This is a genomic window from Streptomyces vilmorinianum, from assembly GCF_005517195.1.
GTDB lineage: Bacteria > Actinomycetota > Actinomycetes > Streptomycetales > Streptomycetaceae > Streptomyces > Streptomyces vilmorinianum.
This window is the reverse complement of sequence record NZ_CP040244.1, coordinates 507232-560000: the sequence shown is the minus strand read 5'-3', so window position 1 is coordinate 560000 and position 52769 is coordinate 507232. Positions and strand designations below refer to the sequence as shown.

At 72.2% G+C, this 52769-nt stretch carries 48 protein-coding genes (1 of these 48 running past the window's edge); 19 read left to right on the top strand and 29 right to left on the bottom strand.

Annotation, left to right across the window (positions count from 1 at the left end; translation table 11 throughout):
- The first annotated feature begins 353 nt into the window (after nucleotides 1–353).
- Complete coding sequence (gene trpS, locus FDM97_RS02765; RefSeq protein ID WP_137988678.1) at nucleotides 354–1352, top strand: tryptophan--tRNA ligase; 999 nt, start codon at nucleotides 354–356, stop codon at nucleotides 1350–1352.
- On the opposite strand, the gene FDM97_RS02760 is transcribed toward trpS, so the two are convergent.
- A complete protein-coding gene (locus FDM97_RS02760) occupies nucleotides 1319–2305 on the bottom strand; it encodes a GlxA family transcriptional regulator (RefSeq protein WP_137988677.1) in 987 nt (328 codons plus the stop codon). The two genes, trpS and FDM97_RS02760, sit on opposite strands and share 34 nt — an antisense overlap.
- A 75-nt stretch (nucleotides 2306–2380) precedes the next feature.
- On the opposite strand from FDM97_RS02760, the gene FDM97_RS02755 reads away from it, so the two are divergent.
- On the top strand, nucleotides 2381–2968 hold the full coding sequence (locus FDM97_RS02755; RefSeq protein ID WP_137988676.1) for a cysteine hydrolase family protein: 588 nt from the start codon (nucleotides 2381–2383) through the stop codon (nucleotides 2966–2968).
- Nucleotides 2969–2984: 16 nt separating this feature from the next.
- Here FDM97_RS02755 and proC read toward each other — a convergent pair whose 3' ends face one another.
- The 5 genes from proC to FDM97_RS02730 all read right to left on the bottom strand — a co-directional run bounded on the left by proC (nucleotide 2985) and on the right by FDM97_RS02730 (nucleotide 6617).
- Complete coding sequence (gene proC, locus FDM97_RS02750; RefSeq protein ID WP_137988675.1) at nucleotides 2985–3794, bottom strand: pyrroline-5-carboxylate reductase; 810 nt, start codon at nucleotides 3792–3794, stop codon at nucleotides 2985–2987.
- A gap of 84 nt (nucleotides 3795–3878) precedes the next feature.
- Nucleotides 3879–4616, bottom strand: a complete 738-nt coding sequence (locus FDM97_RS02745) for an ABC transporter permease (RefSeq protein WP_137988674.1) — start codon at nucleotides 4614–4616, stop codon at nucleotides 3879–3881.
- Entirely contained in the window at nucleotides 4613–5407 is a 795-nt protein-coding gene (locus tag FDM97_RS02740; RefSeq protein WP_137988673.1) for an ABC transporter ATP-binding protein, read from the bottom strand. The genes FDM97_RS02745 and FDM97_RS02740 overlap by 4 nt, the downstream gene beginning before the upstream one ends.
- A gap of 336 nt (nucleotides 5408–5743) precedes the next feature.
- The gene (locus FDM97_RS02735) at nucleotides 5744–6253 is read right to left on the bottom strand and encodes a hypothetical protein (protein ID WP_137988672.1); all 510 of its coding nucleotides are present in this window, start codon (nucleotides 6251–6253) and stop codon (nucleotides 5744–5746) included.
- 37 nt (nucleotides 6254–6290) lie between these two features.
- Complete coding sequence (locus FDM97_RS02730) at nucleotides 6291–6617, bottom strand: SH3 domain-containing protein (protein ID WP_137988671.1); 327 nt, start codon at nucleotides 6615–6617, stop codon at nucleotides 6291–6293.
- A gap of 158 nt (nucleotides 6618–6775) precedes the next feature.
- Between FDM97_RS02730 and FDM97_RS02725 the strand changes: the two genes are divergently transcribed.
- Entirely contained in the window at nucleotides 6776–8926 is a 2151-nt protein-coding gene (locus tag FDM97_RS02725; protein ID WP_137988670.1) for a serine/threonine-protein kinase, read from the top strand.
- A 71-nt stretch (nucleotides 8927–8997) separates the two neighbouring features.
- Here the strand turns inward: FDM97_RS02725 and ilvD are convergent, their stop codons facing one another.
- The 4 genes from ilvD to FDM97_RS02705 form a co-directional block, all read right to left on the bottom strand.
- Nucleotides 8998–10851 carry a dihydroxy-acid dehydratase gene (gene ilvD / locus FDM97_RS02720; RefSeq protein ID WP_137988669.1) on the bottom strand — a complete coding sequence of 618 codons (1854 nt, stop codon included), beginning with the start codon at nucleotides 10849–10851 and terminating at the stop codon, nucleotides 8998–9000.
- A gap of 125 nt (nucleotides 10852–10976) precedes the next feature.
- Complete coding sequence (locus FDM97_RS02715; protein ID WP_137988668.1) at nucleotides 10977–11588, bottom strand: TetR/AcrR family transcriptional regulator; 612 nt, start codon at nucleotides 11586–11588, stop codon at nucleotides 10977–10979.
- A complete protein-coding gene (locus FDM97_RS02710) occupies nucleotides 11585–12418 on the bottom strand; it encodes a sugar phosphate isomerase/epimerase family protein (protein WP_137988667.1) in 834 nt (277 codons plus the stop codon). Before FDM97_RS02710 ends, FDM97_RS02715 begins: the two co-directional genes overlap by 4 nt.
- Before the next feature lie 195 nt (nucleotides 12419–12613).
- Nucleotides 12614–13546 (bottom strand): Ppx/GppA family phosphatase, encoded by a 933-nt coding sequence (locus tag FDM97_RS02705; RefSeq protein ID WP_137988666.1) that lies wholly within the window; start codon nucleotides 13544–13546, stop codon nucleotides 12614–12616.
- 40 nt (nucleotides 13547–13586) lie between these two features.
- Here FDM97_RS02705 and FDM97_RS02700 point away from each other — a divergent pair, with 40 nt between their 5' ends.
- Nucleotides 13587–14435, top strand: a complete 849-nt coding sequence (locus FDM97_RS02700) for a hypothetical protein (RefSeq protein WP_137988665.1) — start codon at nucleotides 13587–13589, stop codon at nucleotides 14433–14435.
- Nucleotides 14436–14552: 117 nt separating this feature from the next.
- Here FDM97_RS02700 and FDM97_RS02695 read toward each other — a convergent pair whose 3' ends face one another.
- Complete coding sequence (locus tag FDM97_RS02695) at nucleotides 14553–16280, bottom strand: BACON domain-containing protein (RefSeq protein WP_137988664.1); 1728 nt, start codon at nucleotides 16278–16280, stop codon at nucleotides 14553–14555.
- A gap of 185 nt (nucleotides 16281–16465) precedes the next feature.
- Here FDM97_RS02695 and radA point away from each other — a divergent pair, with 185 nt between their 5' ends.
- Together radA and disA are read left to right on the top strand one after the other, a co-directional pair.
- Entirely contained in the window at nucleotides 16466–17869 is a 1404-nt protein-coding gene (radA, locus tag FDM97_RS02690) for a DNA repair protein RadA (protein ID WP_137988663.1), read from the top strand.
- Between the two features lie 265 nt (nucleotides 17870–18134).
- A complete protein-coding gene (gene disA / locus FDM97_RS02685; RefSeq protein ID WP_137988662.1) occupies nucleotides 18135–19286 on the top strand; it encodes a DNA integrity scanning diadenylate cyclase DisA in 1152 nt (383 codons plus the stop codon).
- A gap of 113 nt (nucleotides 19287–19399) precedes the next feature.
- On the opposite strand, the gene FDM97_RS02680 is transcribed toward disA, so the two are convergent.
- Complete coding sequence (locus FDM97_RS02680; RefSeq protein WP_137988661.1) at nucleotides 19400–20227, bottom strand: hypothetical protein; 828 nt, start codon at nucleotides 20225–20227, stop codon at nucleotides 19400–19402.
- Nucleotides 20228–20514: 287 nt separating this feature from the next.
- On the opposite strand from FDM97_RS02680, the gene FDM97_RS02675 reads away from it, so the two are divergent.
- The 5 genes from FDM97_RS02675 (at nucleotide 20515) to cseC (ending at nucleotide 25094) form a co-directional block, all read left to right on the top strand.
- Nucleotides 20515–21438, top strand: coding sequence for an HhH-GPD family protein (locus FDM97_RS02675; protein ID WP_137988660.1), 924 nt, complete (start codon nucleotides 20515–20517; stop codon nucleotides 21436–21438).
- Between the two features lie 192 nt (nucleotides 21439–21630).
- Nucleotides 21631–22197: a SigE family RNA polymerase sigma factor gene (locus tag FDM97_RS02670; protein ID WP_137988659.1), complete on the top strand. Its 567-nt coding sequence runs from the start codon at nucleotides 21631–21633 to the stop codon at nucleotides 22195–22197.
- Entirely contained in the window at nucleotides 22185–22892 is a 708-nt protein-coding gene (locus tag FDM97_RS02665) for a hypothetical protein (RefSeq protein ID WP_137988658.1), read from the top strand. Before FDM97_RS02670 ends, FDM97_RS02665 begins: the two co-directional genes overlap by 13 nt.
- A 65-nt stretch (nucleotides 22893–22957) precedes the next feature.
- On the top strand, nucleotides 22958–23662 hold the full coding sequence (gene cseB / locus FDM97_RS02660) for a two-component system response regulator CseB (protein ID WP_137988657.1): 705 nt from the start codon (nucleotides 22958–22960) through the stop codon (nucleotides 23660–23662).
- A gap of 115 nt (nucleotides 23663–23777) precedes the next feature.
- Nucleotides 23778–25094, top strand: a complete 1317-nt coding sequence (cseC, locus tag FDM97_RS02655) for a two-component system sensor histidine kinase CseC (RefSeq protein ID WP_137988656.1) — start codon at nucleotides 23778–23780, stop codon at nucleotides 25092–25094.
- A gap of 82 nt (nucleotides 25095–25176) precedes the next feature.
- On the opposite strand, the gene FDM97_RS02650 is transcribed toward cseC, so the two are convergent.
- The gene (locus FDM97_RS02650) at nucleotides 25177–26748 is read right to left on the bottom strand and encodes an MDR family MFS transporter (RefSeq protein ID WP_137988655.1); all 1572 of its coding nucleotides are present in this window, start codon (nucleotides 26746–26748) and stop codon (nucleotides 25177–25179) included.
- A 120-nt stretch (nucleotides 26749–26868) separates the two neighbouring features.
- On the opposite strand from FDM97_RS02650, the gene FDM97_RS02645 reads away from it, so the two are divergent.
- Nucleotides 26869–27426: a TetR/AcrR family transcriptional regulator gene (locus FDM97_RS02645; RefSeq protein WP_137988654.1), complete on the top strand. Its 558-nt coding sequence runs from the start codon at nucleotides 26869–26871 to the stop codon at nucleotides 27424–27426.
- Nucleotides 27427–27502: 76 nt separating this feature from the next.
- On the opposite strand, the gene FDM97_RS02640 is transcribed toward FDM97_RS02645, so the two are convergent.
- Complete coding sequence (locus FDM97_RS02640; protein WP_137988653.1) at nucleotides 27503–28234, bottom strand: M23 family metallopeptidase; 732 nt, start codon at nucleotides 28232–28234, stop codon at nucleotides 27503–27505.
- 489 nt (nucleotides 28235–28723) lie between these two features.
- Here FDM97_RS02640 and FDM97_RS02635 point away from each other — a divergent pair, with 489 nt between their 5' ends.
- From FDM97_RS02635 to FDM97_RS02625, 3 genes are read left to right on the top strand one after another with little or no spacing between them, the layout of a single operon-like run.
- Entirely contained in the window at nucleotides 28724–31789 is a 3066-nt protein-coding gene (locus FDM97_RS02635; RefSeq protein WP_137988652.1) for an NACHT domain-containing protein, read from the top strand.
- Nucleotides 31790–31827: 38 nt separating this feature from the next.
- Nucleotides 31828–32157 (top strand): trypco2 family protein, encoded by a 330-nt coding sequence (locus tag FDM97_RS02630; RefSeq protein WP_137988651.1) that lies wholly within the window; start codon nucleotides 31828–31830, stop codon nucleotides 32155–32157.
- On the top strand, nucleotides 32154–35060 hold the full coding sequence (locus tag FDM97_RS02625) for an NACHT domain-containing protein (protein ID WP_137988650.1): 2907 nt from the start codon (nucleotides 32154–32156) through the stop codon (nucleotides 35058–35060). The genes FDM97_RS02630 and FDM97_RS02625 overlap by 4 nt, the downstream gene beginning before the upstream one ends.
- 74 nt (nucleotides 35061–35134) lie before the next feature.
- Here FDM97_RS02625 and FDM97_RS02620 read toward each other — a convergent pair whose 3' ends face one another.
- Nucleotides 35135–37660, bottom strand: a complete 2526-nt coding sequence (locus FDM97_RS02620; RefSeq protein WP_137988649.1) for an ATP-dependent Clp protease ATP-binding subunit — start codon at nucleotides 37658–37660, stop codon at nucleotides 35135–35137.
- A 462-nt stretch (nucleotides 37661–38122) separates the two neighbouring features.
- Between FDM97_RS02620 and FDM97_RS02610 the strand changes: the two genes are divergently transcribed.
- Nucleotides 38123–38713, top strand: a complete 591-nt coding sequence (locus FDM97_RS02610) for an SCO3374 family protein (RefSeq protein WP_137988648.1) — start codon at nucleotides 38123–38125, stop codon at nucleotides 38711–38713.
- Here the strand turns inward: FDM97_RS02610 and FDM97_RS02605 are convergent.
- From FDM97_RS02605 to FDM97_RS02565, 10 genes are all read right to left on the bottom strand, one after another.
- Nucleotides 38692–39027: a histone-like nucleoid-structuring protein Lsr2 gene (locus FDM97_RS02605; protein ID WP_137988647.1), complete on the bottom strand. Its 336-nt coding sequence runs from the start codon at nucleotides 39025–39027 to the stop codon at nucleotides 38692–38694. The genes FDM97_RS02610 and FDM97_RS02605 overlap by 22 nt on opposite strands.
- 144 nt (nucleotides 39028–39171) lie before the next feature.
- On the bottom strand, nucleotides 39172–39699 hold the full coding sequence (locus FDM97_RS02600) for an amino-acid N-acetyltransferase (protein ID WP_137988646.1): 528 nt from the start codon (nucleotides 39697–39699) through the stop codon (nucleotides 39172–39174).
- Nucleotides 39700–39708: 9 nt separating this feature from the next.
- Nucleotides 39709–40158 carry a BlaI/MecI/CopY family transcriptional regulator gene (locus FDM97_RS02595; protein ID WP_137994619.1) on the bottom strand — a complete coding sequence of 150 codons (450 nt, stop codon included), beginning with the start codon at nucleotides 40156–40158 and terminating at the stop codon, nucleotides 39709–39711.
- 117 nt (nucleotides 40159–40275) lie between these two features.
- Nucleotides 40276–40452, bottom strand: a complete 177-nt coding sequence (locus FDM97_RS35665; RefSeq protein WP_175439017.1) for a hypothetical protein — start codon at nucleotides 40450–40452, stop codon at nucleotides 40276–40278.
- Between the two features lie 14 nt (nucleotides 40453–40466).
- Nucleotides 40467–41036 carry a hypothetical protein gene (locus FDM97_RS02590; RefSeq protein ID WP_137994618.1) on the bottom strand — a complete coding sequence of 190 codons (570 nt, stop codon included), beginning with the start codon at nucleotides 41034–41036 and terminating at the stop codon, nucleotides 40467–40469.
- 250 nt (nucleotides 41037–41286) lie between these two features.
- A complete protein-coding gene (locus tag FDM97_RS02585; protein WP_137988645.1) occupies nucleotides 41287–42093 on the bottom strand; it encodes a type III pantothenate kinase in 807 nt (268 codons plus the stop codon).
- Nucleotides 42093–43127 carry a carboxylating nicotinate-nucleotide diphosphorylase gene (gene nadC, locus FDM97_RS02580; protein ID WP_137988644.1) on the bottom strand — a complete coding sequence of 345 codons (1035 nt, stop codon included), beginning with the start codon at nucleotides 43125–43127 and terminating at the stop codon, nucleotides 42093–42095. The genes FDM97_RS02585 and nadC overlap by 1 nt, the downstream gene beginning before the upstream one ends.
- Complete coding sequence (locus FDM97_RS02575) at nucleotides 43128–44819, bottom strand: L-aspartate oxidase (protein WP_137988643.1); 1692 nt, start codon at nucleotides 44817–44819, stop codon at nucleotides 43128–43130.
- Entirely contained in the window at nucleotides 44816–45883 is a 1068-nt protein-coding gene (panC, locus tag FDM97_RS02570; protein ID WP_137994617.1) for a pantoate--beta-alanine ligase, read from the bottom strand. The genes FDM97_RS02575 and panC overlap by 4 nt, the downstream gene beginning before the upstream one ends.
- Nucleotides 45884–45906: 23 nt before the next feature.
- Nucleotides 45907–46818 carry a Rossmann-like and DUF2520 domain-containing protein gene (locus FDM97_RS02565; RefSeq protein ID WP_137988642.1) on the bottom strand — a complete coding sequence of 304 codons (912 nt, stop codon included), beginning with the start codon at nucleotides 46816–46818 and terminating at the stop codon, nucleotides 45907–45909.
- A gap of 124 nt (nucleotides 46819–46942) precedes the next feature.
- On the opposite strand from FDM97_RS02565, the gene FDM97_RS02560 reads away from it, so the two are divergent.
- Nucleotides 46943–48112, top strand: coding sequence for a threonine aldolase family protein (locus FDM97_RS02560; RefSeq protein ID WP_137988641.1), 1170 nt, complete (start codon nucleotides 46943–46945; stop codon nucleotides 48110–48112).
- 4 nt (nucleotides 48113–48116) lie between these two features.
- On the opposite strand, the gene FDM97_RS02555 is transcribed toward FDM97_RS02560, so the two are convergent.
- The gene (locus tag FDM97_RS02555; RefSeq protein ID WP_137988640.1) at nucleotides 48117–48323 is read right to left on the bottom strand and encodes a hypothetical protein; all 207 of its coding nucleotides are present in this window, start codon (nucleotides 48321–48323) and stop codon (nucleotides 48117–48119) included.
- Nucleotides 48324–48423: 100 nt separating this feature from the next.
- Here FDM97_RS02555 and FDM97_RS02550 point away from each other — a divergent pair, with 100 nt between their 5' ends.
- A complete protein-coding gene (locus FDM97_RS02550) occupies nucleotides 48424–49512 on the top strand; it encodes a DUF5937 family protein (RefSeq protein WP_137988639.1) in 1089 nt (362 codons plus the stop codon).
- A gap of 9 nt (nucleotides 49513–49521) precedes the next feature.
- Here FDM97_RS02550 and FDM97_RS02545 read toward each other — a convergent pair whose 3' ends face one another.
- The 3 genes from FDM97_RS02545 to FDM97_RS02535 are packed head-to-tail and all read right to left on the bottom strand — an operon-like array spanning nucleotide 49522 to nucleotide 52035.
- Nucleotides 49522–50133 carry a DEAD/DEAH box helicase family protein gene (locus tag FDM97_RS02545; RefSeq protein ID WP_137988638.1) on the bottom strand — a complete coding sequence of 204 codons (612 nt, stop codon included), beginning with the start codon at nucleotides 50131–50133 and terminating at the stop codon, nucleotides 49522–49524.
- Nucleotides 50134–50139: 6 nt separating this feature from the next.
- Entirely contained in the window at nucleotides 50140–50814 is a 675-nt protein-coding gene (locus FDM97_RS02540; protein WP_137988637.1) for a response regulator transcription factor, read from the bottom strand.
- A gap of 18 nt (nucleotides 50815–50832) precedes the next feature.
- A complete protein-coding gene (locus FDM97_RS02535; RefSeq protein WP_137988636.1) occupies nucleotides 50833–52035 on the bottom strand; it encodes a sensor histidine kinase in 1203 nt (400 codons plus the stop codon).
- Nucleotides 52036–52132: 97 nt separating this feature from the next.
- Here FDM97_RS02535 and FDM97_RS02530 point away from each other — a divergent pair, with 97 nt between their 5' ends.
- Nucleotides 52133–52769, top strand: partial view of an SAM-dependent methyltransferase gene (locus tag FDM97_RS02530; RefSeq protein ID WP_137988635.1) — the 5' portion only. The gene runs 350 nt beyond the window's last position; only the first 637 of its 987 coding nucleotides appear in the window; the start codon lies at nucleotides 52133–52135; its stop codon lies off the right edge, out of view.

Below are 52769 nucleotides of genomic sequence, written 5' to 3'. Positions count from 1 at the left end.
GAACGCGGATTCCTCATTTCGCAAAAACGCACGGAAAGCACGACGGCGCGATGAAGCACCGTCAGCTTCTAATGGATCTTGCGGAATGGCTGTCCGGGGCCGACCGGAGTCGGTGCTCACGTCGGACAACTCGGAGAACACTACGGATCGAGGAATCCCATGTCAACCCTCGTCCTCGGGCGTACCCTCTGGGTGTGACTACGCATGCGCGCACGACTCAGTGGTGGGCCGCCTGACGGCGGCCCGGACTGACGCATGCACTCAGCGGCCGCCGCCTCGGCGGCCGTTCGCGTATCCCCCTCCGGGAGTGCGGCCGACGGGTCGGCGCACAGGAGAGAGGGAGAACGAACGCGATGAAGCGCATCTTCAGCGGGGTCAAGCCGACCGGGCATCTGACGCTGGGCAACTACCTCGGGGCCGTACGGCGGTGGGTCGAGGTGGATCAGCACCGGTCCGACGCGCTGTTCAGCGTCGTGGATCTGCACGCGCTGACCGTCGAGCACGACCCGGCCCGCGTACGGCGGCTCAGCCGGCAGGCGGCCACCCTGCTGTTGGCCGCAGGCCTTGACCCGAAGCTGTGCACCTTGTTCGTACAGAGTCATGTGGACGAGCACGCCCGGCTCTCGTACCTGCTGGAGTGCACGGCCACGGACGGCGAGCTGCGGCGGATGATCCAATACAAGGAGAAGGGGGAGCGGGCGCGGGTCGCCGGGCAGAGTGTGCGGCTGTCGTTGCTGACGTATCCGGTGCTGATGGCGGCGGACATCCTGGCCTACGGGACCGACGAGGTGCCGGTGGGTGACGACCAGACGCAGCATGTGGAGCTGACCCGGGATCTGGCCGTGCGGTTCAACCAGCGGTACGGGCATGTGTTCACCGTGCCGAAGGCGACGCATCCCGAGGTGGCGGCGCGGGTCATGGATCTGCAGGACCCCCGCTCGAAGATGGGGAAGTCGCACGAGAACGGGGCCGGGATCGTCTATCTGCTGGACGACGAGGACACCGTGCGGCGGAAGATCATGCGCGCCGTGACGGACAGCGGGCGGGAGGTCGCGTACGACCGCGAGTCCAGGCCGGGGGTGGCGAATCTGCTCGATCTGCTGGCCGCCGCGACGGGTGGGAACCCGGAAGCCCTGGCCGGTGTATATGAGTCGTACGGATCTTTGAAGAGGGACACGGCGGACGCGGTGGTCGAGCTGCTGCGGCCGGTGCGGGAGCGGCACGCGGAGTTGGCGGCCGATCCGGGGCATGTGGACCAGGTGCTACGGGATGGGGCCGAGCGGGCCCGGGGGATGGCACGGCCGTTGGTGGACAGGGCCTATCGGGCGATCGGGCTGTTGCCGGCCGGGTGACGGAAGGCGCTGCGGTAGTCGCGCGGGCTGGTGGCGAGGTGCGAGGCGAAGTGCTGGCGCATCGTGACCTCGCTGCCGAAGCCCGCGCGGCGGGCGACTTCGGGGAGGGGGTGGTCGGTGAGTTCGAGGAGTTTCTGAGCGGCGGCGACGCGCTGGGTGATGAGCCAGTGCAGGGGGGTGGTTCCGGTGGTGGCCTGGAAGTGGCGGGCGAAGGTGCGCGGGGACATGCCGGCGTGGGCGGCCAGGCTCGCGACGGTGTGTGGTTCGTCGAGGTGGGCGAGAGCGTGGGCGCGGACGGCGGCCAGGGCGTCCTCGTCGCGGTCGGCGCGGGGTGTGGGGTGCTCGATGAACTGGGCCTGGGTGCCGGTGCGGAAGGGGGCGGTGACCATCGAGCGGGCGATCGTGGCGGCGGTTTCGGCTCCGTGGGCGGTGCGGACGAGCTGGAGGCAGAGGTCGATTCCGGCGGCGGTGCCGGCGGAGGTCCAGATGCCGGAGTCCTCGACGAAGAGCGCGTCGGGTTCGACGGTGATGAGGGGGTGGCGGGTGGCCAGCGTCTGGGCGAGGTGCCAGTGGGTGACCGCGCGGCGGCCGTCGAGGAGGCCGGCTCGGGCGAGGACGAATGCGCCCGCGCAGAGAGAGGCGACGGGAGTGCCGGAGGTGTGCGCGGTACGGAGGGCGTCGAGTACGGCCTCGGGGACGTCGGCGTCGGGGTTCTCGATACCGGGGACGAGCACGAGGTCGGCCTCGGTGAGCCAGTCGAGGGAGCGGTCGGGGGTGAGGGTGAGTCCGCCGCGGATCGGGATGGGGGTGGTGGGGTCGGCCGCGACGCGGCGGAGTTCGAAGGGAGGGACTCCGCGAGGGGTGCGGTCACCGCCCCAGACCTCGGTGATGACGGAGACGTCGAAGGCGCGGATCCCCGGGAAGGAGACGAGTGCGATGCGCTGCTGCCGCATGCGTGGCAGTAAACCATCGATCGTTGACTTTTCCTCCCCTGGGAGAGGGCGTCGGTGCTCGGCAGGATCGTGGTCATGGAGATCGCGGAGAACGCAGCGCTGGTGGTCGTCGACGTGCAGAAGGGGTTCGAGTACGAGTTCTGGGGGCGTCGGAACAACCCGGACGCCGAGGAGAACATCGCGGCCCTGATCGACCTCTGGCAGGAGACGGGGCGGCCGGTCGTGTTCGTGCGGCACGACTCCGTGCAGGAGGGGTCGCCGCTGCGGCCGGGCACCGAGGGCAATGACTTCAAGGACTTCGTCGAGGAGCGGCGCGGGAAGGGCGGTGGGCCGGAGCTGCTGGTGAGGAAGTCGGTGAACTCGGCGTTCTACGGGGAGCCCTCGCTGGACGTGTGGCTGAAGGGGGCGAGGATCGGAGAGGTCGTGATCGTCGGGATCCAGACGAACATGTGCAACGAGACGACCGCGCGGATGGGTGGGAACCTCGGGTACGACGTGGTGTTTCCGCTGGACGCCATGCACACCTTCGACCTGGCCGGGCCGTTCGGGTGGTCGGCGACCGCGGAGGAGCTGACCCGGGCGACGGCGGTCTCGCTGCACGGTGGGCGTTTCGCCCGGGTCGTCACGACGGAGGACGTGCTGAAGGGGGCGGCGGCCGGCTAGCGGCGGGCCGGGCCGGTCAGCCGTTGCCGGAGGCGAGCTCGCGGCTGCGGTCGCGGGCGGCCTCCAGGGCGGCGATGAGGGCGGCACGGACGCCGTGGTTCTCCAGCTCGCGGATGGCGCTGATGGTGGTGCCGGCCGGGGAGGTGACGGCCTCGCGGAGCTTGACGGGGTGCTCGCCGCTGTCGCGGAGCATCACGGCGGCGCCGATGGCGGCCTGGACGATCAGGTCGTGGGCCTGGGCGCGGGGCAGGCCGAGGAGGATGCCTGCGTCGGTCATGGCCTCGACGAGGAAGTAGAAGTACGCCGGGCCGGAGCCGGAGAGGGCGGTGGCGGCGTCCTGCTGGGACTCGGGGACGCGCAGGGTCTTGCCGACGCCGCCGAAGATCTCCTCGGCGTGGACGAGGTGTTCGGGGGTGGCGTGGCTGCCGCCGGAGATGACGGACATGCCCTCGTCGACGAGGACGGGGGTGTTGGGCATGACGCGGACGACGGGGGTGCCGGCGGTGAGCCGTTCCTCGATGAAGGAGGTGGGGATGCCGGCGGCGGCGCTGATGACGAGGCGGTCGGCGGTGACATGGGGGGCGAGTTCGTCGAGGAGGCGGCCCATGTCCTGGGGCTTCACGGCGAGGATGAGGGTGTCGGCGCGCTTGGCGGCCTCGGCGTTGGTGACGGGCTCGACGCCGTAGCGGGCGCGCAGCTCCTCGGCGCGCTCGGTGCGGCGGGCGGTGACCAGCAGGTTGGCGGGGCGCCAGCCGGCCCGGATCATGCCGCTGAGGAGCGCTTCACCGATCTTGCCGGTGCCGAGGACTGCGACGGTCTGGGTCATGGCTCTGTTCACCTCGCCGGAAGGGATACGTGTCGCCATCCTCGCACCGTGGGGGCCTGTGCGGCTCGGTTGTCCGAGGGGCGGTCAGGCGGTGCGGCGGCGGAGGGTGGCGGCGCCGAGGGTGAGGACGAGCAGGGCGCAGCCGGCGACGACGAGGGCGTCGCTGATGAAGTCGGCGGTGACGTCAGTGTGTCGGAGGACCTCGTTCATGCCGTCGACGGCGTACGACATCGGCAGCGCGTTGGAGATCGCTTCGAGGACGGGGTGCATCTGGTCGCGCGCGATGAACAGTCCGCAGAGCAGCAGCTGGGGGAAGATCACGGCCGGCATGAACTGGACGGCCTGGAACTCGGAGGCGGCGAACGCCGAGACGAAGAGGCCGAGGGCGGTGCCGAGGAGGGCGTCCAGGAGGGCGACGAGGAGGAGCAGCCAGGGCGAGCCGACGACGTCGAGGCCGAGGAACCAGACGGCGAGGCCGGTGGCGAGGGCCGACTGGACGATGGCGAGGAGCCCGAAGGCGAGGGCGTAGCCGGCGATGAGGTCGCCTTTGCCGAGCGGCATGGCGAGCAGGCGTTCCAGCGTGCCGGAGGTGCGTTCGCGCAGGGTGGCGATCGAGGTCACGAGGAACATCGTGATGAGCGGGAAGATGCCGAGCAGCGAGGCGCCGATGTTGTCGAAGGTCTGCGGGCTGCCGTCGAAGACGTACCGGAGCAGGAAGAGCATCAGGCACGGTACGAGGATCATCAGGGCGATCGAGCGCGGGTCGTGGCGCAGTTGGCGCAGGACGCGGGCTGCGGTGGCGAGGGTGCGGGCGCTGTTCATCGCTGGGGCTCCTGAAGGCGTACGGCTTCGCGGGCGTTGGCGGCGTCGACGAGGTGGAGGAAGGCCTCTTCGACGGTGGCGGTGTCGTTGCGGCGGCGCAGGGCTTCGGGGGTGTCCTCGGCGAGGATCTCGCCTTCGCGCATGAGGAGGAGCCGGTGGCAGCGTTCGGCCTCGTCCATCACGTGGGAGGAGATGAGGAGCGCGGCGCCGCGGTCGTCGGCGATGCGGTGGAAGAGGTTCCACAGGTCGCGGCGGAGGACCGGGTCGAGTCCGACGGTGGGCTCGTCGAGGACGAGGACTTCCGGGGTGCCGAGGAGGGCGACGGCGAGGGAGACGCGGCTGCGCTGGCCGCCGGAGAGCCGGCCGGCGAGGGAGTCGGCGTGCGAGGCGAGGTCGACGTCGTCGATGGCCCGGGCGACCGCGGTGCGGCGGTCTTCGCGGTGGGCGCGGCCGGGGAGGAGGACGGCGGCGAAGTAGTCGAGGTTCTGCCGGACGGTGAGGTCGTCGTAGACGGAGGGCGCCTGGGTGACGTAGCCGATGCGGGAGCGCAGGGAGGGGTCGCCCGCGGGGTGGCCGAGGACGTCGAGGGTGCCGGTGACCTTGGCCTGGGTGCCGACGACCGCGCGCATCAGGGTGGATTTGCCGCAGCCGGAGGGGCCGAGGAGGCCGGTGATCTGGCCCGGCGGGACGGAGAAGTGGAGGTCGCGCAGGACGGTGCGGTCGCCTCGTACGACGGTGAGGCCGTGGGCACGGATCGCCGCCGGGGCGCCTCCTTCCGAAGAATTCATCATGCGTTGAATAATGCGCCTGAGGGGTCGGGGCGTCAAGCACTCCGGCGGGGGTGGGCGCGGAGGCGGTCACGGGGGCGTGCGGATGTGGCCCGCGCCGCGAGAGGCGACGCCGGCGGAACGATCAGCGGTCGGAAGGCGGACGCGGGTGCCGGCGGGGCCGGGGGCGGTCGCGGAGGTGCCTGTGAAGGGGCCGGGTGCGGCCACCGAGGGCGCAGACGAGCCGGCCCTATGGCCGGTGCGGCGGTGTCGAGGCGATGCGCGAGGTCCACAGGCCGGAGCCGAAGACGACGGCGGTGGCCCGCGGCCGGCTGTCGGCGGCGGAGTCGGGGGGCTTGGCTACTTGCGCTTGGGCTTCTTGCGGGCCGAGGGGTTGCCCGTGCGGGTCGCGCGGCGCTTTTCGTACTGGGCGCGGGACGTCTCGTACTCCGTGCGGCGCAGCTTCTCGCCCGGTGCCTCGAGGGCGCAGCGGAGGGCGTAGGCGAGGAGCGAGCCGACGAAGCCGATCATCTTCAGGCTGCGCAGCGACTCGTCGCGGGCCGGGTCGGCCGGGCGGCGGACGAAGCCCTCCCAGGTCTTGCGGAAGGCGATGGCGCTGCAGATCGCGAACATGAGGATCACGAGCGTGTTCACCAGGCCGCCGACCTCGGCGATCTCCAGCCCCTGGTAGGCGAACCGCAGCACGAAGCAGCCCGCCACGGCGGCGGCCAGCGCCCCGACGGCGAGGCCGACGCGGCGCAGCGCGTAGGCGCCGCTGTGGTCGACCCAGGTCGTCCCGAAGAAACGGATCTCCTCGGGCTGCGGGCCGGCGGGGCCGCTGGGCTTGTCGGTCTGGTCTTCGTCGCTCACGGGGTCGATTATCCCCGGCGTGGCGCCGTAGGGCGGGTCAGCCGCAGCGCTTGGCGACGTAGCCGTCGGTGCCGGTCTTCACGTACGCGTCCGAGACGAACTCTCCGGGCGCGATGTTGTCCCAGATGTTCGTCGTGCCGTACGGGCCGGAGATCCATTCGCCCGGCGTCTGGCAGTAGATCGGCACGCTCACACCGGCGGCCAGCGTGCGCACGATCCGGTACTGCGTACCCGGACCCGAGCGGACGTTGACGCGGTAGCCGGGCGCGATCGGATAGCGCACCACGCTCATGGTGGTCACCCCGTCGAGCTCCGCGGCCGCCGTCGATGTGCTCGTCTCGGCGCTCGTCTCGTCGACACCCATGGTGTCCTCCCCCCCGTTGGCGCAAAAGCGCTCCGCTGAAATTCACTCTCTGCGACGCGCAGGCTAGCAAGCCCCACCGACATCCCGTGCGCCATGGACTAGGCTCCGTGCGTCGCGCACGCGCGCGGAATCAACGCGGAACCACACGGGGGTGGGCGATGCCGCCGTTGCGCAGTACCGGAGCGGACCGGGAAGCGGAAGAGCCTGAGTACGCGGGCGAGTACCGCCTCCAGGCCTGCCTCGGCGCGGGCGGCATGGGTGTGGTGCATCTGGCCACCTCCGCCTCAGGGCTGCGGCTCGCGGTCAAGGTGGTGCACGGACAGTACGCGGAGGACCCGGAGTTCAGGGCCCGTTTCCGCCAGGAAGTGGCCGCCGCGCGCCGGGTCAGCGGCGCCTTCACCGCGCCTGTGGTGGACGCGGACCCCGATGCCGTACGCCCCTGGATGGCGACCCTCTACGTCCCCGGCCCCACCCTCGCCGACCAGGTGAAGCGGAACGGGCCGCTGTCCCCCGCCGAACTGCGCCGCCTGACGGCCGGGCTCGCGGAGGCGCTGCGCGACATCCACCGGGCCGGCGTCGTCCACCGCGATCTCAAGCCGAGCAACGTACTGCTCACCGACACGGGCCCGAAGGTCATCGACTTCGGTATCTCCCGGCCGATGGACAGCGAACTGCACACGGAGACGGGAAAGCTGATCGGGTCGCCGCCCTTCATGGCGCCCGAGCAGTTCCAGCGGCCCCGCGAGGTGGGCCCCGCGGCGGACGTGTTCGCGCTGGGTTCCGTACTGGTGCACGCGGCCACCGGGCACGGCCCGTTCGACTCCGACAGCCCGTACATCGTCGCGTACCAGGTCGTGCACGACGAGCCGGACCTGACGGGCGTACCGGCCGAGCTCGCCCCGCTCGTCGCGCGCTGCCTCGCCAAGGAGCCGGCCGAGCGCCCGACTCCGGCCGAGATCATGGCGGCGCTGCTGCCGCCCTCGTACGAGGCGGCGGCGTTCATACCGGCCCAGCGGCGGCCCCCCACGCTGCCCGCCACCCCGGACGGGGCCGAGGCCTCGGCCGCCTGGGACGCGGACACCCCCGTACGGGCCACGGCTCCCCGCCCCGGGGCCCGTCCGCGCCGCCGGCGCCTGCCGATCGCCGTCGCCGCCGTACTCGTCCTGACGGCGGGCGGCGTCCTCGCCGCGCTCCGCGCGGGCGGCGAGACGCCCACGGCTCACCCGCGCGCCGCCGAGGCCGCCCAGACCTTCGCCGGCTGGCAGACCCCGCTGCAGAAGGACGGCGACCGGACCGCGCCCTCCTGCGCCTACGCCGCCGACGCCGTCTTCTGCTCGGGCCGGGGCGTCGCCGCCGCCCGGCTCGACCCCGTGACCGGCCGGGTCACCTGGCTGCGCCCCGGACCCGTCGACGAGTTCGTCCCCGAGGCGCCCTCCCTGCTGGCCGGCAGTCTGCTCGCCACCGACTCGGCCACCGGCGACCTGCGGACGTACGACGCCGCGAGCGGCTCCCCCGGCTGGCGCAAGAACCCCACCGCCCGCCCCGAGTCCAGCCGGGCGGCAGGCGACGTCGTGGTGCTCTCCAGCGAAACGGGCACCCTCCGGGCCCTGGACGCCGCCGACGGCCGGCAGCTGTGGCGGCGCCCCCTGACCGGGCACTCGGTCCCCGAGCTGGGCCCCTTCGACCCCGCCTCCGGGCTGCTGACCCTCTCCGAGATCTCCGCCGACGGCGGGCACACCCGCGTCACCGCCCTGCGCCCGCGCACCGGCGACGTGGCCTGGCAGAAGCGCCTGACGGGACAGCTCTCACCGGTCGGCACCACCGCCGGCGGGACGACGATCCTCGCGTCGACCAATCACGAGCTGCGCACCGACGCCCTCGTCCGCTACGACCCCGCCCGCGGCTCCGTCCGCCGCGTCCCCCTGCCGTATCTGTTCGACGAGCCGAGCATCGCGCTGCGCGGCGACATCGCCTATCTGCTCACGCCGAGCGGCGTGCTGACCGCCGTGGACACCGCCGATCCGCAGGGCCGTGTGCTCTGGGAGCTGGAGACCGCGAGCGCGAACGTCTCGGTCCCGGTGCCGGGCCCCGGCGACCGGCTCTACTTCTCCGCCTCCGACGGGCGGCTGCTCGCCGTCGACACCGTGCGCGGCGCGCTGCTCGGGCAGACGAAGCCGCGGCTGCGGGACGGCAGGCTGGGGTTCGCGACCACCGTGCCCGCGCCGGCCGTGGCCGGGGACCGGGTGTTCGGGACCGCGCCCGACGGATCGGTGTTCGCCGTGGACGGGCGCGACCCGGCCGCCTGGTGACGGCCGGGGCCTGAGGCATGCGAAACGGGGAGTGAGGCCGTGGCCTCACTCCCCGTTTCGCGTGTGTCGCGTCAGCCCAGCTTCGTCACGTCGCGCACCGCGCCCTTGTCCGCGCTCGTCGCCATCGCCGCGTACGCCCGCAGCGCCGCCGAGACCTTGCGCTCGCGGTTCTTCGGGGCGTAGACACCGCCCAGCGCCTCACGGCGGGCCGCCAGGGTGGCGTCGTCGACGAGGAGCTCAATCGAGCGGCTCGGGATGTCGATACGGATCCGGTCGCCGTCCTCGACGAACGCGATCGTGCCGCCCGAGGCCGCCTCCGGCGAGGCGTGGCCGATCGACAGACCCGACGTACCGCCAGAGAAGCGGCCGTCCGTCACCAGCGCGCAGGTCTTGCCCAGGCCCCGGCCCTTGAGGAAGGAGGTCGGGTAGAGCATCTCCTGCATGCCCGGGCCGCCGCGCGGGCCCTCGTAGCGGATGACGACCACGTCGCCGTCCTTGACCTGCTTGTTGAGGATCTTCTCGACGGCCTCCTCCTGCGACTCGCAGACGACGGCCGGGCCCTCGAAGGTCCAGATCGACTCGTCGACGCCGGCCGTCTTCACGACACAGCCGTCGACCGCCAGGTTGCCGCGCAGGACCGCGAGCCCGCCGTCCTTGGAGTACGCGTGGGCCGCGTCGCGGATGCAGCCGCCGGCCGCGTCCGTGTCCAGGGACTCCCAGCGCTCGGACTGCGAGAAGGCGGTCGCGGAGCGGACGCAGCCGGGCGCCGCGTGCCACAGCTCGACGGCCTCCGGCGACGGGGAGCCGCCGCGCACGTCCCAGGCCTCCAGCCACTCCTTGATGGAGCGGGAGTGGACGGTGTGGACGTCCTCGTTGAGGAGCCCGGCGCGGTACAGCTCGCCGAGGATGGCGGGGATGCCACCGGCCCGGTGGACGTCCTCCATGTAGTACGTACCGCCCGGCGCCACGTTCGGCGCGACCTTGGCCAGGCACGGCACGCGGCGCGAGATCGCGTCCATGTCGGCCAGGCCGTAGTCCAGCTCGGCCTCCTGGGCGGCGGCCAGCAGGTGCAGGATCGTGTTGGTCGAGCCGCCCATGGCGATGTCCAGGGCCATGGCGTTCTCGAAGGCCGCGCGGGTCGCGATCGAGCGCGGCAGGACCGAGTCGTCGTCCTCGTCGTAGTGGCGACGGGTGATGTCGACGACCGTGCGGGCCGCGTTCTCGTACAGCGCCTTGCGGGCGGTGTGGGTGGCGAGGACCGAACCGTTGCCGGGGAGGGAGAGGCCGATGGCCTCGGTCAGGCAGTTCATCGAGTTGGCGGTGAACATGCCGGAACACGACCCGCAGGTCGGGCAGGCGTTCTCCTCGATGCGGAGGATGTCCTCGTCCGAGACCTTGTCGTTCACGGCGTCGGAGATCGCGTCGACCAGGTCGAGCGTACGGACCGTGCCGTCGACCAGCGTCGCCTTGCCGGACTCCATCGGGCCGCCGGAGACGAAGACCGTCGGGATGTTGAGGCGCAGGGCCGCCATCAGCATGCCGGGGGTGATCTTGTCGCAGTTGGAGATGCAGATCAGGGCGTCGGCGCAGTGCGCCTCGACCATGTACTCCACGCTGTCCGCGATCAGGTCGCGGGAGGGGAGCGAGTACAGCATGCCGCCGTGGCCCATCGCGATGCCGTCGTCGACGGCGATGGTGTTGAACTCGCGCGGGATGCCCCCGGCGGCCGTGATGGCCTCGGAGACGATCCGGCCGACCGGCTGGAGGTGGGTGTGGCCGGGGACGAACTCGGTGAAGGAGTTGGCGACGGCGATGATCGGCTTCCGGCCGATGTCCGCGCCGGGTACACCGGAGGCGCGCATAAGGGCGCGTGCGCCCGCCATGTTGCGGCCGTGGGTGACAGTGCGGGACCTCAGCTCGGGCATCGTCGCTCGCTCCTCGTGATGGGTGTGCTTGCTGTCGAGCGTACGCCGATGGACCAAGATCTGGACGCCGTGTCCGTATGCCGGACTCGCTGTTCAGTCTTCGGTCAGGCTCGTGCGAGGGCTCCTCAGGCCTCGGTCAGGTACCGCTGGAGGGTCGGGGCCACCAGGGCGATGATCTCCTCCGGGTCGGCCGACGCGAGCGGCTCGACCTGGATGATGTACCGCAGGATCGCGATCCCGATCATGTGGGAGGCGGCGAGCTCCGCGCGGAACTTCGGGTCCGGTACATCCAGGTCGCCCGCGATCCGCTCCAGCAGACGGCGCAGCACGAAGCCGCGCAGCACCTTGGCGGCCGCCTCGTGGGTCAGCGCCGAGCGGATGATCGCGAGGAGCGGGGCGCGGGTGGCGGGGTTCTCCCAGACACCGATGAAGAAGCGCGCGAGCCGTTCGCCGATGGCGTCGCGCGGGCCGCCGATGATCGCCGGGACGACGGTCGCGGGCTCGAAGGAGACCTCGATCGCGGCGGCGAAGACCTCGTCCTTCGTACCGAAGTAGTGGTGCACGAGCGCCGGGTCGACGTCGGCGGCCTTGGCGATGCCGCGGACGGACGTCTTGTCGTAGCCGCGCTCGGCGAACTGCGCGCGGGCCGCGTCCAGGATCCGCTCGCGGGCGCCCGGTCCGCTGTCCTCGGGGGTACGGGACGGGCGGCCGCGCCGGCGCGGGGCCGGTTCGGTCATGAGCGGGGCACCCTGGAGCGCTTGCTCGCGGACGCGAGGTGGAGCCGGGTGAAGGCGAGGGCCTCCGCGAGGTCGGCCTCGCGTTCGGCGGCTGACATCGCGCGCCGGGTGTTGACCTCGATGACGACATGACCGTCGAAGCCGGTCAGCGCGAGCCGCTCCAGGAGCTCGGCGCAGGGCTGCGTGCCGCGGCCCGGCACCAGGTGCTCGTCCTTGGCGGAGCCCTTGCCGTCGGCGAGATGGACGTGGCCGAGGCGGTCGCCCATGCGGTCGATCATCGCGAGGGTGTCGGTGCGGGCCGTCGCCGTGTGCGAGAGGTCGAGGGTGAAGTGGCGGTAGTCGTCCTTGGTGACGTCCCACTCGGGGGCGTACGCGAGCATCTCGCGGTCCTTGTACCGCCAGGGGTACATGTTCTCGACGGCGAACCGTACGTCCGTCTCGTCGGCCATCCGCCAGATGCCGTTGACGAAGTCGCGGGCGTACTGGCGCTGCCAGCGGAACGGCGGGTGCACGACGACCGTGGAGGCGCCGAGCTTCTCGGCGGCCGCCTGGGCGCGCTGGAGCTTGACCCAGGGGTCCGTGGACCAGACGCGCTGGGTGATGAGCAGGCAGGGCGCGTGGACGGCGAGGATCGGGACCTGGTGGTAGTCCGAGAGGCGGCGCAGGGCCTCGATGTCCTGGCTGACCGGATCTGTCCACACCATGATCTCGACGCCGTCGTACCCGAGGCGCGCGGCGATCTCGAAGGCCGTCGCCGTCGACTCCGGATAGACCGAGGCCGTCGACAGGGCGACCTTCGCATCCGGGATGCGCACCACTGGTTCTGCCACGAAGGACAGGGTACGGGGCGGCGCGGGGGCCGGGGAGGTGGTTCCGGTCACCCCGGGGCGGACCGGGGTGACCTCGACGGGGGGCCTGGGCCGCATCGACGGGGGGCCTGGGCGGCATCGGCAGGGGGCCTGGGTGGTCACGGCGGGGGGGCTGGGTGGCCACGGCGGGGAGCTGGGTGGCCACGGGAGGGGCCGCTACTCCTCCGGCAGGTGGTCCAGGCGGCGCAGGATCACGCCCTCGCGCAGCGCCCAGGGGCAGATCTCCAGTTCGTCGACGCCGAAGAGGTCCATCGCCCCCTCGGCCACCAGCGCGCCCGCGAGCAGCTGGGGCGCGCGGCCCTCGGAGACGCCGGGGAGGCCGGCGCGCTGTTCGGCCGTCATGACGGCGAGCTTGGGGACCCACTCCTCAAGGGACGTGCGGGTCAGGTTCCGCTGGACGTAGAGGCCGTCCCCGGAGCCCGGCGCCCCGGCGATCCGGGCGAGCTGCTTGAAGGTCTTGGACGTGGCCACGACATGGTCGGGCTTGCCGAAGCGGCTGAACTCTCCGACCGTACGGGCGATCTGGGCGCGTACATGGCGACGCAGGGCCCGTACGTCCGCCGCGTCGGCCGGGTCGCCCGGCAGCCAGCCGGACGTCAGCCGTCCCGCGCCGAGCGGCAGCGAGACCGCCGTGTCCGGCTCCTCGTCGATCCCGTACGCGATCTCCAGCGAGCCGCCGCCGATGTCGAGGAGGAACAACTTGCCGGCGGACCAGCCGAACCAGCGGCGGGCCGCCAGGAAGGTGAGCCGGGCCTCCTCCTCGCCGGTCAGGACCTGGAGGTCGACGCCGGTCTCGGCCTTCACCATGGCCAGGACCGCGTCGGCGTTCGTCGCCTCGCGCACCGCCGAGGTCGCGAACGGCAGCACCTCCTCGCAGCCCTTGTCCTCGGCCGCCTGCAGAGCGTCGAGGACGGTTCCGATGAGCCGCTCGACGCCGGCGGAGGCGATGGCGCCCCGCTCGTCGAGCAGCTCGGCCAGCCGCAGCTCCCGCTTGTGCGAGTGCGCGGGCAGCGGGCGGGCGCCGGGGTGGGCGTCCACCACCAGCAGATGCACTGTGTTCGAACCGACGTCGAGGACTCCGAGTCTCATGGACGGAACGCTACTGCTCCCGCGCGCATACGCTTGGCGTGTGCCAAAGACGAAAAAGGCGAAGCCGGACAAAGACAGTGGCGCCAAGGGTGCCAGGAGTTCGAAGAAGCAGGACAAGGCTCTGCGCCCGGTCGAACCGGACGAGAAGGGCCTGGACTTTCCGCGCGCCTGGGTCGAGTTCCCCGACCCGGCCGACGACGAGCAGGTCTTCCGCTGCGACCTGACCTGGCTCACCTCGCGCTGGACCTGCATCTTCGGCAGCGGCTGCCAGGGCATCCAGGCGGGGCGCGCCGACGACGGCTGCTGCACGCTGGGCGCCCACTTCTCCGACGAGGACGACGAGAAGCGGGTCGCCTCCTACGTGGACCGGCTCACCCCGGACCTGTGGCAGTTCCACGACGTCGGCACGGAGACGGGCTGGGTCCAGCTCGACGAGGACGGCGACCGGCAGACCCGCCGCTGGGAGGGGTCCTGCATCTTCCAGAACCGGCCCGGGTTCGCGGGCGGCGCCGGCTGCTCGCTGCACATCCTGGCCCTCAAGGAGGGCAAGGAGCCGCTGGAGACCAAGCCGGACGTCTGCTGGCAGCTTCCGGTGCGCCGGACGTACGACTGGATCGAACGGCCCGACGACACCAAGATCCTGCAGGTGTCGATCGGCGAGTACGACCGGCGCGGCTGGGGCCCCGGCGGGCACGACCTGCACTGGTGGTGCACGTCGGCGACGTCCGCGCACGGGGCGGGAGAGCCGGTGTACGTGACGTACCGGCCCGAGCTGACGGAGCTGATGGGCAAGGCGGCGTACGACGTGCTGGTCGAGCTGTGCGAGGCGCGGCTGGCCTCCCAGCTGCCGCTCGTGGCTCCGCACCCGGCGGACCCGGCGACGCGGTAGCCGGACCCGACCGGTCCTGACCTGACCTGACCTGAGACCTGACCTGACCTGACCTGACCTGATATTGGATCCGGCGTATCGGATCCAATCCATCGGATCCGATATCCAGAACCCGATCTAGGACGCCGGCGGGGAATCCGATCCGCTCGGGGTTCCCGGGTCCGTCGACTGCGTCGGCTCGCTCGCCGTGGGTTCGGGCGTCGGCTCCGTCGTCGTGGGCGGCGGTGTCGTCGGCTCGGTGGTCGGCGGCGGCTCCTCGGTCGCCGGCGGGGGCGTCGTCGGTTCGGTGGTGGCGGGGGGTGGTTCGCTCGTCGGAGGGGGCTGCTCCGACGTCGGGGGCGGCGGGGTCGTCGCCCCGCGGCCGTCGATCCGTACGACGGCGCCCGAGGGGTTCACCCCGACCCGCGCCGACCAGGAGCCGGCCGGCTCGCGCGCGTGGTCCACGGAGATGCGGACCGTCACCGACTCGCCCGGCCGCAGGGTGCCGGAGGCCTGGCTCACGTACAGCCAGGGCGCGTCCGTCCACAGCGACCAGTCGACGGGCGAGCCGCCGGACGCGGTGAGGGTGAGCAGGGTCGTGTCCCCGTCGCCCCACGCGGAGACCGTGATCCGGCCGGGCCCCGACTCTCCGGGCAGGGTCGGTCCCGCCGGCCCGCCGGGGCTGATCACCTCGACCGAGACGTCAGGGGACCGGCTGCCCTGGGTGAAGCGCGAGTCGGGGGTGGTGCGGGCGTTGCCCGCGTTCTCGTAGCGGTCGTGCGGCGAGCCGTCGAGGGACCCCGGTTCGTCCACCTCGTGTGCGGTGACCGGAGTGTCCTCCCGGCCCTCCCCCGTCATCGGCCCGCCGCGGTACGAGGCCCACAGGGCGAGCACCGGGGCCGCGACCACGGCGGCCACAACCGTCGTGGTCACCGCGCGGGCCCGCATCCGGTCGCGCCGGGCGGCGTGGTCCTTGGGGTCCAGCGGGAATCCGGCCGGCCCGAAGCGCGGGGAACCCGCACGCGCGCGTGGGACGTGGAGCATCGCCACGTACGCGGCCGCCCGGGGCGCCTCGACCAGCGGGAGCCTGGCCGGGGAGACCGCCGTCGCTCCGGGCCACGGGCCGCCCGCGCCCGCCCGCTCGGCGGCCCGGCGGCAGCGCGGGCAGTCGTCGACATGGCGGACGAGCTCGGCGCGCAGGGCCGCGGAGAGCAGCACCTGGTGGTCGCCGGTGAGCCGGGCGACGGTGGGGCAGTTCCCGGTCTCGACGACCGCGAGCGCGGCCCTGGTCCGCTCGACCTCGCAGGCGGCCGAGGACAGCAGCTCCCGGGCGGCGAGGGGTTCGAGGGAGAGCACGGCGGCGACCGCGCGGTGGCCGAGGCCGTGGCGGACGGCGAGCTCCAGGGCCTCGCGCTGCTCCGGGGTGGTGCCGGCGGCCTCCGGCCAGGCCAGCTGGGCCAGTTCGGCGCGGCGGCGCACGGCGACCTCCTCGGAGACCCGGGGAGGCTCGGGCTCCGCGACGGCGGGGCGGCCGGTGTGCGCGCCCTGCCGCCTGCGGCGCTGCTCGCCGAGGCTGCGCAGACAGGCCCAGCGGGCCAGCGCGTAGAGCCAGGCCCTGCGCCCGTCCTCGTCGGACGGGCAGCGGCCGTGCTGGCGCTCGGCGATGGCGAGGACGTCGCCGAGGACGGCGGTCGCGGCGTCGTGGTCGCAGAGTACGGAGAGGCAGTAGGTGAACAGGCCGTCCAGATACGCCTCGTAGCGGGCGGGCGGGTGCTGGCCGAGCGTGCGGGGCCCTTCGGCCGCCCGCCGGTGCGCCCGGTGTGCGCCGGTGGTGTGGGTGGGGGGTTCCAGCCTGCTGCTCATCACTGGGCGACCGTAGGCAGGAGAGGGCTGACTCTTCGTACCGCTTGAACACTTTTAATCCGTACGGGTGAAGGTATCCCTCAAAAGGGGACAGGAAGGTGCCATTCCGCTGCCGCCGGCCCGGCCGCCTCCCGCCTCCGAACCCGCCGCACCGCCCGCTGTCAGAGGGGGCGGCTACGGTGTGCCGCATGGCTGCCCGTACGAAATCCGCCAAGGACAGGCCGTCCTACCGCTGCACCGAGTGCGGCTGGACGACCGCCAAATGGCTCGGCCGTTGCCCCGAGTGCCAGGCCTGGGGGACGGTCGAGGAGTACGGCGCGCCCGCCGTCCGTACGACCGCCGCGGGCCGGGTCTCCACCGCCGCGCTCCCCATCGGCCAGGTCGACGGCCGCCAGGCCACCGCGCGCTCCACCGGCGTCGACGAGCTGGACCGGGTCCTGGGCGGGGGTCTGGTGCCCGGCGCGGTCGTGCTGCTCGCGGGAGAGCCCGGTGTCGGCAAGTCCACGCTGCTGCTCGACGTCGCCGCGAAGGCCGCGAGCGACGAGCACCGCACGCTGTACGTCACGGGTGAGGAGTCCGCGAGCCAGGTCCGGCTGCGGGCCGACCGGATCAACGCGCTCAGCGAGCATCTGTACCTGGCCGCCGAGACCGACCTGTCCGCCGTCCTCGGACACCTCGACGCCGTGAAGCCCTCGCTGCTGGTCATGGACTCGGTGCAGACCGTCGCCTCCCCGGAGATCGACGGGGCGCCGGGCGGCATGGCCCAGGTGCGCGAGGTCGCCGGCGCCCTGATCCGGGCATCCAAGGAGCGGGGCATGTCCACGCTTCTGGTCGGCCATGTCACCAAGGACGGGGCCATCGCGGGCCCCAGGCTCCTGGAGCACCTGGTCGACGTGGTGCTGAGTTTCGAGGGCGACCGGCACGCGCGCCTGCGGCTGGTCCGCGGCGTGAAGAACCGGTACGGGGCGACGGACGAGGTCGGCTGCTTCGAGCTGCACGACGAGGGGATCACGGGTCTGGCCGACCCGTCCGGGCTGTTCCTGACCCGGCGTGACGTGGCCGTCCCGGGGACCTGCCTGACGGTGACCCTGGAGGGCCGCCGGCCGCTCGTGGCCGAGGTGCAGGCGCTGACGGTCGACTCCCAGATCCCCTCGCCGCGGCGGACCACCTCGGGCCTGGAGACCTCCCGGGTCTCGATGATGCTGGCCGTCCTGGAGCAGCGCGGCCGGATCACCGCGCTCGGCAAGCGGGACATCTACTCGGCGACGGTGGGCGGGGTGAAGCTCTCCGAGCCGGCCGCCGACCTCGCGATCGCGCTCGCGCTGGCCTCCGCCGCCAGCGACACCCCGCTGCCGAAGAACCTGGTCGCGATCGGCGAGGTCGGGCTCGCGGGCGAGGTCCGCCGGGTCACGGGCGTCCAGCGCCGCCTGGCCGAGGCGCACCGCCTGGGCTTCACCCACGCCCTCGTCCCGACCGACCCGGGCAAGGTCCCGGCGGGCATGAAGGTGACGGAGGTGGCGGACATGGGCGACGCGCTCCGTGTGCTGCCGAGGAGCCGGCGGGCCGCTGCCCCACGGGACGGGGACGGATAGCGCGGGGCCCGGGACGGATAGCGCGGGCGGCGCGGGAGGGGTGGTGCGGGCGGCCCCGGGGGGTGGCAGGAGTCGCCCCGGGAGGGGTGACAGGGGAGCCCGGGAGGGGTGGCGCGCGGCGCCCGGGGCGGGTGCCGCGGGGCGTCGGGGAGGCTCTTGCGAGGGGCATCGCGGGGGAGCGCTCCGGCGCGCGGCGGAGGGCCGCGGGGCGGTGTCGCTAGACTTTGCCCTGGTCTCGCCCATCCGTACGAGCCGGAGGAGTGCAGTGGCAGCCAAGGACGGGGCAGCAGCTCCCGGAAAGTCCGGCGCGGGCTCCGGCAACGAAGCACTGATGCGCGCGGCTCTCAGCGCGGTCGCTCCGGGCACCGCACTGCGCGACGGCCTCGAGCGCGTTCTGCGGGGCAACACCGGTGGTCTGATCGTGCTCGGCATGGACAAGACGGTGGACTCGATGTGCACCGGCGGTTTCGTGCTGGACGTGGAGTTCACCGCGACACGGCTGCGTGAGCTGTGCAAGCTCGACGGCGGGCTCGTCCTCGACAAGGACATTTCCAAGATCCACCGGGCGGGTGTCCAGCTCGTTCCGGACGCCTCCATCCACACCGAGGAGACCGGCACCCGCCACCGCACCGCGGACCGGGTCTCCAAGCAGTGCAACTTCCCCGTGGTCTCCGTCTCCCAGTCGATGCGGCTGATCGCCATCTACGTGAACGGCGAGCGCCGCGTCCTGGAGGAGTCGGCCGCGATCCTCTCCCGCGCCAACCAGGCGCTCGCGACCCTGGAGCGCTACAAGCTCCGCCTCGACGAGGTCGCCGGCACGCTCTCCGCCCTGGAGATCGAGGACCTGGTGACCGTCCGGGACGTCACGGCCGTCGCCCAGCGACTGGAGATGGTCCGCCGGATCGCCACCGAGATCGCCGAGTACGTCGTCGAGCTCGGCACCGACGGCCGGCTGCTCTCGCTCCAGCTCGACGAGCTGATCGCGGGCGTGGAGCCCGAGCGCGAGCTCGTCATCCGGGACTACGTGCCCGAGCCGACGTCCCCCAGAGCTGCCTCTGGGAGGGGCCCCCAGCGCTCCCGCACGGTCGCCGAGGCGCTCACCGAGCTCGACGCGCTCACCCACGCCGAGCTCCTCGAACTGCCCATAGTGGCCCGGGCCCTGGGCTACAGCGGCTCCCCCGAGACCCTCGACTCCGCGGTCTCGCCGCGCGGCTACCGGCTCCTCGCCAAGGTCCCGCGGCTGCCCGGCGCGATCATCGAGCGGCTCGTCGAGCACTTCGGCGGCCTGCAGAAGCTGCTCGCGGCCAGCGTCGACGACCTCCAGACCGTCGACGGGGTCGGCGAGGCCCGGGCGCGCAGCGTCCGCGAGGGCCTGTCCCGGCTCGCGGAGTCCTCGATCCTGGAGCGGTACGTGTAGGTGTGGATGCGGGAGTACGCGCACGCACGGAGAAGGGGCGGTACGGGAGTTCCCGTACCGCCCCTTCTCCGTAGCCGCGTCGCGCGTACCGTCGGTCAGTCCGGCCAGTCCGGTCAGTCCTTGGCCAGCGTGAACGAGGCCGGAAGCACCTTCACACCCGGCATCGCCGCCTCCACCAGGTAGGTCCCCGGTCCCACCGGGCCCGCCGGGACGGTGGCGCACTGCGGGGCGCTGCGTGCGCGGTCCCACTCCACGGTGTGCGTGATCGTCGAGCGCGCCGGGATGCGGAGCATGACGCCGGTGGCCGTGCGCGGGCAGTCCTCGGAGGACCAGACCTCGTCGTCCTTGGCGTCACTGACCGTCAGGACGGCGTTCTTGGGGCCGAAATCGGCCTTGCAGTCGCCGGCCGAGGTGTTCTTGACGACCAGCTGGAAGCGGGGCTTCTCCCCTGGCGCGTACGAGATCTTGGCGCTGCGGAGCGTCAACTGCAGCGCTCCGGGCGCGCAGTTCGGCAGCGGAGAATTGGCCGGAACCTGCTGTCCGGCACCCGCCGCCGCGCCGCCGTCGCCGCCCCCGCCGTCCGTGTCGCCGTTCTTGCCCGCGCCCTCGGTGCCGGCGTCCGCGCCCGCGTCCGTACCGCCGCTGCCGCCGCCGTTGCCTTCGCCCTCGCCGCCGGAGGTCTCACCGGAGTCGCCCGACTCGTCGCGGCCGCCAGGCTGTTGGGTGATCGCGGGGCCGGTACCGGAGGGTCCCGGGGTGATCGAGGGCGCGGGAGAAGAGCCGTTGGCCGCGTCGTTCGGCTTCTTTCCGCCGCTGCCACCGGAGGTGACGGCCCAGAGGGCGATCAGCGCGAGAAGTGCGATCAGGCACAGCGCGACCGCCCTCCGTCGCCAGTAGATGGAGGAGGGAAGCGGCCCGACCGGATTGCGCAGTGATCCCACGGCACGAACCTTACGAGAGATCGGCGCCAACTCCCGCCCCACCCGCCGCCCCAGGCATCAAACTTTGCCGATGATCACATCCACCCCACTTTCGTAGGGGGTCGTCGTGGTCCTTCGACTCGGTGAAGGCGGCGGTACGGCCCGTCCGGGCGCTGGTGGAGACGGCCAGGACGAGCCGGACCGGCGTGGTGGTGTGGTGCGCGGGGCGCGGGCCGCGCCCACACGCCTCCGCGCGCCCCGAGGGCGTGCGCCACGGCGCGCGCTGAACGTGCCAGGATCGGGGTGCCATGACTTCCACCGATGCACCCACTCCCGTGTTCGACGCCCCCGCACCGGCCCCCGCCGAGCTGCACGGGCCCGTCCTCGCCTGGTTCGACCGGCACGCCCGCGACCTGCCCTGGCGCCGTCCCGAGGCGGGGGCGTGGGGCGTGATGGTCAGCGAGTTCATGCTCCAGCAGACCCCGGTCGTACGGGTCCTTCCGGTGTACGAGCAGTGGCTCGCGCGCTGGCCTCGCCCGGCGGATCTGGCGGCCGACGCGCCCGGCGACGCGGTGCGCGCCTGGGGCCGGCTGGGCTACCCGCGGCGCGCGCTGCGGCTGCACGCGGCGGCCGTGGCCATAACGGAGCGGCACGGCGGTGACGTGCCGAGCGAGCACGGACAGCTGCTCGCGCTGCCCGGGATCGGGGAGTACACGGCGGCGGCGGTGGCCTCGTTCGCGTACGGGCAGCGGCACGCGGTCCTCGACACCAATGTGCGCCGGGTGTTCGCCCGGGCGGCCACCGGCGTCCAGTACCCGCCGAACGCCACGACCGCCGCCGAGCGCCGGCTCGCGCGGGAGCTCCTGCCGCAGGACGAGGGGACGGCGGCCCGCTGGGCGGCCGCCTCCATGGAGCTGGGCGCGCTGGTGTGCACGGCGAAGAACGAGGACTGCGGGCGGTGCCCGATCGCGGACCGCTGTGTCTGGCGGCTCTCGGGGAAGCCGGCGCACGACGGGCCGCCACGGCGCGGCCAGACGTACGCGGGTACGGACCGGCAGGTGCGCGGCCGGCTGCTCGCCGTGCTCCGGGAGGCGGAGGGCGCGGTGCCGCAGTCCGCCCTGGACGCGGTCTGGGACGAACCGGTGCAGCGGGCCCGTGCGCTGGACGGCCTGGTCGCCGACGGCCTCGTGGAGCCCCTGGAGGGCGGCTTCTACCGCCTGCCCCTTTCCTGAGGCCTGAGGCATCTCCCTCTCGCATTTCTGCGGAATCCGCGGTTCAAACCTCTCCCGCCCCCGTTGTTACACAACCGATGGACAGCCGTGCGTCCGCCGACGGCTGCCACGGACAACCCCGTGACAACAGCTCCGTAGCGTCTTCGACGTACACGGGAAACATGCTGGTCACGGGGATCGGAGGCGGTTCGGATGTCGCACGGCGAGGTGCTCGACTTCGAGGATTACGTACGCACTCGGCAGGACGCGCTGCTGCGCAGCGCACGCCGTCTTGTGCCCGACCCCGTCGACGCGCAGGACCTGCTGCAGACGGCTCTGGTGCGGACGTACGGCCGCTGGGACGGCATCGCCGACAAGTCGCTCGCCGACGCGTACCTCCGCCGGGTCATGATCAACACACGCACCGAGTGGTGGCGCGCCCGCAAGCTCGACGAGGTTCCCACCGAGCAGCTGCCCGACGCGTCCGTCGACGACGCCACCGAGCAGCACGCCGACCGGGCGCTGCTCATGGACATCCTCAAGGTGCTCGCCCCGAAGCAGCGCAGTGTGGTCGTCCTGCGGCACTGGGAGCAGATGAGTACGGAGGAGACCGCGGCCGCGCTCGGTATGTCGACCGGTACGGTGAAGTCCACGCTCCACCGCGCACTGGCCCGACTGCGTCAGGAACTGGAGAGCCGAGGCGTCGACCACGACACCCGTGCTCTGGAGCGCTCGACCGTACGACGTCACGAACGGGGGCAGGACCGGTGCGCGGCCTAGGCGCCAGACACGACGGCGGCGACGACGGGCCCGGCGGCCCGCGCCGCCGGACCCTTGGGGCGGCGAGTCTCACGGCAACGACCGTGCTCGTCGCCTCCGGCATGCTCCTGACCGCGTGCTCGACCGGCGGCACGGGGTCACGGGACGAGGGCGCGGCCCGCGCCGACGAGGGAGCGGCCTCGGCGGCCCCGCCCCCCTCCGCCTCGCCCTCCGGGGACCTGATGAACGCCAAGCGGGTCGACCCCGTCGCGCTCATCAAGGCCGACCCGAAGATCGGCGAGCGTTTCAAGTCCGATCTGAAGCCCTGTGTCGCGGACGCGTACCCGGTGGACACCTCGTACGGGAACCTGACCGGCTCGGCCTCGCCCGATGTCGTCGTCAACGTGATGACCTGCGGCGATGCCGTCGGCATCGGCACGTACGTGTATCGCGAGGAGAGCGGCGAGTACAAGAACGTGTTCATGGTCGAGGACGCGGCGGCCTACGCCACGATCGACCGGGGCGACCTGGTCGTGACCAAGCAGGTGTACGCCAAGGGGGACCCGGTCGCGTATCCCTCCGGCGAGGACGTGATCACGTACCGCTGGGCGGGGAACAAGTTCACCCAGCACGACTGGGTGCACAACGAGTACAGCACCGCGGTCGGCGACGGAGGCATCGACGGCCCCGCACCCGCCGAGTCGAACGGCAACTGACGAGCGGCAGCCGACGAGCGGTAAACGACGAGCCGTAAACGAGAAGGATCGAGGAAGGGCGCGCGATGGCCGAGACCCATGTGCTGTTCGTCGAGGACGACGACGTCATCCGCGAGGCCACCCAGCTCGCACTGGAGCGGGACGGCTTCGCGGTGACCGCCGTGCCCGACGGGCTGGCCGGTCTGGAGGCGTTCCGGGCGGACCGGCCCGACATCGCGCTGCTCGACGTGATGCTGCCGGGGATGGACGGCGTCAGTCTCTGCCGCCGGATCCGCGACGAGTCGACCGTGCCCGTGATCATGCTGTCCGCGCGCGCCGACTCCATCGACGTCGTCCTGGGCCTGGAGGCCGGGGCCGACGACTACGTCACCAAGCCCTTCGACGGCGCGGTGCTCATGGCCCGCATCCGTGCGGTGCTGCGCCGCTTCGGACACGCGAGCGGGGCGGCGGCCGGCGAGGCCGGGCAGGAGGAGGGCCCCGGGGGCGGGGTGCTGGTCTTCGGCGACCTGGAGATCGACACCGACGGCATGGAGGTCCGCCGGGGCGGTGCGCCGGTCGCGCTGACCCCGACGGAGATGCGGCTGCTGCTGGAGTTCTCCTCCGCGCCGGGCACGGTCCTGTCGCGGGACAAGCTCCTGGAGCGGGTCTGGGACTACGGCTGGGGCGGCGACACCCGAGTGGTGGACGTCCACGTCCAGCGGCTGCGCACCAAGATCGGCCAGGACCGGATCGAGACGGTCCGCGGCTTCGGTTACAAGCTCAGGGGATGACCGCCCGTCCCGTCACCCGTCCCACCGGTCGCAATCGTCCCGCCGGTCATGACCTTCACGCCCGTCACGCCCGTCACGCCCATCACACCCGTCACACGATGAAGCAGGTCAGCAGGTGAAGCCGCTCGCCCTCCGCACGGGAGTCCGCTGGAAGATCGCCGTCGCCATCGCGGCCGTCGGCGCGCTCATCGCGGTCACCCTCAGCCTCGTCGTGCACAACTCGGCGCGCGTCTCGATGCTGGACAACGCGCGCGAGGTGCAGATGGAGCGGCTCCTCTTCGCCCAGCGGCTGTACGAGAGCTCCAAGCCGAAGGAGCCCCGCTTCGGCACCAAGATCAACGACCCGATGTTGCCGCCGCAGCTGGACCAGCTCATGCAGGACAAGCGGCGCGGCACGTTCGTGCAGGAGCACCGCCACGGCGGCCCGCCCGATGTCTGGGCGGCCGTGCCGCTCGCCAACGGGGACGTGCTGTCCCTGCACATCCCGTTCGCCGACCGCAGCGCGACGATCATGAAGGATCTCGACCGGGCCCTGATCATCGGCTCCGTGTCGGTGGTCTTCGGCGGCTGCGCGCTCGGCGTGCTGATCGGCGGCCAGCTCTCGCGCCGGCTGCGGAAGGCCGCCGCGGCGGCCGGCAGGGTCGCGCAGGGCAATACGGAGGTACGGGTACGGGACGCGATCGGCGGAGTCGTACGCGACGAGACCGACGAGCTGGCCCGCGCGGTGGACGCCCTGACCGACGCCCTGCAGGAACGGATCGAGGCCGAGCGCCGGGTCACCGCCGACATCGCGCACGAGCTGCGCACCCCGGTGACCGGCCTGCTCACGGCGGCGGAGCTGCTGCCGCCGGGGCGCCCGAGCGAGCTCGTACGGGACCGGGCGCAGGCCATGCGGACCCTGGTCGAGGACGTGCTCGAGGTCGCCCGGCTCGACAGCGCGTCGGAGCGGGCCGAGCTCCAGGAGGTCGCGCTCGGCGAGTTCGTCGAGCGGCGGGTACGGGCGCTCGACCCGGAGGCGGTCGTGCGCGTCGTCCACGAGTCGTGGGTGAACACCGACCCGAGGCGCCTGGAGCGGATCCTGGGCAACCTCCTGGCGAACGCGGCGAGGTACGGCAAGCCGCCCGTCGAGGTCACGGTCGAGGGCCGGGTGGTACGCGTCCGGGACCACGGCCCCGGCTTCCCCGAGGCGCTGCTCCGCGAGGGCCCGAGCCGGTTCCGTACGGGAGCGAGCGACCGGGCGGGGCAGGGCCACGGGCTCGGCCTGACGATCGCGGCGGGCCAGGCGCGGGTCCTCGGGGCCCGGCTGACCTTCCGTAACGCGGCGCCCGAGGGCACCCCGGAGGGGGCGGGCGGCGCGATCGCGGTGCTCTGGCTCCCGGACCACGCCCCGACGAACACCGGCAGCTTCCCGATGATCAAGTTCGCGGACTGACACCCGTACGGCGCGTACGCGGAAGGCCCCGGCACACCTGGTGTGCCGGGGCCTTTCGCGTACGGCCGCGTACGGCAGGGGATCAGACGGTCTCGGCGACCTTCGGCTCCCCGTCCGTCGCCGCCGGCTTCGGCGCCGGTCCGGCCCCGCGCAGGGCGACCTCCTTGACCAGGAAGGCGAGGACGAAGCCGATGACGGCGACCGCCGAGCCCACCAGGAAGGCGGAGTGGGTGCCGGAGGCCACCGCGTGCTGGTACGCCTCGCGCAGCGCGGCCGGCAGCTTCGCCAGGGAGGCGGCGTCGAGCTGGGCGGACTGCTGGGTGAGCTCGGAGCCGCCGCGCGCCGCCATCTCGTCCTGGACGCGGCTCGTGAAGAGCGCGCCCATGATCGCGACGCCGAAGGAGGAGCCGAGGGTACGGAACAGGGTGGTCGCGGAGGAGGCGACGCCCATGTCCTTCATCTCGACGCTGTTCTGCGCGACGAGCATCGTGATCTGCATCAGGAAGCCCATGCCGGCGCCGAGCACCGCCATGTAGATCCCGGAGGTGAGGCGGGAGGTGCCGGTGTCCATCTGGGCGAGCAGGAACAGGCCGATCACCATCAGCGCCGTACCGATGATCGGGAAGATCTTGTACTTGCCGCTGCTGGTCGTGATCCGGCCGGAGACCAGCGAGACGACCATCATCGCCAGCAGCATCGGCAGGAGGAGCAGACCGGAGTTGGTGGCCGAGGCGCCCTGCACGGACTGCTGGAAGAGCGGCAGGAAGAGGACCGCGCCGAACATCACGAAGCCGGTGAGGAAGCCGATCACCGACATGAGGGTGAAGTTGCGGCTGCGGAAGATGTGCAGCGGCACGACCGGGTCGCTCGCGCGGGTCTCGGCCCGGAGGAACGCGGCGAGCGCGGCGACACCGGCGACCGAGAGGCCGACGATGGTCGCGGAGCCCCAGGCGTACTCCGTACCGCCCCAGGTGGTGACCAGGACGATCGCGGTGATGCCGACGGTCAGCAGCCCGGCGCCGAGGAAGTCGATCCGGGTGCCGGCGACCCGCTCCTTCCTGGGCAGGTGGAGGACGGCGGTGACCATCGCGAGGGCGACGGCGCCCAGCGGGAGGTTGATGTAGAACGACCAGCGCCAGCCCCAGTGGTCGGTGATGGTGCCGCCGACCAGCGGTCCGCCGATCATGGCGAGGGCCATCACGCCGGCCATCATGCCCTGGTACTTGCCCCGCTCACGGGGCGGGATCAGGTCGCCGATGATCGCCATCACGCCGACCATCAGACCGCCGGCGCCGAGGCCCTGGACGGCACGGAAGCCGATGAGCTGGCCCATGTCCTGGGCCATGCCGCTGAGCGCGGAGCCGATCAGGAAGATCACGATCGAGGTGAGGAAGACGCCCTTGCGGCCGAACATGTCGCCGAGCTTGCCCCAGATGGGGGTGGAGGCGGCGGTGGCCAGGGTGTAGGCGGTGACGACCCAGGAGAGGTGCTCCATGCCGCCGAGCTCGCCGACGATCGTCGGCATGGCGGTGCCGATGATCATGTTGTCCAGCATCGCGAGGAGCATCGCGATCATCAGGGCGAGGAGCACGACGCGGACGCTGCGCGGGCGCTCCGCCCCCTCGGCTGTCTTCGGTTCCGGTGTCGTCGTCATGCTTCCGCTCCCCACAAGCCCCTCGGGCGCTTACTTGCCGCCCGGCTAGTTACTAGACTGGGGACGGTAGACCCGTAACTAGCCGGTCGTCAAGTAAGTAAGAGTGTGTGGGAGCGGACCATGGCCAGAGGCAACACCCGGCAGCGCATCCAGGACGTGGCCCTCGAACTCTTCGCGGCACAGGGTTACGAGAAGACCTCGCTGCGCGAGATCGCCGAGCACCTCGACGTCACCAAGGCCGCGCTGTACTACCACTTCAAGACCAAGGAAGACATCATCATCGGCATCTTCCAGGACCTCACCCGGCCCGTGGACGAGCTGATCGCATGGGCGCGGGAGCAGCCGCGCACGCTGGAGGTCAGGGAGGAGATCCTGCGCCGCTACCAGGAATCCCTGGTCAGCGCGGCCCCGCTGTTCCGCTTCATGCAGGAGAACCAGGCGGCCGTCCGCGAGCTGAGCATCGGCCTGACCTTCAAGGAGCGGATGCTCGAACTGAGCGACCTGATCCAGGAGCCGGACTTCGCCGTGCTCGACCGAGTGCGCTGCGTGAGCGCGATCTTCACCCTGCACGCGGGGATGTTCTTCATGGACAACGTCGAGGGCGACGCCGAGGAGAAGCGTGAAGCCGTCCTCGAGGTCGCCCTCGATCTGCTCACCCAGGCGCACAGCGCGCGGTGAAGCGTTCCCCGGTCCCCGGGCCCCCGGGTCAGCGGGTCAGCGGGTCAGCGGGTCAGCGGGTCAGCGGGTCATCCGGTCAGATGGAGACGCCCATCGTGCGCAGGAACGCGGCCGGGTTGAGCGAGGAGCCGTAGTTCGGGGTCGTACGGATCTCGAAGTGCAGGTGCGGGCCGGAGGAGTTTCCGGTGTTGCCGGACAGCGCGATGGTCTGGCCCGCGGCGACCTTCTGGCCGACGGAGACCTTGATCTTCGACAGGTGGGCGTACTGCGAGTACTTGCCGTTGGCGTGCTTGACGACGATCGCGTTGCCGTACGCCGGGCCGTCACCGCCGCCATTCGGGCCGGCCTTCACGACCGTACCGGCGCCGGCGGCCTTGACCGCGGTGCCGACCGGAACGGCGAAGTCCTGGCCGGAGTGCTTGTTCGTCCACATGGCGCCGCCCTGGTTGTAGCTGGCGGTCAGGGTGTACTTGGTGACCGGCTTGACCCAGGAGGGCTTCTTCGCGGCGGCCTGCTTCGCGGCGGCGGCCTTGGCGGCGGCAGCCTTCACGGCAGCGGCCTTCGCGGCGGCCTGCTTCGCGGCGGCGGCCTTCACGGCGGCCTGCTCCAGGGCGGCCTGCTTCAGGGCGGTCGCCTGCGCGGAGACGGCGGCGGACGTGGTGGTCGCCGCGCCGAGTGCGATGGGGGCGGCCTTGCCCTCGGCGGCGAAGGCGGACCCTGCTCCGGCCACCAGCGACGCTCCCAGACCCGCGGCGGCGAGAGCAACGGCGGTGACACGGGCGGCGGGGTTCATGACGCGCTTCGACATACGGGGGAAAACCTCCGGACAGAACGGGACCCGACGCGAGCGGCGCGCCGGGCTGCTTGGTGCTGTTCCTTGGTAACCCGGACCCCCATCCGGGGTAAAACACCCCATCTACGACATCACGTCGTAGCGATCTCCTGAGGCGCTCAGGCCTTGACGAGCCCGGACACCCCTCCCCGAAAACGGACAAAGCGCCACAAGAGAATCGGTTTATCCGCACGTCGGACCCGCCCGGATCGGACCGACAGGCCGCTTCTCGTACGGTTCGGGCCCCCTAGGGACCAAAGCCCCGGCGGTTGAGCCCTGAACGTCCCGAATCGCCACCAAACGCCGACACTATTCCGGTTAGTACGCCCCGAAACGCCTGTGCGCCTTGTCACGGCGCACCCACCCCGAATGGGACCTGGGTCACGCAACCGAGCCCCGCCGATTCCCGTCCCCGACTACGCTGACGGACGGCTTGCAGGACACGTTTTGCTTCGGGGGACGTACGTGGAACCAGCGCTCATCGGTACCCGGCTCGCGTCGGCGGCGATCGGCCCGCTGTTACGGAAACTGCTGGTCAAGGACGGCCCAGGCGCCGGTCTCACCGGCGACCGCAAGCCCGTGCGACTCTCCCGGCTCGTCTCCTTCCGCGGCGAACAGCGCACCCTGACGGACAAGGACGTCCGCAAACTGGCCGCCACCCTCGTCGAACGCTCTCTGACCGACCCCGGCGAGCCGCCCTTCCCCGCCGACGAGACCGAGGCGCTCACCGACACCCTGGCGGCCACGCTCGTCGCCCTCGGCGACCTCGACATGGACGACGTCCAGGCCGTCCGCCTCGGCCACCGCGACCTGGCCCGCCACCTGCGCGCCGCCGCCCCGGCGCCCGACGGCCTGTCGACGGACTCCGCCCTCTTCCTCGACTCGCTCGTCGAATGGGCCTGCCTGCACATCCTGAACTTCTTCACCCAGCGCTCGACCTTCGTGGCCCGCACGCTGGTCGAGCAGACCCGCGGCCAGGCGGAGCTGATCGCCAAGGTCGACGAGCTGATCCGACGCACGCCCAGGGTGGACGGGGGTGACCCCCGGGACGCGGCCTTCGAGCGGCGGTACCTGGCGTATCTGGCGAAGAAGCACGGCAGCCTGACGATCTACGGGGTGGACCTGCGCGACGCGCCGGAGAAGTGGCCGCTGGACGTGGCGTACCTGTCGCTGGAGGCGACGGACTCATGGTTCGCGGAACAGGCCGCCGCGATCCAGGCCACCGAATGGCTCGACCTCGGCTCCGGCCGGAGGACGGCCTTCCACCGCGACGACCTGCTGGGCGGCCGCGCCGACCAGGTCCTCGCCCGGCACGACAAGGTGCTGCTCCGCGGGATCGCCGGCTCCGGCAAGACCACGCTCGTGCAGTGGCTGACGATCTCGGCGGCGGCCGAGCACGAGAACCAGGACGGCCAGGGCCAGGGCCAGGGCCAGGACGCGAGCATGGCGTACCTGCGCGACCGGATCCCCTTCGTCCTCCCCCTCCGCACCCTCACCCGCCACGGCGAGCGGCTCCCCGCCCCCGAGCGCTTCCTCTCCGCCGTCGGCTGTCCGCTCACCGCGCCCGAGGGCTGGGCGGACCGGGTCCTCGCCGCCGGGCGCGGCCTGATCCTCGTCGACGGTATCGACGAGATCCCCGAGGCCGAGCGCGACCGCGCCCGCCGCTGGCTCCGCGACCTCCTCGACACGTACGACACGTACGACGCGCAAGGCGGGAACCGCTGGCTGGTGACCTCCCGCCCCACCGCCGTACGCGACGACTGGCTCTCCTCCGACGGCTTCACCGAACTCACCCTCTCCCCCATGTCCGCCGCCGAGGTCACCACCTTCGTCCGGCGCTGGCACCAGGCCGCGGGCCCCGGGGCCGCCCCGTACGAGCAGCCCCTCCTCGACGCCCTGCGCACCACCGCGGACGTCGCCCAGCTCGCCACCAACCCCCTGATGTGCGGTCTGATCTGCGCCCTGCACCGCAGCAGGCGCGGCTTCCTGCCGCGCGGCCGGAAGCCGCTGTACGACGCCGCCCTGTCGATGCTCCTCTCCCGCCGGGACCGCGAGCGGGACATGGGCACCCCGTACGGGATCGAGCTCGGCGAGGCCCCGCAGATCCGGTTGATCCAGCGCCTCGCGTACTGGCTCACGCTCAACGGCCGCACGCAGATGGACCGTTCGCACGCCGAGTCGGTCGTACGGTCGGCCGTGCCGGCGATCACGGAGGCGGCGGCGTACGACCCCGGGGCGGTCTTCACCCACCTGCTCCACCGCAGCGGCCTGCTGCGCGAACCGACCGCGGACACGGTCGACTTCGTGCACCGCACCTTCCAGGACTACCTGGCGGCGAAGGCCCTCGTCGACGACTGGCACATCGGCGTCCTCGTCGCCCACGCGGCCGACGACCAGTGGGAGGACGTCATCCGCATGGCGGTCGGCCACGCGCGGCCACGCGAGTGCGCCGAGATCTTCGACGAGTTGCTGAAGCGGGCGGACGCCGCGCCGGACCGCCGTACGCAGCTGCGGATCCTGGTGGTGGCGGCGACGGCCCTGGAGGAGGCGACGGAGGTGTCGCCGGAGATCCGGGAGCGGATCCTTGCGCGGACGGCGGAGGTGATTCCGCCCCGCGACGCGGAGGAGGCGCGAGAGCTGGCCTCGGTGGGAAGGGCGGTACTGGACCTGTTGCCGGGCCCGGACGGCCTGACGGGTGGCCCCGGCCTTCGCCACGACGAAGAGGCGCTCATGGTCGTGACCACCGCCTCCCACATCACGGACGACGCCGCGCTGCCGTACCTGGCGCGATTCGCCCGCCATGACGACCTGGGCATCCGCTCCCAGCTGATGTGGGCATGGTCCCGGTTCGACACCCGGTCGTACGCGGAGGAGATCATCGCCCAGCTCGATCCGGACGGCCTCGACTTCACCCTCAGTTCCGACGCACAGGTCCACGAACTGGTCCGCTTGGGGCTCCGCCCCGAGTTCCTCGACCTCCGCGTGGGCCTCTCCGACCACGGGATGGCGGCGCTGGGCCCCGTCCTCGCGACGGCGGGTAGCCTGAGCGTGGCGGCGGACGTGTCCTGGTCCCTGGAATCCGTGCCCGTCGAGAATCGGCTGCGGGCTCTCCACATGGCCTCCCGCCCCCGGGAAGGGCTCGGCTCCCTGACCGCCCTGAAGGAACTGGCTGTGCTCAGCTTCTACGGGTTCGACGCGCTGAGCGAGCAGGAGTGGAGCGGGCTCCGCATGCTGGAGCGCATGCAGCGCCTGCTCATGGACGCGTCCACACTCCGCAGCTGCCCCGACACGATCCGACTGCCCCGGGTCCGGTCACTGCACCTGCGCGCCGAGCGCCTCGTCCCGCCCTTCGCGCTGATGGCCCGGACCTTCCCCGGTCTGCACAGGCTCGTCGTCACCGGCATCCACCACAGTCACACCCACGATCTCGCGGCCCTGGCAAGCCTGGAACACCTCGCACGCGTCAGCATCCCGGGCGCCGACGTCACCGGCACCGAACACCTCCCCCCCACCGTCCAAGTCCTCACATGAGCTGACCGCCCCCGCCCTCCCCCGGTACCTTCCCGATCATGACCGACATCGAGCTCGCCGACGCCGTCGAATCCGTACGCGACCAGCTGATCGAGGCCGCCTCACGCGCCACCGGCCGCCCCGTCGCCTTCGAAGTGGGCGACATCGAGATGGAGTTCACGATCGAACTCCGCAAGGAGGTGAAGGGCGGGGCCAAGGTCAAGGCCTGGGTCGTCGAGGCCGGTGCCGACGCCTCCCGTGCCCGGGGCGAGACCCATCGGGTCTCCTTCACCCTCAAGCCCCGCAACGCGGCGACCGGCCAGGCGTGGCTCGTCGGCAACGAGGACGAGGCGGACCTCTCCGACTTCGGCGCGACGGGGCCCCGATGAGCGGCTGGGCCTCCTCACCCGCCCGTACCGTGGTCGCCGTCCTGGCCCAGCAGCAGGGCACCGGCGTCCTCATCGGCCACCACACCGTCCTGACCAGCGCCCACATCCTGGGCACCGCCCGCACCGCCCGGATCGCCCTGCCCCACCGGGCCGAACCGCTGCTCCTCCGGGTGATCTGGGCGGACGAACGACTCGACGCCGCCGTCCTGCACGGCGAGGCCACCGGCCTCCTTCTCCCCTTCCAGACCCGGCTGAGCACGGTCGCCACCGACCGTCCTCTGCCCGGTTGCGAGGTCATCGGCTTCCCCCGGATCCAGCGCTACGACGAGGGCCGCAGGCTCGACCTCGACCAGTACACCGGCACGGTCCTGCCGATGGCCGGGCTGCTGCGCCGCACCATGGTCATGGAGCTGGACCGGCCGCCTGCCGCCGAGCGCGAGGACGGCCTCTCCCCGCTCGCCGGACTCTCCGGCGCGCCCGTCTTCGCCGGAGACGGGCTCATCGGCATCGTCCGCAGCGTTCCCGCGGGGCGTGGCCACCGCAGGCTCGAATGCGTCCCGCTGCGCGCGATCATGGCCGACGACGACTTCCGTCTCTGGCACGCCAAGGCCATCGCGCCCCTGCCCGCCGTCGCCGACCTGCACCGCGTCACCGGGAATCACCCCGTCGACGCGCGGTACGAGGAGGAGTACGCCGAAGCCCTCGGCGCCGCCTACCGCCGTACCAAGATCTTCGGCCTCGACGAGCTCGGCAAACGCGCCTCCGAGTGGGACCTGGACACCGCCTACCTCTCCCTGGAGGCCGCGTCGAAGGATCCCGGCGACTCGCAGCACGTCCCGCACCGCATCGACGAGCTCCTCGCCGCCCGACCCCGCGTCCTCCTCCGTGGCGACGCCGGCGCCGGCAAGACGACCCTCGTCTGGTGGCTGGCCGCGCACGCCGCCGCGGGCACGCTCGGGGCGCGGCTCGCCGAGCTGAACGGGCTCGTCCCCTTCGTGGTCCCCCTGCGCAGCCTGCGCGCCAGGGGCTCCGGCTTCCCGTCCCCCGCCGAGCTCCCCGCCGCCGCCGGTCTCGTGATCGACAGCGCGCCCGAGGGGTGGGCGGGACGCGTCCTGTCCGCGGGCCGGGCGCTGCTCCTCGTCGACGGCCTCGACGAGGTCCCGTACGAGGAGCGCGAGGCCGCCCACGCCTGGCTGTCCGCACTCCTGGCCCGCTATCCCCGTACCCGCTGCGTGGCGACCGTACGGCCGCTCGCCGTCGAGCCGGACTGGCTGGCCTCCGAGAACTTTGAGGAACTGACCCTCCTGCCCATGCGGGACCAGGACATCCAGGCCTTCGTCAGCGCCTGGCACGCGGCCGCCCGCCTCGACGGCGACGACGCGGGCCTGGACGCCCTCGAACGCGATCTGCTCCAGCAGTTCGACCACAACCCGCCCCTGTCCGACCTCGCCCGCACCCCGCTGCTGTGCGCGGTGATCTGCGCGCTTCACCGGTTACGGGACGGCTTCCTGCCCGAGACCCGCTGGGCACTGTACGAGTCGGCCCTCCAGCTGCTGCTCGGCGACCGCGACAAGCGGCGTCGCATCGACGCCCCCGACGGCATACGCATGTCGGTCGAGGAGCACCAGCAGCTCCTCCAGCGCCTGGCGGCCTGGCTGGTCCGCGGCGGTCAGACCGAGTTCACCCGCGAGCAGGCGCTGCACCAGCTGAACCGCGCGCTGCCGGGGATGCCGAGGGTCCAGGCCCAGGGAACGCCGGAGGAGATCCTCACCCACCTTCTGAACCGCAGCGGCCTCCTCCAGGAACGCACGGACGACGTCTTCCAGTTCGCGCACCGCACCTTCCAGGACTTCCTCGCCGCCAAGGAGTTCGTCGAGGACGACCTCCTCGCCGAACTCCTGCGCCACGCCCAAGAGCAGCAGTGGCACGACGTGCTGCTGCTGGCCGCGGGCCACTGTTCGCGGCGCGAACTGCCGGTCCTGGTCGAGGGGTTGCTCGCGGCGGGCTCCGCGACCCGGAAGCGGGACCTCAAGACGACCCTCTACGTCCTGGCGGCCCTCTGCGCCCAGCACGCGGCATGGCTGTCGGAAGTCCTGCACGGCCGGGTACGCAAGGCGGTCTCCTCGGTGATCCCGCCGATGAGCCGGCCGCAGGTGCACCAGCTGGCACGCCTGGGCGCCTACGTACTGCCGCTGCTGCCGGAACTGGGCGGGCTCTCCAGGGACTCCTCGAACCGGGTGACCGACCTGATCTGCTCGATCGGCGGGCAGGAGGCCCTTCCCTATGCGGAAGCCGCGGCACGAGCGGGTTGGGCCGGGAACATCTCCCCGTATTGGGAGCGGTTCCCCACAGAGGCGTTCGCGCACCGGGTTCTCCCCCATCTGGCGCCGGAGGCGACGCTTGTCGTGGAGGGCAGGGAGGAGCTGCGCCATGTGGGCCACCTTCCCCAGACCCGGGTCTTCGTCATCGGCGACCTCTCGCCCGCCGAACTCGTCGAGGGACTGGGGCGACGCCCACTCGACCGCCTGGCCCTCGCCACGAACAAGCTCCTGACCGACCTCGACGTCTTGTCGGCCCTGAACGTGGGGAGCCTTCGCCGCCTGACCGTGCAGTCCTGCGTGCACCTGACGAACCTCGGTGCTCTCGCCGGCCTGGACGCGCTGGAGCACATGAGTCTGGTCCTCATGCCGACGGGCCTGCCGATCCTGGAGGCGGTGACCCGGATTCCACGGCTGAGGGAACTGACGCTGGACATGCCTCGGCTCGAGGACGACCGCCTCGACCTGTCCCCGCTCCATGGAGTCCCTGGCCTGACTGTGCGCGTCGTCAATGTCGCCCAGCGGAAGATCCTCGGCCGCGCCGCCTTCGGTGACCGGCTCGTCCTGGACACGTCGTCGTCGTGAGGTCGTCATGAGAAAAGGGGCCGCCCCGGACTCTTCCGAGTCCAGGGCGGCCCCTTCAACCGTTCAGGAACGCGTTACGCGTCCTTCGAGAGGTTCGGCCCGGCTCCGCCGGTCGCCTGCTCGATCGGCGGGACGTCCGGCAGCGCCGACTTCTCCTCGCCGCGGAAGGTGAACTTCTTCTCCTCACCCTCGCCCTCGGTGTCCACGACCACGATGTGACCGGGGCGCAGCTCGCCGAAGAGGATCTTCTCGGAGAGTGCGTCCTCCACCTCGCGCTGGATCGTCCGGCGCAGCGGCCGGGCGCCCATGACCGGGTCGTAACCCTTCTTGGCGAGCAGCTCCTTCGCGGACTGGGAGAGCTCGATGCCCATGTCCCGGTCCTTCAGGCGCTCGTCCACCCGGCCGATCATCAGGTCGACGATCTGCAGGATGTCGTCCTGGGTGAGCTGCGGGAAGACGATGATGTCGTCCACACGGTTCAGGAACTCCGGGCGGAAGTGCTGCTTCAGCTCGTCGCTGACCTTCGCCTTCATCCGCTCGTAGTTGGACTTCGTGTCGCCCTGGGCCGCGAAGCCCAGGTTGAAGCCCTTCGAGATGTCCCGGGTCCCGAGGTTGGTCGTCATGATGATGACCGTGTTCTTGAAGTCCACGACCCGGCCCTGGGAGTCGGTCAGGCGACCGTCCTCCAGGATCTGGAGAAGGGAATTGAAGATATCGGGGTGGGCCTTCTCGACCTCGTCGAAGAGGACGACGGAGAACGGCTTGCGGCGCACCTTCTCGGTGAGCTGGCCGCCCTCTTCGTAGCCCACGTATCCGGGGGGAGAACCGAAGAGACGGGAAACCGTGTGCTTCTCGCTGAACTCCGACATGTCGAGGGAGATCATCGCGTCCTCGTCGCCGAAGAGGAATTCGGCGAGCGCCTTGGACAGCTCGGTCTTACCGACACCGGACGGGCCGGCGAAGATGAACGAGCCACCGGGACGCTTCGGGTCCTTCAGACCGGCTCGCGTACGACGGATCGCCCGCGAGAGGCCGATGACGGCGTCCTTCTGGCCGATGACGCGCTTGTGGAGCTCGTCCTCCATGCGGAGCAGGCGGCTCGACTCCTCCTCGGTCAGCTTGAAGACCGGGATGCCGGTGGCGGTCGCGAGGACCTCGGCGATCAGCTCGCCGTCGACCTCGGCGACGACGTCCATGTCGCCGGCCTTCCACTCCTTCTCCCGCTTGGCCTTCGCCGCGAGCAGCTGCTTCTCCTTGTCGCGGAGAGACGCCGCCTTCTCGAAGTCCTGGGAGTCGATCGCGGACTCCTTGTCCCGGCGGACGCCGGCGATCTTCTCGTCGAACTCGCGGAGGTCCGGCGGCGCGGTCATCCGGCGGATGCGCATCCGGGAGCCGGCCTCGTCGATCAGGTCGATCGCCTTGTCCGGGAGGAAGCGGTCCGAGATGTACCGGTCGGCCAGGGTCGCGGCCTGGACGAGGGCCTCGTCCGTGATGGAGACGCGGTGGTGGGCCTCGTAGCGGTCGCGCAGACCCTTGAGGATCTCGATCGTGTGCGGCAGCGACGGCTCCGCGACCTGGATGGGCTGGAAGCGGCGCTCGAGCGCGGCGTCCTTCTCCAGGTACTTGCGGTACTCGTCGAGCGTCGTGGCACCGATGGTCTGGAGCTCACCGCGGGCCAGCATCGGCTTGAGGATGCTGGCGGCGTCGATCGCGCCCTCGGCGGCACCCGCACCCACGAGGGTGTGGAGCTCGTCGATGAACAGGATGATGTCGCCGCGGGTGCGGATCTCCTTGAGGACCTTCTTCAGGCGCTCCTCGAAGTCACCGCGGTAGCGGGAGCCGGCGACCAGCGCGCCGAGGTCGAGGGTGTAGAGGTGCTTGTCCTTGAGGGTCTCGGGCACCTCGCCCTTGACGATGGCCTGCGCCAGGCCTTCGACGACGGCGGTCTTGCCGACGCCGGGCTCGCCGATGAGGACCGGGTTGTTCTTGGTGCGGCGGGACAGCACCTGCATGACCCGCTCGATCTCCTTCTCGCGCCCGATGACCGGGTCGAGCTTGGATTCGCGGGCCGCCTGGGTGAGGTTCCGGCCGAACTGGTCGAGGACCAGGGACGTCGAGGGGGTGCCCTCGGCAGGACCGCCGGCCGTGGCGGCTTCCTTGCCCTGGTAGCCGGAGAGCAGCTGGATGACCTGCTGCCGCACCCGGTTGAGATCGGCGCCCAGCTTCACGAGGACCTGGGCGGCGACGCCCTCGCCCTCGCGGATCAGGCCGAGCAGGATGTGCTCCGTGCCGATGTAGTTGTGGCCGAGCTGGAGGGCCTCGCGGAGCGACAGCTCCAGGACCTTCTTGGCACGCGGGGTGAAGGGGATGTGGCCGGACGGGGCCTGCTGCCCCTGCCCGATGATCTCCTCAACCTGCTGGCGGACCGCCTCGAGCGAAATCCCGAGGCTCTCCAGGGCCTTAGCGGCGACACCCTCACCCTCGTGGATAAGGCCCAGGAGGATGTGCTCGGTGCCGATGTAGTTGTGGTTGAGCATCCGGGCTTCTTCCTGAGCCAGGACGACAACCCGCCGCGCGCGGTCGGTGAACCTCTCGAACATCGTTAATCGCTCCTCAGAGCGGTCAGTCAGTTAGGGGTCGATCCCCTCCCTGTCCTTCCGCAGCTTAGTCCCGCAAGCGGGGACCGCTCATTCCAACTGCCGACATCCGTCCGGATCACCCCCTCATCTGCGGGGAGACCTGCTGCCGAACAGCCGACAAATGCTCCAACTCGATGGTGCGAGACGATGTTCCCGCAGGCCAAGCAGTTACCCGCGCCTTCTGTACGCCGATGGCGAACGTGAGACGGCAAAGCCCGCGAGTCGCCCCTCCTCACTAGGAATGTCTTACCCGTAAGCACCGACACTCCATGCGGCACACCCCGGTTCCCTCCGCTACGGGCGAACATCCTTGCGCTCCCGAATGCGCCCGTACGCCCCCATCATGGACACTCTGCGCATCGGATCGAGGACGGTGCGTCATCGCGGGCGTAACCAACGGGCGCTCGTGGGAGTTGCCCGGGCATGTCCTTCACCGTGCCGCTGCCCCGCTCGCCGCTCGACGGCGGCCTGGCGCGGTGGTACGAGGAAGGGCTCGGCTGGGCGACCGTGGCCGGACCGCCGGTGCAGCTCGTGACGGGGCTGCGCTTCGACGTCCTGGAGCTGCCTGCCGCGGCCGGCCGCGCGGTGCTGGGAAGGACGGGCACGGCCATCGGTCCTGTGGCCCTCATGGGGCGGAGGATGCGGTTCCTGATGGCCGCGGGAAGCGCGGAGGAGCTGCCGGGGCTGCTCGACTGGCTGGAGTGGGGCGGGATCTCGCTGGATCTCGCCGCGCTCGGCGCGGGCGGCCGGATGACCGCCCCCATTCCCCCAGGATGGAGCGGTTCCGGCGCGCCGGGCGCCACGGTGTGGCTGCGTGCCCCCGAGCCGGGCCGCGAGGTGGAGTCCTCGCTGCCGGCCGTGCGGGCCGCCGCGCGGGGCGATGCGGGCGCCCCCTGTCTCGTACGGCTCGTGGCCGCCGCCGCCGCGGAGTGCCACCGGGTGCGGCTACGAGGTGCGCGCCCCCGGGGGCCGGCCGTTCAGACGCTGGCGCCTCAGCGGTTCGCGTCCTCGTAGGCCGCCTTGATGTCCGCGGGGACGCGGCCGCGGTCGTTCACGTTGTAGCCGTTCTCCTTGGCCCACGCGCGGATCTTCGCGGTGTCCTGGCTGCCGCCGGCGGCGACCCGGCCCTTGCCACGCATACCGGCGCTGCGGCCACCGGTGCGCCGGCCACTCTTCGTGTACGGCTCGAGCAGGCCACGGAGCTTGTCCGCGTTGGCGGTGGTGAGGTCGATCTCGTAGGTCTTGCCGTCCAGCGCGAACGTCACGGTCTCGTCCGCCTCGACACCGTCGAGGTCATCGACAAGAAGGACCTGAACCTTCTGTGCCACCGGATTTCCTTTCATCGAAAATGCAGTACGCGGAAAGGAAACCGCTTTTCCCGGAAAAACACAAACCCCTGGGAGAGGTTCAGAAGCCCGGCAACGCGGGAAACGTGCGCGATTCGGACATAGGGTTCCCGGCGATCGTTACGATCACAGGTGCAGAAGCATCCGACTGTTGCCCAAGGTGTTCGGCTTCACTCGTTCGAGACCGAGGAACTCGGCGACACCCTCGTCATAGGAACGCAGGAGCTCACTGTAGACATCTCCGTCGACCGGAGTCTCGCCGATCTCGACGAAGCCGTGCTTGGCGAAGAAGTCGACTTCGAAGGTCAGGCAGAATACCCGGCGCACGCCGAGCCATCGGGCGGTGTGCAGCAACTTGTCGAGCACGTGATGTCCGACGCCCGCGCCCTTGAACTCCGGATCGACGGCGAGAGTACGTACTTCGGCGAGGTCTTCCCACATCACATGGAGTGCGCCGCAGCCGACGACCACCGCGTCCTCGTCGCGTTCGGCGACCCAGAACTCCTGGATGTCCTCGTAAAGGGTCACCGTCGCTTTGTCGAGCAGGATGCCCCGGCGGACGTACGGGTCGACAAGCCGGCGCACGGCGGCGACATCACTGGTGCGGGCCCGGCGGACGGTGACGGCTTTTGAGACGGAGGAGGACGACGGCATGGGGGGACGTTATCGCCCCGGCCCCTCGGTTCCCTCGCCGCCCTCGGAAGGTTCGGCCTGTTCGGCGGCCTCGGGCGGCGGCGCCGGCGCGTCGGAGGTGTTGTACCCGACGACGCGGATGGCGTCGTTGAGGGCCTCTCGCTGCTCGCTCGACATCATGCCGAAGAACGCGACGAGCGCGGCGGCCGGGTTGTCGCTCTGGGACCAGGCCTCGTTCATCAGTGCGGCCGAGTAGGCGGCGCGGGTGGAGACGGCGGTATATCGATAGGCCCTGCCGTCGACTTCCCTGCGCACCCAGCCCTTCTGATGGAGATTGTCCATTACGGTCATGACGGTGGTGTAGGCGATGGACCGTTCCTGCTGGAGATCCTCCAGGACTTCCCGGACGGTCACCGGCCGGTTCCATTGCCAGACGCGCGTCATGACGGCGTCTTCCAGTTCTCCCAATGGGCGGGGCACAAGGCCACCATAGTCCGCGAAGTGGGAGTGGCCGGTTATTGACGTAGGAAACGCAACAAAAAGGACGTACGGCATGAAATCTGCCGTACGTCCTCGATGCGGGACGGGGTCGAGCGGCTACGAAGCGCTGCCGTCCGCCTGACGGGTGGCCTCGGCGCGGGCGAGGGCGGCGTCCACGGCCGCGTCCTCCTTGGCCTTGTTGGGGCCGCCCTGGCTCTTGACGATCGTGACGACGAGCCCGATGAAGAACGCGGCCATCACGACGGGGGGCAGGAGCGCGGATACGTAGTCCATGCCGTCCAGAGTAGCTATCCGGCGGCGCGTTCCTCGGGCGGGGGCGGGGGTACGGGGCGTCGGCGCGGCGGGAACACCTCGGAGGGCTTGGGCGCCGGGCGCTTGACGGGGGTGGGTGGCTTGGGCGTGGCCGGCTTGGGCTGGTCCCCGGCGGCGCGGCCGCCGGGGAGGGCGAGCAGCCGGGCGCGGGGAACGGGGGCGACGGCCTGGGAGACGCGGGCGAGGCGGGCGCGCACGGAGCGCTCCGCGAGCACCTGGCAGCGCTCCAGGAGGACGGCGGCCCGGGGGTTCGCGCGCAGGGCGCGCAGGGCTGCGAGGTCGTCGGCGGCGGGGTCGTAGCCGGCGGACAGGGCGTCCTGGAGGAGGTCCAGATACCCGGGGAGCGAGCCGGGCAGGGCCTCGCGGTAGCGGGTCAGGTCGGCGAGGAGGAAGGCGCGCAGCCGGCCGGCCTCGCGGACGGTGTCGTCCACGGATTCGGCGAGGCGCAGGCAGTCCTGGACGTCCTCGTCCTGAAGGGGGGCAGGGTTGAGGGCGGTGGCAAGGGCGCGTCGGAGCACACGCAGCTCGTCCGCGCTGAACGCCATGCCGCCGCGGGATCCGTATGGCGTGGGCATGGGGTGACGATACGCGCTAATCGGACAAATTTCGTTTACCGATCATCCCCCGGCGCGTTGCCCTCGGGCGGGCGGCAGAACCGGGACGCGGGCCTTGGGCGGGCGGCGCCCCGGTGCAGACAGCGCAACCGGTGTCGGCAGGGCCGGCGGAGCGGACGTGGCCGCAAGGGCGACGACCGTTTGTGCCTGTCCCCGGGGGACTCCCCCCCCGGGGACCCCCCTACATCCGGGAGACGTTGCGCTCGTACACCAGGCGCAGGCCGATCAGGGTCAGCCAGGGCTCGTGCTCGTCGATCTGCTTCGCCTCGCCGAGGACCATCGGGGCGAGGCCGCCCGTCGCGATCACCGTCACGTCGTCGGGGTCGCCGTTCGGGCCCACCAGGTCGCGCTTCATGCGGGCCACCACGCCGTCGACCTGACCCGCGAAGCCGAAGACGATGCCCGACTGCATCGCCTCGACCGTGTTCTTGCCGATCACGCTGCGCGGGCGGGCCAGCTCGATCTTGCGGAGCTGGGCGCCGCGGACGCCCAGCGCCTCCACCGAGATCTCGATGCCCGGCGCGATCGCCCCGCCCGCGTACTCACCGCGCGCGGTGATCGCGTCGTACGTCGTCGCCGTGCCGAAGTCGACGACGATCGCCGGGCCGCCGTAGAGCTCGACCGCCGCGACCGCGTTGATGATGCGGTCCGCGCCGACCTCCTTGGGGTTGTCGGTCAGGACCGGCACGCCGGTCTTGACGCCCGGCTCCACGAGGACCGCCGGTACGTCGCCGTAGTACCGCCGCGTCACCTCGCGCAGCTCGTGCAGCACCGAAGGGACCGTCGCGCAGATCGAGATCCCCTCGATGCCGTCGCTCAGCTCGACGCCGAGCAGCGGATGCATGCCCATCAGGCCCTGGAGCAGGACCGCCATCTCGTCGGCGGTCCGGCGCGGGTCGGTGGAGATGCGCCAGTGCTCGACGATCTCCTCGCCGTCGAAGAGGCCGAGGACGGTGTGCGTGTTGCCGACGTCGATGGTGAGGAGCATCAGACAGCCGCCTCGGAGGCGTCGCGCAGGTCGAGGCCGATGTCGAGGATCGGGGACGAGTGGGTGAGCCCGCCCACGGCGAGGTAGTCCACGCCGGTCGCCGCGTACGCCGCCGCGTTCTCCAGCGTGAGGCGGCCGGAGGACTCCAGGGCGGCGCGGCCCGCGACCAGGGCGACGGCCTCCTCGGTCTCCATGGGAGTGAAGTTGTCGAGCAGGATCAGGTCCGCGCCCGCGTCCAGGACCTCGCGGACCTGGTGCAGGGTGTCGACCTCGACCTCGATCGGCACCTCCGGGAACAGCTCCCGTACGGCCTTGAAGGCCTGCGCCACGCCGCCGGCCGCGACCACGTGGTTGTCCTTCACCAGGGCGGCGTCCGACAGCGACATGCGGTGGTTGACGCCGCCGCCGCAGCGCACCGCGTACTTCTCCAGGGCGCGCAGGCCCGGCGTGGTCTTGCGGGTGTCGCGGACCTTGGCCCGGGTGCCCTCCAGGGCGTCCGCCCACGCGCGCGTGGCGGTGGCGATGCCGGAGAGCCGGCACAGGATGTTGAGGGCGCTGCGCTCGCCGGTGAGCAGGTCACGGGTGCGTGCGGTGGCGCTCAGGAGCTTCTGCCCGGCCTCGACGCGCTCGCCGTCCTCGACGTGCCGCTCGACCTCGAACTCGTCGACGCACACGATGGACAGCACGGCCTCGGCGACCCGGAGCCCGGCGACGACACCGGCCTCGCGGGCCACGAAGTCGGCGGTGGCCACGGCGTCCTCGGGGACGGTCGCGACGGTCGTCACGTCCACACCGCCGTCGAGGTCCTCGGCGATGGCCAGGTGGGCGATGTCCTCGACCTGGACCGGGTCGAGTCCGGCCTCGGCGAGCAGCTCCGCGAGGGCGGGGTCGAGCCCGCACTCGTACTCCTCGGCGTCGCCGCAGCCGCAGCCGTCACCACAGCCACCCGCGGGCTCGGCGGGGCCGTTGATGTGGATCAGGGGGACGTCCACGGGCTCCGGGCGTCCTTCTTCGGGCGTTTCGGGCGTGGTCACTTACGGCTCCATGGGTGCGTCGGCGGTTACGGGCGGAAAGTCTGCGGTGGCGGTGCGGCGGACGACCAGCCGCCGGTCCGGGGTGAGGCGGACGACCAGATGGCGTCGCCACGTGGTGTCGTCGCGCTCGGGGTGGTCCTCGCGCCAATGGCAGCCGCGGGTCTCCGCGCGCTCCATGGCCGCGGCCACGAGGACGCGGGAGACGCACAGCAGGTTGGTCGTCTCCCAGGACTCGACGCCCGGCTCGGCGGCCTTGCCGGCCTGCTCGCCCGCGGCGGCGAGACTCAGCGCCTCCAGGGCCTCGGCGGCCTCGGCGAGGCTCCGCGCCGAGCGCAGCACTCCGGCGTCGCCGCTCATGATCCGCTGGATCGTGGGGCGCACCTCGGGCTCGACGAGCGGCAGGACCGACGTGGTCCGGGAGTCGACCGGGGGACCCTCGCGGTGCGGGCCGTGGCCGGCGATGTCCGCGGCGATGCGTTCGGAGAAGACCAGGCCCTCCAGGAGCGAGTTGGAGGCGAGCCGGTTGGCGCCGTGGACGCCCGTGCAGGCCACCTCACCGCACGCGTAGAGGCCCGGGACGGTGGTCCGGCCGTGCAGGTCGGTGCGGACTCCGCCGGAGGCGTAGTGGGCCGCGGGGGCGACCGGGATCGGCTCGGTGACCGGGTCGATGCCGTGGGAGCGGCAGGCCGCGAGGATCGTGGGGAACCGGTTCTCCCACATCTCGGCGCCGAAGTGGCGGGCGTCCAGGTACATGTGCTCGGCGCTCTGCTCCTGCATCCGGCGCATGATCGCCTTGGCGACGATGTCACGGGGCGCGAGCTCGGCCAGCTCGTGCTGCCCGACCATGAAGCGGACGCCGTCCGCGTCGACGAGATGGGCGCCCTCTCCCCGTACCGCCTCGGAGACCAGGGGCTGCTGGCCCTCGGAGTCGGCGCCGAGGAAGAGCACCGTCGGGTGGAACTGGACGAACTCCAGGTCGGAGACCTCGGCCCCGGCGCGCAGGGCGAGCGCGACGCCGTCTCCGGTGGAGACGGCCGGGTTGGTGGTCGCGGAGAAGACCTGGCCCATGCCGCCGGTGGCCAGGACCACGGCGGGGGCGTGGACGGCGCCGACACCGTCGTGCTGCCCCTCGCCCATGACGTGCAGGGTCACGCCCGCGGTCCGGCCCTCGGCGTCGGTGAGGAGGTCGAGGACGAGGGCGTGCTCGATGGTGCGCAGCCCCCGGTCCCGTATCGCCTCGACGAGCGCGCGGGAGATCTCCGCGCCGGTGGCGTCGCCGCCCGCGTGCGCGATACGGCGGCGGTGGTGGCCGCCCTCGCGGGTCAGGGCGATCTCGCCCGCGGCGTTCTTGTCGAAGTCCGCGCCGGTCTCGATCAGCCGGCGGACCGCGTCGGGTCCCTCGGTGACGAGGAGGCGTACGGCCTCGGTGTCGCAGAGCCCGGCACCGGCGACGAGCGTGTCGTCCAGGTGCTGCTCGGGGGTGTCGCCCTCGCCGAGCGCGGCGGCGATGCCGCCCTGCGCCCAGCGGGTGGAGCCGTCGTCCAGGCGGGCCTTGGTGACGACGACCGTACGCAGTCCGGCGGCGGTGCAGCGCAGGGCCGCGGTGAGGCCCGCGACGCCGGAGCCGACCACGACGACATCGGCGTCGATGGCCCAGCCCGGCGCGGGCGCGTGCAGCCGTATTCCGGTCACTTGGCGGCTCCGAAGGTCAGCGGGATGTTGTCGATCAGCCGCGTGGTGCCCACACGCGCGGCGACGGCGAGGATCGCCTCGCCGTCGTGGCCGTCGGCGACCTCGGTGAAGTCGGACGGGTCGACCAGGGCGACGTAGTCGAGGGTGAGCGGCGGCTCGGCCTTCGCCGCCTCGTCGAGGACGGCGCGGGCCGCGGCCCGTACGGCGTCGGCGCCGCCGCCCTCGGAGGCCTGGGCGACGGCGTGGGCGTCGGCGGCGGCACGGGCCTCGCCGAGCCGGGACAGCGCCTCGGCGCGGGTCTCGGCCCTGTTCTGCGCGCCGGGCAGCGAGGCGGCACGCGCGCGCAGCGCGTGCTGGGCGGCGAGCCGGTCGCTCGCGGCGAACAGGGCGCGGGACAGGGCGAGGGCGGTGCGGCGCTCGCCGGGGGAGAGGTAGCGGTTGCGGCTGGACAGGGCGAGGCCGTCGGTCTCGCGGACGGTCGGCACGCCGACGATCTCGACCGGGAAGTTCAGGTCGCGGGCCATCCGGCGGATCAGGGCCAGCTGCTGGGCGTCCTTCTGGCCGAAGAAGGCCAGGTCGGGGCGGGTGAGGTGGAGCAGCTTGGCGACGACGGTGAGCATCCCGTCGAAGTGGCCGGGCCGCGAGGCGCCTTCGAGGCGCTCGCCCATGGGGCCCGCGGTGATCCGGACCTGGGGCTCCCCGCCGGGGTAGACCTCGTCGACGGCGGGGGCGAAGACCGTGTCGGCGCCGGCCGCCGCGGCGACCTCGAGGTCGGCGTCCAGCGTGCGCGGGTAGCGGTCGAGGTCCTCGCCGGCGCCGAACTGGAGCGGGTTGACGAAGACGGTGACGACGACGAACCCGTCGGGTCCGACGTACTCCCGGGCGGTACGGACGAGGGTGGCGTGCCCCTCGTGGAGGGCGCCCATGGTCATGACGACGGCGGTGCGGCTGTTTCCGGCCACGCCGGCGCGTGCGACGGCGGACGCGTGGCGCGCCGCGCGGGCGTGCAGCTCGTCGGCCGTACGGACCAGCGCGAAGGCCGTCGACGACGACGCGGGCGACATGGACGACGGGGACGACGTGGAGGTCATCGGGGGTCCCCCTCTGCGAGCACGCCCAGCAGGTCCTCGGCGAGCTCGGGCTTGAGCAGGCCGTGCGCGAGCGCCCGGTCGGCGGTCGTGCGGGCCATCGCCAGGTAGCCGGCGACGGTGCCGGGCGCGTGCTTGCGCAGCTCGGCGACGTGCGCGGCGACCGTGCCCGCGTCACCGCGCGCGACGGGTCCGGTGAGGGCCGCGTCGCCGGAGCGCAGGGCGTTGTCCAGGGCGGCGCCCAGGAGCGGGCCGAGCATCCGGTCGGGGGCGGCGACCCCGGCCGTACGGAGCAGGTCCATCGACTGGGCGACCAGCGTGACCAGATGGTTCGCGCCCAGGGCGAGGGCCGCGTGGTAGAGCGGGCGGGACTCCTCCGCGATCCACTCGGGCTCGCCGCCCATCTCGATGACCAGGGCCTCGGCGGCCAGCCGCAGCTCCTCGGGCGCGGTCACCCCGAAGGAGCAGCCGGCCAGCCGCTGGACGTCGACGGAGGTCCCGGTGAAGGTCATCGCGGGGTGCAGCGCGAGCGGCAGCGCGCCGGCGCGGCGCGCGGGCTCCAGGACGTTCACGCCGTACCGCCCGGAGGTGTGCACGAGCAGCTGCCCCGGCCGTACGGCACCGGTCTCGGCGAGGCCCTCGACCAGGCCGGGCAGCGCGTCGTCGGGAACGGTCAGCAGCACCAGCTCGGCGCGGGCGAGCACCTGGGCGGGCGGCACGATCGGCACGTCGGGGAGCAGGGTCGCGGCGCGGCGCACGGAGGCGTCGGAGACCGCGGAGACGGCGACGGGGCGGTGTCCCGCGAGCTGGAGTGCGGCGGCGAGCGCGGGGCCCACCCGGCCGGCTCCGACGACTCCGACGGAGAGTCGCGCGGGTCGGTCTTCCGCTCGGGGTTCTGCTGGTTGGTTCACGCGGCAACGGCCTTCCGTTCCAGTCCGCGGGGGGTACCGGACGATTTCTGGTCATGCTACGCCAGCGTTTCGCGCTCCCCCGTGGCTGTCCACAGGGTGTGGGCGCCGGTGTGATGATCGGCGGATGGACGAGTACGGCGCGATGAGCGAGCAGGACGCACGACGCCACAGGGCCGCGGTGTGGTCCGACGCCGGCCGGAAGCTGTGGCACACGCCCGTGGAGGCCACGATCGGCGAGCGGCTGACCGAACTGCGGGAGCTGGCGGAGGGCGCTCACGCCCTCATGGACCCCTACGAGCCGGTCGACATGTACGGCGACGGCGGGCCGGTAGCCGAGGTGGAGCGGCGGGTGGCGGAGCTGCTGGGCTTCCCCGCGGCGGTGTTCTTCCCGACCGGGACGATGGCCCAGCAGGTGGCCCTGCGCTGCTGGGCGGGCCGGACCGGCAGCCCGGTCGTCGCACTCCACCCGCTCTCCCACCCGGAGGTCCACGAGGACGGCGCGCTGGGCGCGGTGAGCGGGCTGCGCACGGTCCACCCGACGGACGAGCCCCGGCTGCCGACGGCCGAGGAGGTACGGGACCACCCGGAGCCGTTCGGGACGCTGATGCTGGAGCTGCCGCTGCGGGACGCGGGGTTCGTGCTGCCGACCTGGACCGAACTGGTGGAGGTGGTGGACGCGGCGCGCGAGCGTGACGCAGTGGTGCACATCGACGGCGCGCGCCTGTGGGAGTGCGCCCCGCACTTCGGGCGGGAGCCGCGGGAGATCGCGGGGCTCGCGGACAGCGTGTACGTGTCGTTCTACAAGTCCCTGGGCGGGATCTCGGGGGCCGCGCTGGCCGGTCCCGAGGAGGTGATGGACGAGGCGCGGCTGTGGCTCCACCGCTACGGCGGGCTGGTCTTCCAGCAGTTCCCCGCGGCACTGTCCGCGCTGCGCGGCCTCGGCGTGGAACTGCCGAAGCTGCCCTCGTACGTGGCCCACGCGCGCGTGGTGGCGGACGGTCTGCGGGCCGGCTTCGAGGAGGCGGGGGTGCCGTGGTTCCGGATCCACCCGGAGACCCCGCACACCCACCAGTTCCAGGTGTGGCTCCCGTACGACCCGGAGGTCCTGACGGCGGCGTCGCTGGCGCTGACGGAGGCCACGGACACGGTCCTCTTCCGGCGCTGGTCCCCGTCCCCGGCGGGCGGGCCACCGGGCGTGGCGGTGACGGAGGTGACGGTGGCGGAGCCGGGGCTCGCGTGGACGGAGGCGGACGTACGGGAGGCGGTCGTGGCGTTCGTGTCGCGGGTGGCCTGAGGGTTCAGCACGCCCGGGAGCGCAGCCGGCGGTCGAGCGCCGTGCGCAACCGCCCCCGGGCCGGGCGGCCGGCGACGACGGCGCGGAAGCGGCGGTGGTCGCGGACCGCGCGGAGGGTCGCGACGTCTTGGGTTCCGGGCAGCGGCGGCAGCCGATCGCCGCGCTGCTCGGCCCGGTAGCTGTCCAGGAGGTACTGGTGCAGTGCGCTCATGCACGTCACGGTGCGCCGGGCCGCCCCCCGCGGTCCCGTGGATTGACGGGGGGCGTCAAACGGGCGACGGCGGCCCCGGCTCGACCCGCACCATAGGGGCGTGAGCGTGACCATCGACATCACCGGACTGCCGCACGAGCGGATCGCCTTCTGCCCCTCGCCGCTGGCCGAGCTCGGCGCCGCGCTGCACGCGCTCTCCGAGCCCGCCCATCACGCCCGGCTGCACGGCTGGACCACGACGACCTCCGCCGCCCTCAAGCCGGAGCTCGCCGACCGGCTGCACGAGGCCGACTTCATGTGGCGGTCCACCCGCTCCGACATCCTGCTGCCCGCCCAGCCCCGCGAGACCCTCGCCGAGGAGCTGGACGACCTCGACCGGATGGACGACGAGACGTACGTCGGCGCGGCGCTGGAGATCTCCTGCAGCAGCCAGTACGCGAACGGCGTGCCCTCCCCGCTCGTCGACCCGCGCTCCCGCCGCCGCGCCCTCGACCTGGCCGCGGCGCGCGGGCCCCGGCAGGCCGCGTTCGTGGAACGGATGCTCGCCGATCCGACCGGCACGCGCGCGTGGGTCCGGCGGCTCCTGGAGGACTGCGACGACGCGTTCTTCGCCGACACCTGGCAGCGGGTGCGCGTCCAGCTCGCCGCCGACGCCCGGCACAAGACCGAACTCCTGCGCCGCAAGGGCCTCGCCGACGCCGTCGCCGCCGTCTCCCCGGCCATGAGCCTGGAGGAGGACGAGCGCGGCACCCGGATCGTCGTCGACAAGCTGATGCACGGCTGGACCAGCGCCGACGGCTCGGCCCTGACGTTCCTGCCGACCGCGTTCGGCTGGCCGCATCTCGTCGCCCTGCACGCGCCCGGCTGGAAGCCGGTGATCCAGTACCCCGTCTCCACCCGTGAGCTCGCCGGCAGCGCGTCCGTGGAGACCGTCAAGCTCCGCCTGGAGGCCGTCGCGCACCCGATGCGGATGCGGATCTGCCGCAGCCTCGCCCGCGGCCCGTCCACGACGAGCGAGCTGGCCGACACGTACGGCATCACCCCGCCCGAGGTCTCCCGCCACCTCGCCGTCCTGAAGAAGGCCGGGCTGCTCACCACCCAGCGCCGCGGCCGGTACGTCCTGCACCAGCTGGACGTGGCCGTCGTCGCCCGTCTGGGCAGCGACTTCCTCGAGTCGGTGCTGCGCTAGCCGACCCCGTCAGTCGAAGCGGACGTGTGACAGGCCGACCTTGATCCGGCGCAGGCGGTGCCGCAGCGGCCCGTCCGTGTTCGGCGCGAGGCGCAGCCCCGCCGCCCGCGCCACCTCGTCCGCGACCTCGGGGACGGTGATCCGGTCCGTACGGATGTGGTGCGCGAACCGCGGGCCGTTCAGCCGCTCCAGGCACAGGTCGAGCTTCCGTACGGCGAAGCTCTCCCGCTTGAGCCCGCGCCCCCACCCCCGCTCGGTCAGCCGCTTCAGGACCGTCTCCCGCTCCGCGAGCAGCGCGAAGTGGTGGACCCGGTCCGCACCGTGCTCCTCGCGCAGCCGGCCGACGATCTCCTCGAAGTACGCCGGTTCCACGAGCGTCATCGGCACGATCACCGGCCCGTCCGCGTACCGCCGCAGCGCCAGGTCGAGGACCTCGTACACGCCCTGCCGCCACGCCGTCAGATCCTGGAAGTCTCCACGGAGCGGCGGCGGCAGCGTGCGGTGCAGGCCGAAGCCGACATGCTCCGGGTCGCACACGACACTGCCGGGCAGCCTCCGCCTGATCTCGTACGCCGTCTGCGTCTTTCCGCCCCCGAACGGACCGTTGATCCACAGCAGCACGGCGGATCAGACCGCCCCGCCGCCCGCCCTCACCAGGCCCGTCTCGTACGCGAGCACCACCACCTGCACCCGGTCGCGCAGGTCCAGCTTGGTCAGGATCCGGCCGACATGCGTCTTCACCGTCGCCTCCGAGAGGACCAGCCGGGCGGCGATCTCGCCGTTCGACAGGCCCTGCGCGACCAGGAGCATGACCTCACGCTCCCGCTCGGTGAGCTTGCCCAGCTCCTTGTGCTGAGGCTCCTTGCCCGAGGACGGCAGCATCGGCGAGAAGCGGTCGAGCAGCCGGCGCGTGGTCGAGGGGGCCACGACCGCGTCGCCGCTGTGCACGGAGCGGATCGCGCCGAGCAGCTCGCCCGGCGGCACGTCCTTCAGCATGAAGCCGCTCGCGCCGGCCTTCAGCCCGGAGAAGGCGTACTCGTCGAGGTCGAAGGTGGTCAGGATCAGCACCTTGGGCGCGTCGGGCTCCGCGCAGATCCGCCGCGTCGCCTCCACGCCGTCGAGCTTGGGCATCCGTACGTCCATCAGCACCACGTCCACGGCCGTGGAGCGCAGCACCTCCAGCGCCTCCACACCGTCGCCCGCCTCGGCCACGACCTCCATGTCCGGCTGGGCGGCTAGCACCATGCGGAAGCCGGTGCGCAGCAGCACCTGGTCGTCGACGAGCATCACGCGGATGGACATGAAGATCCTTAAAGGTCGTCAGTGGGCGGGCTTCAGGGGGAGCAGGGCGCTGATACGGAAACCGCCCCCCGGACGCGGCCCCGCGTCCAGGGTGCCGCCGACCATGCCGACCCGCTCCCGCATGCCGATCAGGCCGTGGCCACGGCCGTCGGCGCCCCCGTCCTCGTACATCTCCTGGGTCGCGCCCCGCCCGTCGTCCTCGACCAGGAGCCCGAGGCCGTCGTCGAAGTACACCAGGCGGACGCTGGCCCCGGCGTCGGGGCCGCCGTGCTTGCGGGTGTTGGTGAGGGCTTCCTGCACGATGCGGTACGCGGTGAGCTCGACGCCGCTCGGCAGCGGCCGGGGCGTCCCCTCGATCCGGAAGTCGACCGTCAGACCGGCGCCCCGGACCTGCTCGACCAGGTCCTCGATCTGCTCGACGTCGGGCTGGGGCACGTACTCCCCCGCCTCCTGGTGCTCGCCGGTGCGCAGGATGCCGAGCAGCCGGCGCATCTCGGCCAGCGCCTGGCGACCGGTGGAGGAGATCGTCTCCAGCGCCTGCTTGGCCTGGTCGGGCGAGGCGTCCAGGACGTAGGCGGCGCCGTCGGCCTGGACGACCATCACCGAGACGTTGTGGGCGACGACGTCGTGCAGCTCGCGGGCGATCCGGGCGCGCTCCGCGGCGACGGCGACCTTGGCCTGCGCCTCGCGCTCCTGCTCCAGGCGGGAGGCGCGCTCCTCCAGCTGCGCGAAGTAGGCGCGGCGGGTGCGCAGCGAGTCGCCGAGGACCCAGGCGAGGGCGAACGGCACGGTCATGATCACCGTGAAGAAGACCTTCGCGAGGGTCGAGCCGGGGCCCTCCATCGGCCAGCGCAGCTGGGAGAGGGTGGCCGCGCTCAGTCCGCCGATCAGCGCCAGCCGGGAGGCCCAGCGGGGCCCGTCGCTCGCGGCCACGGTGTAGATGATCACCAGGATCGCGAAGTCCGCGAAGAACGGCATCACCCCGAAGGCGAGCTGGCCGACGCCCAGCGCGACGCCGAGCAGCAGCATCTTCTCGGGCACGCGGCGGCGCAGCGCGACGACGAGCGAGAAGAGGACGGCGACGACGCCGTACGCGGCGGGCGTGTCGACCTCCGGGTAGGACGTGACCACCCACAGCAGGGAGAACCCGAGGAGGACGACCGCCCAGAAGGTGTCGACGCCCGTCGGGTGTCTGCGGATGAAGTCGTAGAGGCGCTGCACGTAACCCAGAGTAGGGAAAGGAGATAGGTGCAGGGGTCAACCGTGGGGTCGATCCTTGGCGGGAAGCCTGTACTCCGCAAGGTGGAGACTGGGGCACGTGACGGATGAGGCGTGTCAGTGGCAGGGGTGGCGCGAGGCCACGGAGCAGGCGTTGTACGGCCCCGGGGGCTTCTTTCTGCGCCCCGAGGGACCCGCCGGTCACTTCCGCACCTCGGTGCACGCCTCCCCGCTCTTCGCGGGAGCCGTCGCCCGGCTGCTGACCGGGGTGGCGGAGGAACTGGGGACGGACGAGGTCGCGTTCGTGGACGTGGGCGCGGGGCACGGCGAGCTGGTGACGGGCGTGCTGGCCGCCGTACCGGAGGGGCTCTCGGTACGGGCGTACGGCGTCGAGCGCGCGGACCGGCCCGCGGGGCTCGACCCCCGGGTGGTGTGGACGGACCGGGTGCCGGAGGGCGTGCGAGGGCTCCTCTTCGCGAACGAGTGGCTCGACAACGTGCCGGTGGACGTCGCGTCCGTCGACGAGGCGGGCGTGGTGCGGTACGTCGAGGTGCGGGCGGCGGACGGGGCGGAGCGGCTGGGGCGGGTCGTCGAGGGCCCGGACGCGGAGTGGCTGGAGCGGTGGTGGCCGCTGCGGGAGCCGGGCGAGCGGGCGGAGATCGGGCGCGCGCGGGACGAGGCGTGGGCGGCGGCGGCCGGCTCGCTGGCGGCGGGGACGGCGGTGGCGGTGGACTACG

What these genes read in the sequence shown, in the direction of transcription:
- FDM97_RS02555 (WP_137988640.1), bottom strand. Translation starts at nt 48,323, where the DNA reads ATGAGCGCACTGCACCAGTACCTCCTGGACAGCTACCGGGCCGAGCAG.
- FDM97_RS02760 (WP_137988677.1), bottom strand. Translation starts at nt 2,305, where the DNA reads ATGCGGCAGCAGCGCATCGCACTCGTCTCCTTCCCGGGGATCCGCGCC.
- FDM97_RS02645 (WP_137988654.1), top strand. Translation starts at nt 26,869, where the DNA reads ATGGCCAGAGGCAACACCCGGCAGCGCATCCAGGACGTGGCCCTCGAA.
- FDM97_RS02675 (WP_137988660.1), top strand. Translation starts at nt 20,515, where the DNA reads ATGACTTCCACCGATGCACCCACTCCCGTGTTCGACGCCCCCGCACCG.
- FDM97_RS02630 (WP_137988651.1), top strand. Translation starts at nt 31,828, where the DNA reads ATGACCGACATCGAGCTCGCCGACGCCGTCGAATCCGTACGCGACCAG.
- cseB (WP_137988657.1), top strand. Translation starts at nt 22,958, where the DNA reads ATGGCCGAGACCCATGTGCTGTTCGTCGAGGACGACGACGTCATCCGC.
- FDM97_RS02625 (WP_137988650.1), top strand. Translation starts at nt 32,154, where the DNA reads ATGAGCGGCTGGGCCTCCTCACCCGCCCGTACCGTGGTCGCCGTCCTG.
- radA (WP_137988663.1), top strand. Translation starts at nt 16,466, where the DNA reads ATGGCTGCCCGTACGAAATCCGCCAAGGACAGGCCGTCCTACCGCTGC.
- FDM97_RS02590 (WP_137994618.1), bottom strand. Translation starts at nt 41,036, where the DNA reads ATGGCGTTCAGCGCGGACGAGCTGCGTGTGCTCCGACGCGCCCTTGCC.
- FDM97_RS02755 (WP_137988676.1), top strand. Translation starts at nt 2,381, where the DNA reads ATGGAGATCGCGGAGAACGCAGCGCTGGTGGTCGTCGACGTGCAGAAG.
- ilvD (WP_137988669.1), bottom strand. Translation starts at nt 10,851, where the DNA reads ATGCCCGAGCTGAGGTCCCGCACTGTCACCCACGGCCGCAACATGGCG.
- panC (WP_137994617.1), bottom strand. Translation starts at nt 45,883, where the DNA reads ATGTCGCCCGCGTCGTCGTCGACGGCCTTCGCGCTGGTCCGTACGGCC.
- proC (WP_137988675.1), bottom strand. Translation starts at nt 3,794, where the DNA reads ATGACCCAGACCGTCGCAGTCCTCGGCACCGGCAAGATCGGTGAAGCG.
- trpS (WP_137988678.1), top strand. Translation starts at nt 354, where the DNA reads ATGAAGCGCATCTTCAGCGGGGTCAAGCCGACCGGGCATCTGACGCTG.
- FDM97_RS02705 (WP_137988666.1), bottom strand. Translation starts at nt 13,546, where the DNA reads ATGAGACTCGGAGTCCTCGACGTCGGTTCGAACACAGTGCATCTGCTG.
- FDM97_RS02670 (WP_137988659.1), top strand. Translation starts at nt 21,631, where the DNA reads ATGTCGCACGGCGAGGTGCTCGACTTCGAGGATTACGTACGCACTCGG.
- FDM97_RS02725 (WP_137988670.1), top strand. Translation starts at nt 6,776, where the DNA reads ATGCCGCCGTTGCGCAGTACCGGAGCGGACCGGGAAGCGGAAGAGCCT.
- FDM97_RS02585 (WP_137988645.1), bottom strand. Translation starts at nt 42,093, where the DNA reads ATGCTCCTCACCATCGACGTCGGCAACACGCACACCGTCCTCGGCCTC.
- FDM97_RS02560 (WP_137988641.1), top strand. Translation starts at nt 46,943, where the DNA reads ATGGACGAGTACGGCGCGATGAGCGAGCAGGACGCACGACGCCACAGG.
- FDM97_RS02600 (WP_137988646.1), bottom strand. Translation starts at nt 39,699, where the DNA reads ATGCCGTCGTCCTCCTCCGTCTCAAAAGCCGTCACCGTCCGCCGGGCC.
- FDM97_RS02640 (WP_137988653.1), bottom strand. Translation starts at nt 28,234, where the DNA reads ATGTCGAAGCGCGTCATGAACCCCGCCGCCCGTGTCACCGCCGTTGCT.
- FDM97_RS02620 (WP_137988649.1), bottom strand. Translation starts at nt 37,660, where the DNA reads ATGTTCGAGAGGTTCACCGACCGCGCGCGGCGGGTTGTCGTCCTGGCT.
- FDM97_RS02745 (WP_137988674.1), bottom strand. Translation starts at nt 4,616, where the DNA reads ATGAACAGCGCCCGCACCCTCGCCACCGCAGCCCGCGTCCTGCGCCAA.
- FDM97_RS02715 (WP_137988668.1), bottom strand. Translation starts at nt 11,588, where the DNA reads ATGACCGAACCGGCCCCGCGCCGGCGCGGCCGCCCGTCCCGTACCCCC.
- FDM97_RS02540 (WP_137988637.1), bottom strand. Translation starts at nt 50,814, where the DNA reads ATGTCCATCCGCGTGATGCTCGTCGACGACCAGGTGCTGCTGCGCACC.
- FDM97_RS02610 (WP_137988648.1), top strand. Translation starts at nt 38,123, where the DNA reads ATGTCCTTCACCGTGCCGCTGCCCCGCTCGCCGCTCGACGGCGGCCTG.
- FDM97_RS02650 (WP_137988655.1), bottom strand. Translation starts at nt 26,748, where the DNA reads ATGACGACGACACCGGAACCGAAGACAGCCGAGGGGGCGGAGCGCCCG.
- FDM97_RS02740 (WP_137988673.1), bottom strand. Translation starts at nt 5,407, where the DNA reads ATGATGAATTCTTCGGAAGGAGGCGCCCCGGCGGCGATCCGTGCCCAC.
- FDM97_RS35665 (WP_175439017.1), bottom strand. Translation starts at nt 40,452, where the DNA reads ATGGACTACGTATCCGCGCTCCTGCCCCCCGTCGTGATGGCCGCGTTC.
- FDM97_RS02730 (WP_137988671.1), bottom strand. Translation starts at nt 6,617, where the DNA reads ATGGGTGTCGACGAGACGAGCGCCGAGACGAGCACATCGACGGCGGCC.